General features: G+C 59.6%; 62 protein-coding genes and 1 tRNA gene (2 of these 63 running past the window's edge). 22 read left to right on the top strand and 41 right to left on the bottom strand.

Going from position 1 to position 54,385, the window contains the following annotated elements:
• The 8 genes from AACU78_RS13015 to AACU78_RS12980 all read right to left on the bottom strand — a co-directional run.
• A protein-coding gene (locus AACU78_RS13015) for a phage protein (protein WP_053253844.1) crosses the window boundary here: on the bottom strand, positions 1-271 show its 5' portion. The gene continues 179 nt to the left of window position 1, outside the view; only the first 271 of its 450 coding nucleotides appear in the window; it begins with the start codon at positions 269-271; its stop codon lies beyond the left edge, outside the window.
• Positions 272-278: 7 nt separating this feature from the next.
• Positions 279-1,406 carry a DUF2586 domain-containing protein gene (locus tag AACU78_RS13010; protein WP_106576235.1) on the bottom strand — a complete coding sequence of 376 codons (1,128 nt, stop codon included), beginning with the start codon at positions 1,404-1,406 and terminating at the stop codon, positions 279-281.
• Positions 1,407-1,417: 11 nt separating this feature from the next.
• On the bottom strand, positions 1,418-2,098 hold the full coding sequence (locus AACU78_RS13005; RefSeq protein ID WP_106576234.1) for a phage virion morphogenesis protein: 681 nt from the start codon (positions 2,096-2,098) through the stop codon (positions 1,418-1,420).
• A complete protein-coding gene (locus tag AACU78_RS13000; protein WP_106576232.1) occupies positions 2,088-2,537 on the bottom strand; it encodes a phage tail protein in 450 nt (149 codons plus the stop codon). Before AACU78_RS13000 ends, AACU78_RS13005 begins: the two co-directional genes overlap by 11 nt.
• Positions 2,534-2,995, bottom strand: coding sequence for a head completion/stabilization protein (locus AACU78_RS12995; protein ID WP_106576231.1), 462 nt, complete (start codon positions 2,993-2,995; stop codon positions 2,534-2,536). Before AACU78_RS12995 ends, AACU78_RS13000 begins: the two co-directional genes overlap by 4 nt.
• A 98-nt stretch (positions 2,996-3,093) precedes the next feature.
• Entirely contained in the window at positions 3,094-3,819 is a 726-nt protein-coding gene (gene gpM, locus AACU78_RS12990; protein WP_106576230.1) for a phage terminase small subunit, read from the bottom strand.
• Positions 3,816-4,835, bottom strand: coding sequence for a phage major capsid protein, P2 family (locus tag AACU78_RS12985; protein WP_106576228.1), 1,020 nt, complete (start codon positions 4,833-4,835; stop codon positions 3,816-3,818). Before AACU78_RS12985 ends, gpM begins: the two co-directional genes overlap by 4 nt.
• Before the next feature lies 1 nt (position 4,836).
• A complete protein-coding gene (locus tag AACU78_RS12980) occupies positions 4,837-5,757 on the bottom strand; it encodes a GPO family capsid scaffolding protein (RefSeq protein ID WP_106576227.1) in 921 nt (306 codons plus the stop codon).
• A 161-nt stretch (positions 5,758-5,918) separates the two neighbouring features.
• On the opposite strand from AACU78_RS12980, the gene AACU78_RS12975 reads away from it, so the two are divergent.
• The 12 genes from AACU78_RS12975 to AACU78_RS12910 all read left to right on the top strand — a co-directional run bounded on the left by AACU78_RS12975 (position 5,919) and on the right by AACU78_RS12910 (position 15,960).
• The gene (locus tag AACU78_RS12975) at positions 5,919-7,970 is read left to right on the top strand and encodes a terminase large subunit domain-containing protein (RefSeq protein WP_106576226.1); all 2,052 of its coding nucleotides are present in this window, start codon (positions 5,919-5,921) and stop codon (positions 7,968-7,970) included.
• Positions 7,882-8,751 carry a phage portal protein gene (locus AACU78_RS12970; RefSeq protein ID WP_106576706.1) on the top strand — a complete coding sequence of 290 codons (870 nt, stop codon included), beginning with the start codon at positions 7,882-7,884 and terminating at the stop codon, positions 8,749-8,751. Before AACU78_RS12975 ends, AACU78_RS12970 begins: the two co-directional genes overlap by 89 nt.
• 74 nt (positions 8,752-8,825) lie before the next feature.
• Complete coding sequence (locus tag AACU78_RS12965; RefSeq protein ID WP_073638021.1) at positions 8,826-9,083, top strand: ogr/Delta-like zinc finger family protein; 258 nt, start codon at positions 8,826-8,828, stop codon at positions 9,081-9,083.
• Between the two features lie 734 nt (positions 9,084-9,817).
• The gene (locus AACU78_RS12950) at positions 9,818-10,030 is read left to right on the top strand and encodes a DNA-binding protein (RefSeq protein WP_106576223.1); all 213 of its coding nucleotides are present in this window, start codon (positions 9,818-9,820) and stop codon (positions 10,028-10,030) included.
• A 29-nt stretch (positions 10,031-10,059) separates the two neighbouring features.
• Positions 10,060-10,539, top strand: coding sequence for a YmfL family putative regulatory protein (locus tag AACU78_RS12945; RefSeq protein ID WP_128588295.1), 480 nt, complete (start codon positions 10,060-10,062; stop codon positions 10,537-10,539).
• Positions 10,536-10,772, top strand: coding sequence for a hypothetical protein (locus AACU78_RS12940; RefSeq protein ID WP_106576221.1), 237 nt, complete (start codon positions 10,536-10,538; stop codon positions 10,770-10,772). The genes AACU78_RS12945 and AACU78_RS12940 overlap by 4 nt, the downstream gene beginning before the upstream one ends.
• A gap of 74 nt (positions 10,773-10,846) precedes the next feature.
• Positions 10,847-11,080 carry a hypothetical protein gene (locus AACU78_RS12935; protein ID WP_106576220.1) on the top strand — a complete coding sequence of 78 codons (234 nt, stop codon included), beginning with the start codon at positions 10,847-10,849 and terminating at the stop codon, positions 11,078-11,080.
• 4 nt (positions 11,081-11,084) lie between these two features.
• Entirely contained in the window at positions 11,085-13,883 is a 2,799-nt protein-coding gene (locus AACU78_RS12930) for a toprim domain-containing protein (RefSeq protein ID WP_106576219.1), read from the top strand.
• 15 nt (positions 13,884-13,898) lie between these two features.
• The gene (locus tag AACU78_RS12925) at positions 13,899-14,192 is read left to right on the top strand and encodes a hypothetical protein (protein WP_106576218.1); all 294 of its coding nucleotides are present in this window, start codon (positions 13,899-13,901) and stop codon (positions 14,190-14,192) included.
• Between the two features lie 65 nt (positions 14,193-14,257).
• Positions 14,258-14,506: a hypothetical protein gene (locus AACU78_RS12920; protein WP_106576216.1), complete on the top strand. Its 249-nt coding sequence runs from the start codon at positions 14,258-14,260 to the stop codon at positions 14,504-14,506.
• Positions 14,499-14,669 (top strand): hypothetical protein, encoded by a 171-nt coding sequence (locus AACU78_RS12915; protein ID WP_177410065.1) that lies wholly within the window; start codon positions 14,499-14,501, stop codon positions 14,667-14,669. Before AACU78_RS12920 ends, AACU78_RS12915 begins: the two co-directional genes overlap by 8 nt.
• A 106-nt stretch (positions 14,670-14,775) precedes the next feature.
• Positions 14,776-15,960 carry an Arm DNA-binding domain-containing protein gene (locus AACU78_RS12910; RefSeq protein WP_106576215.1) on the top strand — a complete coding sequence of 395 codons (1,185 nt, stop codon included), beginning with the start codon at positions 14,776-14,778 and terminating at the stop codon, positions 15,958-15,960.
• On the opposite strand, the gene AACU78_RS12905 is transcribed toward AACU78_RS12910, so the two are convergent.
• The 7 genes from AACU78_RS12905 to AACU78_RS12875 form a co-directional block, all read right to left on the bottom strand.
• Positions 15,944-16,195, bottom strand: a complete 252-nt coding sequence (locus tag AACU78_RS12905) for a hypothetical protein (RefSeq protein WP_106576213.1) — start codon at positions 16,193-16,195, stop codon at positions 15,944-15,946. The two genes, AACU78_RS12910 and AACU78_RS12905, sit on opposite strands and share 17 nt — an antisense overlap.
• Positions 16,192-16,437 carry a hypothetical protein gene (locus AACU78_RS12900; protein WP_106576212.1) on the bottom strand — a complete coding sequence of 82 codons (246 nt, stop codon included), beginning with the start codon at positions 16,435-16,437 and terminating at the stop codon, positions 16,192-16,194. Before AACU78_RS12900 ends, AACU78_RS12905 begins: the two co-directional genes overlap by 4 nt.
• Positions 16,434-16,679 carry a hypothetical protein gene (locus AACU78_RS12895; protein ID WP_106576210.1) on the bottom strand — a complete coding sequence of 82 codons (246 nt, stop codon included), beginning with the start codon at positions 16,677-16,679 and terminating at the stop codon, positions 16,434-16,436. The genes AACU78_RS12900 and AACU78_RS12895 overlap by 4 nt, the downstream gene beginning before the upstream one ends.
• Entirely contained in the window at positions 16,676-16,960 is a 285-nt protein-coding gene (locus AACU78_RS12890) for a hypothetical protein (RefSeq protein WP_106576209.1), read from the bottom strand. Before AACU78_RS12890 ends, AACU78_RS12895 begins: the two co-directional genes overlap by 4 nt.
• 245 nt (positions 16,961-17,205) lie before the next feature.
• Complete coding sequence (locus tag AACU78_RS12885) at positions 17,206-17,781, bottom strand: HD domain-containing protein (protein WP_106576208.1); 576 nt, start codon at positions 17,779-17,781, stop codon at positions 17,206-17,208.
• Positions 17,782-17,897: 116 nt separating this feature from the next.
• Entirely contained in the window at positions 17,898-18,455 is a 558-nt protein-coding gene (locus AACU78_RS12880; protein ID WP_106576207.1) for a helix-turn-helix domain-containing protein, read from the bottom strand.
• A gap of 192 nt (positions 18,456-18,647) precedes the next feature.
• Positions 18,648-18,737 (bottom strand) — tRNA-Ser (locus AACU78_RS12875).
• Between the two features lie 336 nt (positions 18,738-19,073).
• Here AACU78_RS12875 and AACU78_RS12870 point away from each other — a divergent pair.
• The 3 genes from AACU78_RS12870 (at position 19,074) to AACU78_RS12860 (ending at position 21,828) form a co-directional block, all read left to right on the top strand.
• Positions 19,074-19,766, top strand: coding sequence for a crotonase/enoyl-CoA hydratase family protein (locus tag AACU78_RS12870; protein ID WP_106576205.1), 693 nt, complete (start codon positions 19,074-19,076; stop codon positions 19,764-19,766).
• A 213-nt stretch (positions 19,767-19,979) separates the two neighbouring features.
• A complete protein-coding gene (locus tag AACU78_RS12865) occupies positions 19,980-20,720 on the top strand; it encodes a lysophospholipid acyltransferase family protein (RefSeq protein WP_106576204.1) in 741 nt (246 codons plus the stop codon).
• Between the two features lie 136 nt (positions 20,721-20,856).
• Positions 20,857-21,828, top strand: a complete 972-nt coding sequence (locus AACU78_RS12860) for a magnesium and cobalt transport protein CorA (protein ID WP_058420797.1) — start codon at positions 20,857-20,859, stop codon at positions 21,826-21,828.
• 38 nt (positions 21,829-21,866) lie between these two features.
• On the opposite strand, the gene AACU78_RS12855 is transcribed toward AACU78_RS12860, so the two are convergent.
• The 3 genes from AACU78_RS12855 to AACU78_RS12845 all read right to left on the bottom strand — a co-directional run bounded on the left by AACU78_RS12855 (position 21,867) and on the right by AACU78_RS12845 (position 26,180).
• Entirely contained in the window at positions 21,867-22,595 is a 729-nt protein-coding gene (locus AACU78_RS12855) for an amidotransferase (RefSeq protein ID WP_106576203.1), read from the bottom strand.
• Positions 22,596-22,810: 215 nt separating this feature from the next.
• Positions 22,811-24,958, bottom strand: a complete 2,148-nt coding sequence (locus tag AACU78_RS12850; protein ID WP_106576202.1) for a 3-hydroxyacyl-CoA dehydrogenase NAD-binding domain-containing protein — start codon at positions 24,956-24,958, stop codon at positions 22,811-22,813.
• A 16-nt stretch (positions 24,959-24,974) separates the two neighbouring features.
• Positions 24,975-26,180 carry an acetyl-CoA C-acetyltransferase gene (locus AACU78_RS12845; RefSeq protein ID WP_106576201.1) on the bottom strand — a complete coding sequence of 402 codons (1,206 nt, stop codon included), beginning with the start codon at positions 26,178-26,180 and terminating at the stop codon, positions 24,975-24,977.
• 647 nt (positions 26,181-26,827) lie between these two features.
• On the opposite strand from AACU78_RS12845, the gene AACU78_RS12840 reads away from it, so the two are divergent.
• Complete coding sequence (locus AACU78_RS12840; protein WP_106576705.1) at positions 26,828-27,634, top strand: c-type cytochrome; 807 nt, start codon at positions 26,828-26,830, stop codon at positions 27,632-27,634.
• A gap of 145 nt (positions 27,635-27,779) precedes the next feature.
• On the opposite strand, the gene AACU78_RS12835 is transcribed toward AACU78_RS12840, so the two are convergent.
• From AACU78_RS12835 to AACU78_RS12770, 14 genes are all read right to left on the bottom strand, one after another.
• The gene (locus tag AACU78_RS12835; RefSeq protein ID WP_106576200.1) at positions 27,780-28,583 is read right to left on the bottom strand and encodes a transglutaminase family protein; all 804 of its coding nucleotides are present in this window, start codon (positions 28,581-28,583) and stop codon (positions 27,780-27,782) included.
• A complete protein-coding gene (locus tag AACU78_RS12830; protein ID WP_106576198.1) occupies positions 28,580-29,530 on the bottom strand; it encodes an alpha-E domain-containing protein in 951 nt (316 codons plus the stop codon). Before AACU78_RS12830 ends, AACU78_RS12835 begins: the two co-directional genes overlap by 4 nt.
• A 4-nt stretch (positions 29,531-29,534) precedes the next feature.
• Positions 29,535-30,944 (bottom strand): circularly permuted type 2 ATP-grasp protein, encoded by a 1,410-nt coding sequence (locus AACU78_RS12825; protein ID WP_106576197.1) that lies wholly within the window; start codon positions 30,942-30,944, stop codon positions 29,535-29,537.
• 483 nt (positions 30,945-31,427) lie between these two features.
• Complete coding sequence (locus AACU78_RS12820) at positions 31,428-31,769, bottom strand: ribonuclease E inhibitor RraB (RefSeq protein WP_003193463.1); 342 nt, start codon at positions 31,767-31,769, stop codon at positions 31,428-31,430.
• Between the two features lie 213 nt (positions 31,770-31,982).
• A complete protein-coding gene (locus AACU78_RS12815) occupies positions 31,983-32,219 on the bottom strand; it encodes a hypothetical protein (protein ID WP_106576196.1) in 237 nt (78 codons plus the stop codon).
• A gap of 103 nt (positions 32,220-32,322) precedes the next feature.
• The gene (locus AACU78_RS12810) at positions 32,323-32,928 is read right to left on the bottom strand and encodes an START domain-containing protein (protein ID WP_106576195.1); all 606 of its coding nucleotides are present in this window, start codon (positions 32,926-32,928) and stop codon (positions 32,323-32,325) included.
• A 41-nt stretch (positions 32,929-32,969) separates the two neighbouring features.
• Positions 32,970-33,224 (bottom strand): YkgJ family cysteine cluster protein, encoded by a 255-nt coding sequence (locus AACU78_RS12805; protein WP_083357231.1) that lies wholly within the window; start codon positions 33,222-33,224, stop codon positions 32,970-32,972.
• A gap of 161 nt (positions 33,225-33,385) precedes the next feature.
• Positions 33,386-33,880: a translation initiation factor 2 gene (locus AACU78_RS12800; RefSeq protein ID WP_106576194.1), complete on the bottom strand. Its 495-nt coding sequence runs from the start codon at positions 33,878-33,880 to the stop codon at positions 33,386-33,388.
• A 117-nt stretch (positions 33,881-33,997) separates the two neighbouring features.
• On the bottom strand, positions 33,998-35,437 hold the full coding sequence (locus tag AACU78_RS12795; RefSeq protein ID WP_106576193.1) for an aminotransferase-like domain-containing protein: 1,440 nt from the start codon (positions 35,435-35,437) through the stop codon (positions 33,998-34,000).
• A 252-nt stretch (positions 35,438-35,689) separates the two neighbouring features.
• Positions 35,690-36,505: an OmpA family protein gene (locus tag AACU78_RS12790; protein ID WP_106576191.1), complete on the bottom strand. Its 816-nt coding sequence runs from the start codon at positions 36,503-36,505 to the stop codon at positions 35,690-35,692.
• Entirely contained in the window at positions 36,502-36,864 is a 363-nt protein-coding gene (locus AACU78_RS12785; protein WP_106576190.1) for a DUF4398 domain-containing protein, read from the bottom strand. The genes AACU78_RS12790 and AACU78_RS12785 overlap by 4 nt, the downstream gene beginning before the upstream one ends.
• Positions 36,865-36,873: 9 nt before the next feature.
• On the bottom strand, positions 36,874-37,695 hold the full coding sequence (locus AACU78_RS12780; RefSeq protein WP_106576189.1) for a substrate-binding periplasmic protein: 822 nt from the start codon (positions 37,693-37,695) through the stop codon (positions 36,874-36,876).
• An 81-nt stretch (positions 37,696-37,776) separates the two neighbouring features.
• Positions 37,777-38,706: an electron transfer flavoprotein subunit alpha/FixB family protein gene (locus AACU78_RS12775; RefSeq protein ID WP_053257535.1), complete on the bottom strand. Its 930-nt coding sequence runs from the start codon at positions 38,704-38,706 to the stop codon at positions 37,777-37,779.
• Between the two features lie 2 nt (positions 38,707-38,708).
• Positions 38,709-39,458, bottom strand: a complete 750-nt coding sequence (locus AACU78_RS12770) for an electron transfer flavoprotein subunit beta/FixA family protein (protein WP_057009251.1) — start codon at positions 39,456-39,458, stop codon at positions 38,709-38,711.
• Positions 39,459-39,990: 532 nt separating this feature from the next.
• Between AACU78_RS12770 and AACU78_RS12765 the strand changes: the two genes are divergently transcribed.
• The gene (locus AACU78_RS12765; protein WP_106576188.1) at positions 39,991-41,655 is read left to right on the top strand and encodes an electron transfer flavoprotein-ubiquinone oxidoreductase; all 1,665 of its coding nucleotides are present in this window, start codon (positions 39,991-39,993) and stop codon (positions 41,653-41,655) included.
• A gap of 177 nt (positions 41,656-41,832) precedes the next feature.
• On the opposite strand, the gene AACU78_RS12760 is transcribed toward AACU78_RS12765, so the two are convergent.
• On the bottom strand, positions 41,833-42,723 hold the full coding sequence (locus AACU78_RS12760; protein WP_106576185.1) for an AraC family transcriptional regulator: 891 nt from the start codon (positions 42,721-42,723) through the stop codon (positions 41,833-41,835).
• Between the two features lie 181 nt (positions 42,724-42,904).
• On the opposite strand from AACU78_RS12760, the gene AACU78_RS12755 reads away from it, so the two are divergent.
• Positions 42,905-43,957: an NAD(P)-dependent alcohol dehydrogenase gene (locus tag AACU78_RS12755; RefSeq protein ID WP_106576183.1), complete on the top strand. Its 1,053-nt coding sequence runs from the start codon at positions 42,905-42,907 to the stop codon at positions 43,955-43,957.
• Here the strand turns inward: AACU78_RS12755 and AACU78_RS12750 are convergent, their stop codons facing one another.
• From AACU78_RS12750 to AACU78_RS12725, 6 genes are all read right to left on the bottom strand, one after another.
• A complete protein-coding gene (locus tag AACU78_RS12750; RefSeq protein WP_106576182.1) occupies positions 43,958-44,761 on the bottom strand; it encodes an IclR family transcriptional regulator in 804 nt (267 codons plus the stop codon).
• 186 nt (positions 44,762-44,947) lie between these two features.
• Positions 44,948-45,913, bottom strand: a complete 966-nt coding sequence (gene araH, locus AACU78_RS12745; protein WP_106576704.1) for an L-arabinose ABC transporter permease AraH — start codon at positions 45,911-45,913, stop codon at positions 44,948-44,950.
• A 17-nt stretch (positions 45,914-45,930) separates the two neighbouring features.
• Positions 45,931-47,430, bottom strand: coding sequence for an L-arabinose ABC transporter ATP-binding protein AraG (gene araG / locus AACU78_RS12740; protein ID WP_106576181.1), 1,500 nt, complete (start codon positions 47,428-47,430; stop codon positions 45,931-45,933).
• Positions 47,427-48,407 carry a substrate-binding domain-containing protein gene (locus tag AACU78_RS12735; protein ID WP_106576180.1) on the bottom strand — a complete coding sequence of 327 codons (981 nt, stop codon included), beginning with the start codon at positions 48,405-48,407 and terminating at the stop codon, positions 47,427-47,429. The genes araG and AACU78_RS12735 overlap by 4 nt, the downstream gene beginning before the upstream one ends.
• A 29-nt stretch (positions 48,408-48,436) precedes the next feature.
• On the bottom strand, positions 48,437-49,258 hold the full coding sequence (locus tag AACU78_RS12730) for an SDR family oxidoreductase (RefSeq protein WP_106576178.1): 822 nt from the start codon (positions 49,256-49,258) through the stop codon (positions 48,437-48,439).
• A gap of 1,122 nt (positions 49,259-50,380) precedes the next feature.
• Entirely contained in the window at positions 50,381-50,860 is a 480-nt protein-coding gene (locus tag AACU78_RS12725) for a GNAT family N-acetyltransferase (protein WP_106576703.1), read from the bottom strand.
• A 191-nt stretch (positions 50,861-51,051) separates the two neighbouring features.
• Here AACU78_RS12725 and AACU78_RS12720 point away from each other — a divergent pair, with 191 nt between their 5' ends.
• From AACU78_RS12720 to AACU78_RS12705, 4 genes are all read left to right on the top strand, one after another.
• Positions 51,052-52,257, top strand: a complete 1,206-nt coding sequence (locus AACU78_RS12720; protein WP_106576177.1) for an MFS transporter — start codon at positions 51,052-51,054, stop codon at positions 52,255-52,257.
• Positions 52,258-52,341: 84 nt separating this feature from the next.
• Positions 52,342-52,695, top strand: coding sequence for a hypothetical protein (locus AACU78_RS12715; protein ID WP_106576176.1), 354 nt, complete (start codon positions 52,342-52,344; stop codon positions 52,693-52,695).
• A 50-nt stretch (positions 52,696-52,745) separates the two neighbouring features.
• Positions 52,746-53,012 (top strand): hypothetical protein, encoded by a 267-nt coding sequence (locus tag AACU78_RS12710; protein WP_106576174.1) that lies wholly within the window; start codon positions 52,746-52,748, stop codon positions 53,010-53,012.
• Positions 53,013-53,062: 50 nt separating this feature from the next.
• A complete protein-coding gene (locus tag AACU78_RS12705; protein WP_106576173.1) occupies positions 53,063-53,443 on the top strand; it encodes a Rho termination factor N-terminal domain-containing protein in 381 nt (126 codons plus the stop codon).
• A gap of 145 nt (positions 53,444-53,588) precedes the next feature.
• Here the strand turns inward: AACU78_RS12705 and AACU78_RS12700 are convergent, their stop codons facing one another.
• Both AACU78_RS12700 and AACU78_RS12695 read right to left on the bottom strand, forming a co-directional pair.
• Entirely contained in the window at positions 53,589-54,317 is a 729-nt protein-coding gene (locus AACU78_RS12700) for a class I SAM-dependent methyltransferase (protein WP_106576171.1), read from the bottom strand.
• A gap of 25 nt (positions 54,318-54,342) precedes the next feature.
• A protein-coding gene (locus AACU78_RS12695; protein ID WP_106576170.1) for a PfkB family carbohydrate kinase crosses the window boundary here: on the bottom strand, positions 54,343-54,385 show its 3' end. It continues 875 nt past the right edge of the window; the window shows 43 of its 918 coding nt (coding positions 876-918); its start codon lies off the right edge, out of view — the gene reads right to left on this strand; its stop codon occupies positions 54,343-54,345.

Raw genomic sequence — 54,385 nt, 5'->3', positions numbered from 1 at the left:
CGTCGCCAGCCTTGGCGAAAAACACCACGTCGAACGCATCCAGCTTGCGGAAGCTGCCGGCAGTGCGCGCCGCTTCGACCACCAGGTTAAAGTTGGTCGAGTCCAGCTCAACTTCACCTGCCGCCGCCACGTCGCCGTCGACGTAGCCATCAGGCACGCCCCGGGTTTGCGCGGTCTTGCTGTTGTCGGTGATATCCAGGGTGCAGCTTTCGACGTGTACCTGCAGATCGCCCAGGTTCACGTCAAAGTTCTTGCCGCCAATACGTGACATGGGGGGGTTACTCCGAATCGTCGTTGGAAAGATCCAGGGCGATGTTCGCCGTGAGGTCTTTCGGGCAGTTGTGGGGCTTGAGCTTGATGTACGCCTCGACGGCGGTTTTGCTCTTCCAGGTCAGCACGATGTCGCCGTCTTTCGGCGTTTCGATCTCTCCCGGGAACACCTGTCCGGCGAACTTGACCGACTTGGCCATCTGGCGCAGTGGCGCCATCAACGCGTTGACGTTCACGGCCATGCTGTTGGGTGTGTTGTTCAAGCGACGATCAGCCACACGGCGGATCAGCAGCGGCCGCACCTGGCGCGCCGCCTTGTCCGTCAGGCGCAGATATTCGACTACCTGGTAGTCGCTGCCTGGGGTGTCCAGCATGTTGCCGTCGCCCCAATAAACACCCGGGTAGTCCGGGTAGGTCTGGGAAACAGAAAAGCGAGACTTGTCCAACTCGGCGCGGATTGCGGACGGCAGCGGCACGCCCTCTTTATCGACCGGCACACTGCCCAGACCGGTTACGGCACCGGTGGCCACACGCATTGGGCTGTCGGCAATACTCACGGCAGCGTTGGCCAAGCGACCAGCCAACACGCCCAGGTCATTGCCGTGCAACTGCGGCACCACCATCACACGCGGCGCGGCCACGTTGTTGGTAATTGCCTTTTGCTCGGCCACATATTCAGACCAGGACTGCAGCACGGTCGGGCTGGCAGTTGCTGCCATCACGAACAAGCGGCGGCCGTAGACGTTATTAACCAGCACCGCCGCGTCGTGCATGGCCGCCAGGTCGTCGCCCTTGGTCACAGGCTGGGTGATAACGACTGCCTCGACCGAAAAGCCCTGCTGCTGGCAAGTTTCCAAAGAGGCGCGCCAGTCGGTATCGGCCACGATCGGTGCCGCCAGACAGGCCCAGCGATCGCCACCGTTCGAGCGAGCGGCAGTGATCTGGGTTTTCAGGTCGCTGGCAGCGATACCCAGGGCGGCATCGAGGTCGCTTTCGGTATTGAGCGGCACAAGTTTGCCGATGTTTTTTGGAGCGGTTTTCGGACCAGGCCCGATAAACAGAAAATAGCGTTCGATCTCAGTCACGGCGCCTTGGCCCAGATTGAGATTGTTAACGCTGACTTTGCCAAGTGCCATGCTGTGCCTCGTTAGCGGGGTGAATTAAGGATTTGTTCAAAGACCTGGTTAACCAGCTCGCGGGTTTCGCCGCTGGTTTCCACGCCCAGGAACTGGCGTTTTGGCAGGGTGATGTCCCAGCTTTGCGCGCCCGTTTTCTCGGTTCGTTCATCGTTCAAAATGCGGATCAAAAGGCCGGCCTTGGCGTAATTCACATGCTCCTGAATCCAAGCCACCGACGGCCTGGCCAGCGCTCTTTTGCCTTTGTGCCGGACACGAAAGCCCAACCGGCGCAGGCGCTTGGCCTGTTTGTCGGTGCATGCAATGCCTGGTGGGACTTTGTTCCAGCGGCGCATCTGCGCAGCGGTACGTCGCTCGCTGACGCCGTTGTGCTGCTGGGCGGCGACCCAACGGGTCAAGGCGTTTTTCCAGCCCAGTTCGGCTTCGTCCGAACTGACGCGGGTCACCTGCAGCAGCTTGGCCAGGCCGGCTTCCATCTTTTTTTTGCCTTTGGCGCTGCCCTTGCGTTCAGCGAACGGGGAGCCGTCGGTGTTCTTCTGCTCACGCACCCGCTTACGGCTCATCGTCCGCACGCGTGTGGTTACCCGGTTCAACAGTCGCCGGCGCAACTGTGGCGACAGTTCAAGCAATGCCAACTGGGCGTCGACGTCGAGCAAGCCCCTGATATCGAGGTCGAGCGGGTTAGCGGCCATTGCTGCCCACCTCGCCATGCTCGGCAACCCACAGATCGAACGGCACGAATGCCCAAGTCTTGCCGAACGCCTCGATCTCGCCGGCAGGGTCTTGGGCGAGGTATTGCGGCTCGACGAACTCCAGGGACAAGTCCACGTCGAAGGTGTCCTGGTCGAGGGGTTCAACGGCAAACAGGGGCGCCGGCAGTTCGTGGCGGTTCCGGTCAGGATCGTGGGTTTCCAGCCAACTACCCACCAGGGCCATCAGCCTGGCCGGATTGCCGGCGAAGCGTTCCAGGGAGAACACAGCGCGATAGCGCATGTCAGCCATGTGCAGGCCGTCGCGGTCGGGTTTCCAGATCAGCTCAAGGCTGACCTGCTCGGTCCAACTGTCGAACTGCTCAGGCTCCACCAGGTTGCGGGCCATCAGATAGGCGGTCAGCGCCTGCAGCTGGATCACAGCAACGCCGCCGTGATGCGGCCACGGCCCTGCAGGGCACGCACGGCTTGCTGGCTGAACGCCAGGAAGGTTTCGGCACGCTCAGGCGCTTCCTTGCCGGTGTTTTCGGCGCTCTCGCGGCGGGTGACGGTTGCAAACTGTGGCAGCAAACTGCCCTTAGCGCGGCAGTACACGGCGCGCTTGTACAGCTTCACTTGGAAGGTACGTTCTGGCAGCAGCGTGGAATCTGCGGACTCGACACGCGTCATGCCGTTGGCCTTCCAACGTGCTTTGCACCTGGCCAGGTCCGTATTGACCTCGACCATGGCTGTGTTCAAGGCGTCGGCCAGCAGCTCTACCAGGTACTCCGCCGGCAGGCGTTGTTCCTTTTGGAATTCGGACACAGAGAGGTCTGGCCAAAAGCCGTCGTTCTCGATCGTCAGTTCCACAAAGGTGGTGGGTTTCCCGGAAAAACTCATTGCTGGCCGCTCAAATAGGGCGGGGAGTCTGTTTTCAGTGGGACGGTCCATAAATGGGCGGCTCACTTCCACAGATCCCCGCTGGGGGGGGTAGTCGGTTATTCGGTGGCCGGGTTAGCGGCCGTTTGTTTTTCCAAGGTTCTGCGGATCTGTTTGATGCGCGTGTTGTTGCCGGCCTGGGCGTACAACTCCGTCGAACGCTCCAGGTGCTTGAGCGCGGTCTCCCACTGCTCGGCCTCCATGGCGCGCATGCCGATCAACTTGTGGTACTTACTCGGGATCTGCTCGGTCAGGTTCCACTCACCATCAACTCGCGGCAGTAGGTCGGACAGGTAAGGTTCCGGGCTGCGCTTGGCGGTGTATTCGGCGTAGGCCCATTCGCACACGGCATCGGCAACAAAGGTCGGGATGTCGCGGCGCTTGAAGCGCTCCGGCATCTGCTGGCCCTGTTCCATCAGGAAGTCAGCAAGCTCCAGGGCGTCTTCGAACTGCGCGGTATCGAACAGCCAGACCATGACCTGCACCGCAACACGATTCGGGAAATTCAGGCCGGACTCGCAGTAGCGCTGGACGTATTCCTGGTACTTGGGCAGCAGCTCGTCGCGCTTGAGCGACTGTTTACTGGCCAGGTTATTGAGATCACTCAGGCGCGCCAGGTCCTGGTCCAACGCCGCTTCCTGCAGCAGCAGGTGCTTGCGGGCATTGGCAGGGCTGCTCAGGGCTTCCGCCGGCGAGTAAGGAAGCGCTGCGGAAGCGGCAGCCGCCACAACGGCGGCGCCTCCCAGGGCGATGGTTCGGCGCTTGTGCGCGAGGGCCAGACTCACGCGACCAGCTCCACGTTCTCGGTCATGGCGAACTTTTCCAGCTGCTCGATCACATAACCTTCGTTGCGGCTGTTGTAGTCCTCGACGCGGGATCGCTTGGGGTTGTCGATGGTCTGTTTACGCCAGCTGGAATCCTGGAAATAGATAGACAGGTTGTCCCAACTGGTGACGACCACGCCGTTGACCGGGAAGAACGGCACGCTAAAGCTCGGCAAGCCGCCATAGGTGGCGATCACCTGGGCTTCTTCGATGCGCTCTTTTTCGGTCGGGGTATCGCCCTGTTTCGAATACAGCTTGGCTTTGTCTGCGGCCAGCAGATCCGTGCCGATGATTGCGATCAGGTCGCCGGCATCGCGCAGGCGCTCGTCAACCAGTTGCTTGGTGTCATGCACCAGGGCATCGAGGTTGGCATAGTCGCCACCGGCGCCAAGGGTGACTTTGCCCGCAGCCTTACCTTCCATGAGTACCTGGGCCGGGATCTGCTCACGGGCCTGCTGCAGCCAACCTTTGTTGACGTCCTGCAGCATTGGATACTGCTTGATGTCGGTCTGTTTGGCAGCGTGCGTGCCATGGAAGCCGACCATGATGCGATCCAGCGCGATCTGCTTTTGCACGGCAGCGGAATAGCGCTGGTGGAAGTCCGGAAACTTGGCCCAGGCGTCGATTTTGGCGTACGGCAGGCCCACATCGGACTCAGTGGAAGACAGCTCATAAGTGGACTGATCCAACGCCGATGCGTCTTTGGCTTCGCGGTCCTTGGACGTGGTGTCTGTGCGACCGGTGACTGGCCCCGACACACCGATGAAGACTTTCTGCCCCTTGATCTCGGTCACCGGAATGACGTTGATTCGTCCCAGGAAGTCCGACTTGGCCGTAATAGCGTCGTTCAGTTCCTGGGCAATCGTCGGATCGACGCTGAACATCTTGGTGGCAAGGTCAACGCCGTAGCTTTCCGCAATGGCGACCTGCAGTTCTGCGAACATTTGTGCGCCGAAAGCGCTCAGGGAGTAGGCCATGTTAGAGCACCCGCTTTTTGACGTTGGTTACCGGGCCGGGATTGCGCGGCAACTGGCGACCGATGGGGTTGTTCTGCAAAGCACTGAACTGCTTCTGCAGCGCATCCAGCTTGGCAAGTACAGCCTGATTGCCCTTGTTCTTGCGGCGGAATTCGCGTTCGTCCTCGGCAGTGGCCACAATCTCGTCCACTGCTGCGCTCACGTCGTCGATCAGGTCCGAATCTGGCGCGGGCGCATCTTCGGCGGCTGGTTCAATGACGGCCTGCAGGCCGGCAGCGACAACCAGCAATTGGGCCACCAGGGCCGTCAAAGCCGTTGCTGTAGCTTCATCCATTGGGGGTTTGCTCTCTGTTTGGGGTGGAGTGGTTTCGGTGGGCAGCACGTCGGCGGCGAAACGCTTGAAAAAGCCGGTCAGGGCATTGATCAGTCCGGTTTCGGCGGTGGGTAGGCTGTCGTCCTGAAGGCGGCCGAGTTCGACCGAGGCGGCGTAATAGGAAGCGCGGTTGTTCTTGTGCGAAAAGTAGAGTTCCTGGGTGCCGACACTTGCCGGCTGGTCGGTAACGCCCAAGCCGGTCAGATAGGCTTTACCTTTGCCACGGAAATCGGGGGTGATCTCAATGCTGGTGAACAGTTTCTGGCCTTGGTCATTCAGATACAGCAACCGGTCGTTGGGCTTCAATTGCGCTTCCAATGCCACTTCGCCTGGCTCCAGGTCTTCGGCGTCTTCCACCAGACGCACCGCGTAAACGGTGCCGTGGGAGCCTGGCAAGCGTTCGTGATCGCACCAGATCACAGCCGTGTAAAAAGACGGCTTGTAGGTTTCAGCGATGTCGCGCAGTTCCTGGGGAAGGATCACGCGCCCATCAACGGTGGCTCCGCTGGTGGCGACACGCTTCCAGAACGAAACAAGGGAACGGGGCATGGGTTTGACTGCGCTCAATCACTGAATGAACCGCCACGATAGGGAGCCGCCAAGCCTCAAACAAACGGTTCAAATGCGCGTTTCTCCTATATTCGACATATAGGTGGATCACGGAATTTAACCCCGCGTTTCCGGCGTTTTCGCCGCATAGACTGCGGCCCATGTACTACTCGACCGAAGTTAAAGAAGCCGCCAAACGCCTGTTTCTGCGCCGCTGTAAGGCCAAGGAAATTCAGGCGCAGCTCAACCTGCCCAACATCCGCATCGTCTACTACTGGATACGCCAGGGCGGTTGGGAAGACATGCTGTCGGATGAAGAACCGCTGACGGCCGTGGGCCGGCGAATCACCCTCCTCCTGGACAAAGCCGGCAGTCTGACCAAGGACGACCTCAACGAGCTGGACCGGCTGACCACCGTGCGCGAGCGTCTGTTAAAGCAAGCGGCCAAACCGTTGCCAGCACCGATCGGGGAACCTTCCGGCGAGCCACAGGAAGGCCGCCAGCGGCCGCGTGGCGAACGCTCGGCGCGTGGCGATAGCAGCGGGAAGAAACGCGAGAAGAAAGCCAAGAACGACATTAGCGGGCTGACCGAAGTCGACTTCCTGGATAAGTTCATCAGCAAGATGTACCGCTATCAGCAGGAGCTGTTTGCCGCGAAGCAAAATCCGCTGACGTGCCGAATCCGCAACATCCTGAAAAGCCGCCAGGTAGGCCTGACGTATTACTTCGCCGGCGAAGCGTTCATGGATGCGGTGCTGACCGGCGACAACCAGGTGTTCCTGTCAGCCAGCCGCTCACAGTCGGAGATTTTCCGCAGCTACATCATCCAGTTTGCCAAGCAGTGGTTTGACATCGAGCTGACCGGCAACCCGATCACGCTCAGCAACGGCGCCGAACTGCGTTTCCTATCGACCAACAGCAGCACCGCCCAGGGCTACCATGGCCACGTCTACGTCGACGAATATTTCTGGATACGCGACTTCGAAAAACTCAGCACCGTGGCCAGTGCCATGGGCACCCACAAGAAGTGGCGCAAAACCTACTTTTCGACGCCCAGCGCGGTGTCGCACCAGGCGTACCCGTTCTGGTCCGGCGAAGAGTTCCGCAACAGCAAACGCGGCAAGAAAGCCGGTGGCACCTGGCCCACCGAGGGATCCTATACACAGGGCGCGCTTTGCCCCGATGGCCAATGGCGCAAGACCATTACCATTCAGGATGCGATCGACGGTGGCTGCGATCTGTTCGACTTGGAGCAGCTGCAGCTGGAGTACGACGAGGACAAATTCCAGCAGTTGTTTTACTGCAAGTTCATCGACAGCAGCCAAAGCGCGTTCGGCCTCAAAGACCTGGAGCGCTGCTATTCCGATCTGTCGTTGTGGGAAGACTACAACCCGGAACTGGATCGGCCTTTCGGCAACAGCCCGGTATGGCTTGGCTACGATCCGAGCCGCACCCGCGACGACGCCACGTGCGTGGTGGTCGCTCCACCACTGGAACCGGGGGCGAAATTCCGCATCCTGGAAAAACACAGTTGGCGGGGGCAGTCGTTCAAGTACCAAGCCGACCAGGTCAAGAAACTTACCGAGCGTTTCAACGTACAGCACATCGGTATCGACACCACCGGTATCGGCTACGGCGTGTTTGACCTGGTGCGCGACTTCTATCCGCGTGCGACCGCGATCCACTACAGCCTTGAAACCAAAAACACCCTGGTACTCAAGGCCCAAGACACGATCCAGGGGAGCCGCATCGAATGGGACGCTGGCTGGACCGATATCGCCCAAGCGTTCCTGACCATCAAGCGCGGCACCACCACCAGCGGCCAGGTCACCTACAGCGCTTCGCGCACTGACGCCACCGGCCACGCCGACATTGCCTGGTCGATCATGCACGCCCTGTTCAATGAACCCCTCAACACCAACAAGCGGCGCCGTAGCCGCTACGTCACGAGCGGAAACAATGCCCAAGCAACGACACAAAAAGCCCCAAATCAACCAACCGGCGCGACAGCCCCAGCCCATGCGGGCGTTCACCTTCGGGGAGCCCGAACAGGTGCTGTCCGGCAACATCGGCGAGTACCTCGGGGTGTTTCTCAGCGACGACGGCGAAATCTACAAGCCGCCGGTGTCCCGGGCGGGCCTGGCCAAGTTGCTACGCGCCAACGCACACCACGGTGCCATTCCAAAATTCAAACGCAACCTGCTGCTGCGTGAGTTCATTCCGTCTGAGGGGTGCAGCACGCAGACCATGGGCCGTGCGAGCCTGGATTACATGGTGTTTGGCGAGGCCTATTTCTATCGCGATACCAACGCATTTGGCGATGTGCTGGAGATGCAGCACCTGCCGGCTATCAACATGCGGGTGAAGGTCGACGGCGGGTTCAGGATGTTGCTGCCAGACAACAAATACATGGACTTCGACCAGGACGAAATAGAACACGTCCTGGACTACGACGTGGAACAGAACATCTACGGTGTGCCTGACTACCTGGGCGGCATGCAGGCGCTGTTGCTCAACGAAGCCGCGACCCTGTTCCGCCGGCGGTACTACAGCAATGGCGCGCACGCGGGCTACATCTTCTACACCAACGACCCGGACCTGACCGAGGAAGACGAAGAAAACCTGCGCGCTCAGATCAGCGCCAGTAAGGGCGTGGGCAATTTCCGATCGATGTTCGTCAACATCCCCAACGGCAAGGAAAACGCGATCCAGATCATCCCCGTGGGGGACTTCCAGGCCAAGGACGAGCTGGAGAAGGTCAAGAACATCACCCGCAACGACGTGATCGCCGCTTGGCGAATGAACCCTGCTCTAGCCGGGATCATTCCCGAAAACAACGGCGGGTTTGGGGATATCGAGAAGATCGATCGCGTTTACACCAGCAACGAGATTAGGCCGATCTGTCAGCTGTTCAGCCAGCTCAATGAGGTGCTTCGACGGGACAGGCGTATTAGCTGGAAAAAGATCGATAGCACAGGGGAAACCTCTATCTGACACCTATCAACTAGAGAAATATACTGCGCCACATGCGAATATAGTGGCAATAAGCTGCACCCTGGGGAGGGGATATGAGAGTTACTTGCAAATGCGGACACAAAGGGCGAATTGCGTCACGTGAGGTTCTGTCAGCCGACTTTGCGAAACTTTACTGCCAGTGCCTCGATGCAAAGTGTGGGCACACCTGGGTCGCTAATCTCACTTTTTCTCATACGTTAAGCCCGTCCGCTCAGACGTTCGACAGGCTGCTGATGGATCGTCTTAGAGATATGCCCAGAGCCCAACAGCGGGAGCTGTTTGAAAAGCTTGGATCGCAGGCCGTCGCATGAAGCGCGCCACCGACAATCGAGTGCCGGCGGCGCTGGATTCAGCCTTCGTCGGAATGATCCGGGTTGCTTATCAGCGCTTCGGTCAGTCTTCTCAACTGCTCTTTGTCGCGAGGGCTCAACTGGCGATACAACCCAATCAGACGTCGCTCAATGTGCGAAAGCTCATACCGCGCAGATGCTGCCATTTCAACGTAACCGACATCCGCGTTTGTGCGATCCAACATGCTTACCACTCCATAAAATCCATTGCTGTCGCAGTGATATGGGGGCAAGCGAGTGGCGGGACGGAAACGGAGGGCTTAACTCACCCCTTTGGCAGCATCGTCAGCAATAGCTTTAAGAAAGCGCCGGATGGCTTTTTGATCGTCCACAGGAATGCTGCGGTACTGCTGAACAATGCTGTCTTCAACCTCAGACAACGCATCAACTTTCATCGTGGTACGAGTCCCGCTAACGATGTAAAGCACGTCAAATCCGAGCGCGCTGGCAGCCATACTCAAGTAGGAGGCCGGCGCGTCACTAGCACCGGATTCGTAGTTTCCTTGAGTTCTTTTCGAGACACCAAGTTGTTCCGCAAGTTGATCTTGCGTCAGCCCAGCCTGGGCTCGTTGTTGGCGCAACCTCGCGCCAATCTCTTCGGAGAGTGTCAATATTTTTCCATCCAGATATTTACATTGGCAGATTTTTGCCACATCCTGCGCTTGTCATCACACGAAAACGCAAGGAATTGCACTATGCCCAACTCACCCATCACCGAGCAAGCTCGCCAGCAGGCGCGTGCATCCTTGGAGAAGCGTGGCCAGACTGCCAGAAATTTTGCTGAACGGAACAACCTCAACCCCAGCACCGTTTACGCGGTGCTGAATGGCCAGAGCCAATGCCGTCGTGGGGAGGCTCATCGCGCAGCTGTATTACTCGGAATCAAAGACGGCGTGATCGAACAGTAATGGCCAGGTCTCTGAGGGAACAGCAGAAGATGAAAAGTCAGGTTCTGAAAACACGGCGTGAAGTCGTCAGTGCAATTATTTGCACCTTCGAAGGTGGCCGCGAACGCGCCGCCGCTCGCATCGGCCTACCACTTAAGAAGTTCGATAACCACGCTTACGAGAACAACAACTGCCGCCCGCTGACGGACCTACAGATCTTTCAACTGGAACAGGTCACAGGCACCCAGCACCTGGCCAACTACGTTGCGGCAATGTACGGCGGCATGTTCGTGCCGGTCATCCAACCGGAAAACCTCGACAACGTTGAGATGTACGCACGGGCAGTGCAGACCTCAGCCAAGCAGGGCACGGTCGACCAGGTTATCGCTCAAGCGATCGAGGACGGCGTAATCACCGAAGACGAGGCCGAGCTGATCCTAAATGCGCACGTCTTGCACATAGCCGCGCGCACTGCCGAAATCCATGCCGCCATCGACCTCTACCGCGCAAAGTCAGGGAAAGGGCAATGAACACTCAAACCAATGCTTTGGACTACCAACAGTGCGTGCAGAACGCTGCACTGGCATTCCTTAAGCGCCACCAAGCCGAACACTTAGGCGACTTGTCGACACTGCGCAAACGGGCGGTTATTCATCTGGTGGAGAACCTCGACGTGGCCGAACCGGTTGCAACCAAACTGACCGAACTGGCCCACATCGAGTTGCTGGACCTGCCAAAGCGCCAACGCTCCGCAAACTCGTAACACCCAACCCAACCAATCGCCGACCCCACATCCCGTGGGTTTGGGTGAGCTGCGCCCGAAATTGAGGTTTAACGATGGCCAACGCCGTAATTGTCACCACACAACTGCCCCCAGCCGAGGCCGAAGCGTTGCTGGCCAACCTTCGTGAACAGTATCGCTTGAGCCTCAACGAACACTGGTACGCCGACCAATTCCGTCTTGTTACGGCCGGTCTGCGCCACGGCGCGATTCTCGCCCACATACCGGTCATGGCTGCGCAAAAACGCCTCATGGCAGCCCTGTCCCACAGCCTCAAAGCAGTGAAGTAACCCCATGAAAGAAGACCTTCGTCACGACGTGCTGCAACGCCTTCAGGCCGACTTTGGGCTCAAGCACCGCACGGGCACCGACTACATGCGCGGCGGCACCTGCCCGAAGTGCAAAAAGAAAGAACTGTATTCCCGCTTTGATACGCCATGGATGGTGATTTGTGGTCGCCCCGAAAAGTGTGGCCACACCCTGCACGTGAAAGAGCTGTATGACGATCTGTTCGAAGACTGGAGCAAACGTGCACCGGCAACTGACCAGCACCCCAACGCAACGGCACGCGCCTACCTGGAGTTCGCCCGGGGTTTTCGGTTTGAGTTGATCCAGGGCTGGTTTACCCAGGAAACGTTCTACTCCGCTGAACACAACGCAGGCAGCGCGACGGTGCGCTTCGCCCTGGAAAAAGGCGGTTGGTGGGAACGTCTGATCGATCAGCCGCACCGCTTCGGCAAGATGAAAGCCCGCTTCAAATCCAAGGACAGCTATCGCGGCGTCTGGTGGTGCCCGCCCTGCGTCGACCTTCTTGAAGCCAAGGAAATCTGGATTGTCGAAGGGATCTTCGATGCCATCGCTTTGGTGCACAACGACATCGCGGCTGTCTCGGCCATGTCCTCTAATGCGTTCCCAGGGGATTCGCTTAAAGCGTTGGTCAAGATCCGCGATGGGGGGAAGTTGCCCAAGCTGGTTTGGGCACTTGATAACGAACCCAGCGCCAACGCATACACCCGGCGCTGGGTACGCGAAGCCCGCGCTCTGGGCTTTGTTTGTGAGTCTGCGCAGATCCCACAACGTGACGGCCGCAAGTCAGACTGGAACGACCTTCATCAGCGCTGGAGCTTCATCCAGGACGACACCAAGCGTGCCGCACAGATCGCTGCTGACCTCAAGCAAGCCCGTCACCAGGGCGCCCTGTTGCTGGCCGAGAGCGCAGCGGAAAAAGCGTTGCTGATGTACGACTGGAACAAGCGCGGGGAATTTCACCTGGGCTTCGGTAGCCGCCTGTACTGGTTCAAGTTGGACATGGAGAAATTCAACCGGGCCATGTCCGACATCGAGGACAGCGAGAACCACGACGACCAACTGCTCAACCAGGCGCAACAACGCGAAAAAGCCCTGCAGCAGTCCGGCAGTGTTGTGGAGATTGCCAACTGCTACCCACAAGCCCTGTACTTCCAGCGTAACGAGGTAACAGACGAATCCTGGTACTACCTGCGCGTGGACTTCCCGCACGACTCCGAAAGCGTGAAAAACACCTTCACCAGTGGCCAGCTGTCTGCCGCGAGCGAATTCAAAAAGCGGCTGCTCGGCATGGCGGCAGGTGCGATGTTTACCGGCAGTGGCCAGCAGCTCGATAAGCTCATGAAGGATCAACTGTTCGGCATCAAAACTGTGTCGACCATCGACTACGTGGGCTACAGCAAGGAATACGCCTGTTACGTCTACGGCGATATCGCGATCAAGGACGGCACCACCTACAAGGTCAACAGCGAAGACTATTTTGAGTTCGGCAAGCTGCGCCTAAAAACGCTGCAGAAAGGCGTACCCATCAAGCTGCAGCGCGAAGCAAAGGGCTTTGATGAAAAGTGGGTGCAGTTACTGTGGACCTGTTTCGGCGCCCAGGGCTTCGTCGCGCTGGTGTTCTTCTTCGGCTCGCTGTTCTGCGAGCAGATCCGCGCTCGTTACCAGTCCTTCCCGTTCCTAGAGGCCACCGGTGAGGCCGGCGCCGGTAAAACCACTCTGCTGAACCTGCTCTGGAAGTTACTCGGCCGCGAAGGCTATGAGGGCTTCGACCCCATGAAATCGACCAAGGCCGGACGCTCGCGCCTGATGGGCCAAGTCTCTGGCATGCCGGTTGTGTTCCTGGAAGCCGATCGCCACAGCGATGATAGAGCGAACGCTAAAACCTTCGAATGGGACGAGCTGAAAGACTTCTACGGCGGCGGCACCCTGGCTACGAAGGGCGTCAAGACAGCGGGCAACGAAACGTATGAACCGCCCTTCCGGGGAACGATCGCAATCAGCCAAAACGCGGCCGTGGTCGCCCACGAAGCGATCATGACGCGCATCGTAAAACTGCACTTTGTACGCCCCATCGTTACACCGGAAAGCCGCGCTGCAGCTGATCAGTTAAACGCTTTGGACGGCGGCAGCCTCAGCCACTTTCTATTACGGGCTGTAGGCAAAGAGTCCGCGGTGCTTGAGCTGTTCGCCCAGCGTATGCCCGAACACGAAGCGAAGCTGCGTCGCCTGCATACCCAATGTTTTGCCTGCGGCGCCGCCTATACCAGCGATCAGGGTAACTGCAGCAGTTGCGGTTATGACTTGCGCGGGTACATCCGTGTCGAGCGAATCAGCAAGAACCACGCGCAGCTGCTCTCGCTGATGGATTGCCTCCGCCTGGTGCTGAAACTGAGTGACGCCCAGGTCGCTGCCACCCAGCGCCAGATCGTGCGGATGGCCATTGAGCGCCAGGCTTCGATCAGTTCCGACCATTCGGCCGTGGCCGAGTTTTGGGAGGTCTACGACTACCTCGAATCCTTGAGCGAAGACCCGGTGGTCGACCACAGCAGCGACCCCACAGTGATCGCTATCAATCTCAACGAATTCTGTGAGCGCGCCGCCGAACACAAACAGAAGTTGGCCGACGTGGCCACGTTGCGCGATCTGCTCAAGGAATCCCGTTCCCGCAAATTTCTGGACAGCAACAAAGCGGTGCACAGCGCTGTTCGTGCTGCCTTCAACACCCGCAACCCGTGTTCACAACCCCGGCCAACGACAGTCAAGTGCTGGACATTCAAAGCGTAAAGGAGAGCAAGACCGATGCAAATCCAAGTATTTATGGGCAGTGCCGGCGACGGCAAAACCAGCAAGCTCCAATCAGTTCAGGACCGACTGGAATTCACGGGAGAAAGTGCGCCGATCATCCAGGCCCAGGCTTATGGGGAGGATGGCTTGCTGGAGATTTTGGAAGTGCGCGCAGCCGGTGGCCAACGCGAAATCCTTGTGGACGACTGCAGCCGGCAACAGATCTTGAGGGTGCTGGAATGGCAATCATGCAGTGAGCATGAACCAAAGTTTGATGGCCTGGTGATCCACCTGGCCCGCAAGGACTGACCTTTAAAAAACAGTGCCGAGGAGTTGCAGCTCCTCGACACCCGACCGCAACAGAGGGCTATACCATGCAAGCACAGAACCTAAGCAGCAGCGCCGCGAAGGCTACCACACCAGCTCGGCACCTGGTGGCCACCGCGATTATCGGCGCGGCCGTCATTGGCTACCTGGTGCACAAAACCTCTGAATCACGCACCCGCCTTGAGAGCCTCAGCCAGATGGCCAGCACTCTGGGCGAACTGAGCGAAAGGGATGCGGCTGTCGTCGCGCAGTTGCTCGCCAACACCGCTACCCGGGAGACGGCGCGCCATGCCTAAGCAAACCCATGCTACTCGCGCACGACGCTTTCCCTGGAACATCGACTACACCAGCGTTTGCGACGTATGCGGTCGGTGGCGCGCCCAGGGCAACCACGAGCAATGCAGCCGGCAACGCCAACGGCTGAATGCCCATCTGCGCATTCACACGCCCAAGCCATAAGCCGCGTCCACCAGAAGATGCGCTTCCAGATACTTGGCCCGGAAACGGGCCTTTTTGTTTCCGATCGTCAGACTGTCGCTATACGAGTGCAGCGTTAGGGGTTTACATGAGTGGGGTCGAAGCTCGCGGTAATTCCGTGAGAATCTATTTTCAATACGACGGCAGTAAATGCCGCGAATCGCTACCAGGAGGAAACACGCCGGCGAACGTCGCCCAGGCTAAACGCTTACTTGCCATCATCGAATACGAAATCCAAGCCGGCACTTTCGACTACGCGCGCCACTTCCCCAATTCAGCCAGGCTGGTGGAAAACACCTTCGGGCATTACCTGGACATATGGTTGCGGATCAAAGCCAACAGCGTAGCCGCATCGAGTTACCGGGGTTACGCCAACAAGGCCGAAGTGCATGTGCGGCCGCGCTGGGGCAAAGTGCAGATCAATGCGATCGATCACCTGGACCTGCAAGAGTGGATCCAGGGCACGCTGTCCAAAACCCTCAAAAATAAGACCATCCGCGACATCATCAGCAACGTGCGTCAGGTGTTCCGACTGTACCGCACGAGGATGAAAGTCGCGCACGATCCCACCGAAGGTTTAATGGTGCGCCTGCCCGATCCCGAAGCACCGGACCCGTTCACCCGGGCGGAAATCAAACAGATCCTGGAAACACCGACCACCCGCACGCTTGAGTTGCTGATGGTGCAGTTCATGATTTGGGCCGGGCCCCGGGTATCCGAGACCATCGCCCTGGCGTGGGAAGACGTCGACCTGGAACACGGCACGGTGACCTTCCGTCGATCGAAGGTGCGCGGCGCTTATCGCGTCACGAAAACTCGGCGCTCGATGCGCAAAGTTCGTTTACTGGCGCCGGCCTGGGACGCGCTGCGCAAAGTCGAGACACTGACACGCAAAAGAAAAGCCGAAACCGTTGAAATCGTCGAGCGGGACAATAAAACCGCACGCCGGCACACGTTGCATTTTGTGTTCTTAAACACCAAAAGCGGTTTGCCACACGCCAACGATTTTGTCGTGCGTGACCGTTTTTTCAAAGCTCATTTGCTCGCAGCCGGGGTCCGCTATCGCGGTCCAGGACAGTGCCGGCACACTTACGCCAGCCAGCTGCTGACGACGGGCATTGCCTCAATTGATTGGATCGCCGAACAGATGGGGCACACCAACGGCAACATGATCCGCCAGCACTATGGGACATGGATCAACGAGGATGGGCCGGACGTGGTTGGCATGCTACAGCTGGCACTAAAGCTCTCGCCGGTCACAGTTCTACAATGAACGCCGTAATGCCCAACGACTCGGCGAAACGACCCACCGCCGTAAGGCTGGCCCAGGTGCGCAAGGGCTCCCGCCGGGAGCGCACCGGCACCAGGCGCGCGGTGGGACCGCCCAGACGGATAGAGAGCGTCCACTTAGCATCGTCGCCGGCCACGCGGCCTACTACCGCTTCACGGATCGCGTGCTGACTGACCAGGGCTTTTAGCGTGTCCGACTGGATGGCCTCCCCGATCATGGCCTCAGCTCCCGGTGCCGCGCGGCCGCCGCGTCTTCAACGGCGATATACAGCGCCTCGATGGTGGCCGGGGTCAGCGCGCGCGCTGTCTCTACCCCTTCGACAAAACCTTGGGCGCGCGCCTGGGCCAGCTCCAGGGCGTGTAGATCGTCGGCATGGCCCAGGCGCGACAAATGGTTTTGCATCTTCGTGCGCATCCCCGGCGGCAGACTGATGGCATCCAGTCGTTGACTGAAGCTCATACGGGCACCGGTGGTAGGTCGGCCAGTAGAGCGCGCAGCTCCATCCATGGGTGCTTGGCAAAGTCGCTGGCCAGGCCGCAGCCTTCGACGTGTAGGAACGGCCTGCGCGCGTAGTCGACCCGCTGCTGTGCGTGACACACGACGCAGGACACGTACAAACGGTCCAGCGTCCAGCGGTCGTGCCAAAACTCCAAGGCGTCCTGCATGCGCTCACTGGCGCCGCTTACTTCGTGATTGTTCATGTCTTCATCCATGCGGACTCAAAGCCGAGGACCAGGCGGCGGTGGAAATCGTGGCCCAGGTTAGGGGATAGGACCTCGCAGGCCACTAAAGCGTCCAAAAAACCGATCAATTGGTTAAAGAGGCTGGGGGGCGCACGCTCATTTAGGGCTTGAATGCGGTAGGCCTCGATACGGTGTCGAATGCGATAGTGCGCATACTCGGGGTCGGCCAGCGTCATCAGATCGTTAAACCACTGTTGGGCATTGTCCAAAGCCAGAGGGTCAGTGAGCGGCGCGTACATGTCAGGTGTGGCCTTTGAAATAAAGTGAGTGGGGGGAACTGCGGAAAACCATTCCTAGGGGTGCTGGTATACCAGTGTAGGGGGTTCTGGTTTCCGTGTGCATGAAAAAAGGCCCCCACACCTGGCTTGGGTGTGGGGGCCTTTTTGACATAAGCGGCGTTATTTGAACTTCGATGACCACCTGCCTGGGGCGCTCGCCTGCAGCCGCGAAAAAATAGGTTGCGCTAGCAGTGTTGTGAGCTGGTTCATTTAGGATTAGCCAGAATATTTTCTTTGGTGTCTTGGTCGATGATATTGCGAAGCGCCTCAAACAGAGGGGCGGCATCTGTGTATTTTTTGCCATAGGCAAGATTAAATTCGTAATCGAAGTCCGGTGGATTCTTGCCCTGGTTGTGCTGAAGCATTGTTTCCAACTTATCTAGCGCCTTAACGGCTACCGCCTCAGGTGATAGAGCATTTTCGTAGTCATCCCAAAGTGCCAATATCTCCGCTTTCAACGATTCATCCAAAGCGCTGGTCAACTGAAGGAGATCGGTTCTCTCTTGCTCGCTCTTGTTGGGAAACGAATCTTTATTGACGGCGGAAATGTCGCCGTTGATAGCCTCTCCCAAGTCATGGATGACACACATCTTGAGCATTTTCAGCCTATCGAGGCTGGTCAGATAGTCCCCAAAGACAATCGCCATGAGGCAAAGACGCCAGCTATGCTCTGCCGTGCTTTCAGCGCGCCCGGAAGAGGTATGCGCGCTTCTAAGTACATCTTTAAGCTTTTCCGCCTCGCGTAAGAACTCGAGACGCCCTTTGATTTTTTCGATGTCCATAAACCCCTCTGGCTCAGTCGGTGAACAGCATGCTAATCACCATATTTAAGCCAGACTAGAACTCAAAATGGTCGGCGTCCACGCATAAAATATGCGCACCGACGCAGGTGTGGTCGTCAGAGCGTCTCTACCAAACGTGCTGCAGTTCCGTCCGAGAGGGGGATACGTGTCCAGCGACACATACTTTCCCTGATCGGAATAAGGGAAGAGTCATTGTTACCAGTTCCAAACTCCAGCGCGGGCGGCGCGAACGCTTCCCGCCATCCCGATTTATTCAGCGCGTATTCCTTGCCAATGATCTCTGGCGTCGCGAATCTCCATAGCGAATGACCAAGCAAGTCGCTAATCGGGCTGGCGAACTGCGCGGCACGCGCGGGAGAGCACGCCAGCAAACGATGCGTTAGGTCACATATGAGATGAACGGGCCGCGAGCTTTCCTTAACCAGACGAGCCAAGGCTTGATCAGCGGCTGCATCGAGGCGAGCAGCCAGCAATTGCTCAAGCTTTTCGTGCGCGATGGGATCGATTGCCAGTACACCACTTTCCCAGCGAGAAATGGTTGACTGGGTGACTTTAAACAACTCCGCGGCATGGGATTGTTTAACTCTATGCAACAGACGCCATCGCCTGAGAGCAACGCCAGGCAAGGCTGGCTTTAGCAACATATCAGGCATGTCAGATTCCGAGAGAATGGCGGGTGGGCCAGGCTGAACAACGCAAGGAAACCCTTCAACTCGCGGGCCTCTTTTCTGCACCAGGATAGTGCGCCAGTCCCATGGTGGTCCCATGGGGCCATTTTTTAGATGTCAAAAACCACAAACCCCCGATTTTCTCTAGGAAAATCAGGGGCTTGCGTTTTCAGAATGTGGCGGTGAAGGAGAGATTCGAACTCTCGATACAATTTCTTGTATACACACTTTCCAGGCGTGCTCCTTAAGCCACTCGGACACTTCACCGTATCTCGTCAAACCAGTTCAGTCTGTCGAGGCGCGCTAATGTAGTCGAAAGCCTTTCTGATGGCAAAGGTTTTTTTCAGAATTTTCATGCGCTTAGACGGTTATGCCGTTACCCACCCAGCGAGGGACGGTGAATCTGCCATTCTCGGGCATCGGCGGTACGCGTTTAGTGGGGCTGCTGCGCCCTGCTCCGGGCCGTCTACCCTTGGGGATGCGGGAAAAGTCTGACTGGGTAGTCAGTCACGGCGCTTTACCGGGGCGGGCGTGGTGGGTAACGTCTGCGCATGCGCTTCTATAAACAGCCTATCTATAACAAATCCTACAAGGAACCGCGTCATGAGTGAGTTGATTGCCTACCACCTCGAAGACGGTATCGCGACCCTGACCTTGAGCAACGGCAAGGTGAATGCCATTTCTCCGGCGGTGGTCAGTGAGTTTAATGCGGCACTGGATCAGGCCGAGAAGGATCGCGCGGTGGTGATCATCACCGGCACGCCGGGGATTCTGTCGGGCGGTTATGATTTGAAGGTGATGACGGCCGGACCTAAAGAGGCCATCAGCCTGGTGACGTCGGGCTCGACCTTGGCGCGTCGCCTGCTGTCGCACCCGTTCCCGGTGATTGTGGCGTGCTCTGGGCACGCGGTGGCCAAAGGTGCATTCCTGCTGTTGTCGGCCGATTACCGCATTGGTGTGGAAGGCCCGTTCAGCATTGGCCTGAATGAAGTGGCGATCGGCATGACCATGCACCACGCCGGTATCGAGTTGGCGCGGGATCGTCTGCGCAAGTCGGCGTTTCACCGGTCGGTCATCAATGCCGAAATGTTTGACCCGCAAGGTGCCTTGGGAGCCGGCTTCCTGGATAAAGTGGTTGCGCCAGAAGAGTTGCACGCGGCGGCCCTGGAAGCGGCGCGCCAATTGAAGAAGATCAACATGAACGCCCATAAGCACACCAAGTTGAAGGTGCGCAAGGCACTGCTGGAAGCCTTGGATGACGCGATCATTCAGGATCAGGGCCATAACCTGATCTGATGCCTTACCCATGTTGTGCCAAAGCCCGACCTTGAGTCGGGCTTTTTCTTACAAAAAAAGCGGACACTTCTTAAACCGCTCTAGCTGGGCGTTGCCAGCACACGTTGAAACATGTGCTTAAACATCGCCTATCTCCTACGTCTGTAGGGGCAATTGCCGAATACAGTGCACATCCGTACACTGCGCCACCTTTTGTCCCGATGGGCCCTGTCGATGCTTTTTCTGTTACGTATGTTGTTGATGGGCCTGCACTTTATGGTTGCCGGTGTGCTGGGCGTACTGCTGGGCATCTGTCGGCCGTTCAACCCGGATAACAGTCGCTTGTGCGCTCGCCTGTATGGGTTGCCTGCGATGTGGATATTGCGACTGAACGTGAAGGCGGACGTTGACTCGCTGCGTAATAAACCCGGCACGTGCGTGATCATCGCCAACCACCAGTCCAACTACGATCTGTTTGTGCTGGGCACGGTGGTGCCGCATCGCACGGTGTGCATTGCCAAAAAAAGCCTGAAATGGGTGCCGCTGTTCGGCCAGTTGTTCTGGCTGGCGGGCAATGTACTGATCGACCGGGGCAACGCGCACAAGGCGCGGCGCGCAATGCTCACCACGACGCGCACTTTGCAGCATGAAGACACATCGATCTGGGTGTTCCCGGAAGGTACACGCAACTTGGGCAAAGGGCTGCTGCCGTTCAAGAAAGGCGCGTTTCATATGGCGATTGCGGCGGGTGTGCCCATCGTGCAGGTGTGTGTCAGCAACTACGTCACGCACATGCAGCTTAATCGCTGGGACAGCGGTGATGTGCTCATACGCTCGCTGCCGCCGATTCCTACCGTAGGACTGACTTCGGATGACATCCCGGCGTTGATGCAGGCGTGTCAGAAGCAGATGGATGAGTGTATTGCACAGATGGACCGTGAACTGCAGACCGCTTGGGCACCCGCGCCTTTGTGATTTTTTGCGGGCACTTTGCACCTGCGCACAAGCAAGCGTGCTCGCCACAAAAAGCGTGCCTGCATGAGCAACAAGGGAACGCCATTCACGCTAAGCTGCCCAACACCTGTCCTCCCAATAAGAAGCGATCAGCACCATGGGTAGAGTTGTTGCGGCGGCCGTCTACAGCGCCGGAAAGAAAGTCACTGATATCACCCTCGATGAAGGCGCAGCCTGGGCCGCCAAGCCCGATCACTTTGTGTGGATCGGCCTGGAAGAGCCCAGCGCTCAAGAGCTGGCCAACCTGCAACGCCAGTTCAATCTGCACGAACTGGCCATCGAAGACGCCCTCGAAAAACACAGCCGCCCCAAGCTTGAAACCTTCGGTGATGCGCTGTTTATCGTCACCTACTCACCGGTGCGCGAGAACGGCAAGCTGGAGTTTATCGAAACCCATATTTTTGCCGGCAACGGCTACATCATCACCGCCCGCAACGGCCACTCGGCGTCCTACGGCTTTGTGCGCCAGCGCTGTGAGGCGCGGCCGCTGTTGCTGGAGCACGGGGAAGATTTCGTACTCTATGCGCTGCTGGATTTCGTCACCGAGAATTACCAGCCGGTGAGCGAAGCGATCCACGCCGAAATTGATGAGCTGGAGCGCAATGTGCTGTGCAGCTCGCTGAGCGAGCGTGATATCCAGAACCTCCACGGCCTGCGCCGCGACGTGCTGCGGCTTAAACGCTACGTGGCGCCGATGGTGGAGATCAGTCAGGAACTGCAAAAGCTGAGCTTCCCATTTATCGACAAGAACATGCGCCCGTATTTTCGTGACGTGCAGATCCACGTGACACGGCAGATGGAAGACCTCACCACCTTGCGCGATATCGCCAGCCAGACGATTGAGATTGGTGTATTGCTCGAAGCGTCGCGCCAGAGCGTGGTGCAGCGCAAGTTCGCCGCGTGGGCGGCGATCCTGGCGTTCCCCACCGCGGTGGCGGGGATTTATGGGATGAACTTCCAGAACATGCCCGAGCTGCAATGGCATTACGGCTACTTTGCGGTGCTCGGATTTATTGCGGTGGGCTGCACCAGTTTGTGGGCCAGCTTCAAGCGGTCGGGCTGGTTGTAAATCAACGCCGGCCAGCCGGCCCACGCCTCAAGCGTGATTCAGGCCACGTCGGCTTCTGGCTTGTGCGCCACAAAACGCATCATCCATTCCGCCACGGTTGCGCCGTGGTGGTCACGCGCCAGACTGGCCACGCCGTTGGTGTAGATCCTTTCGCCCAACGTTGTCTGAAGAATTTCCAGCAGCTCGCGGGAATAATCGTGGATGAATTCCGGGTGGCCCTGGAAACACAGCACCTGGTCTTCGATGTGGTAAGCGGCGTACGGGCAGAAATCGCTGGAGGCAATCACGGTAGCGTTTTCCGGCAGGCTGGTGACCTGATCCTGGTGGCTGATCAACAAGGTCAGCTCTTCCACCACCGGGCTCATCCACGGCGCCTTGGCATTGAGCTTGTAGTCGTGGATGCCCATGCCCCAGCCCTTGCTGGCGCGCTCGGTCTTGCCGCCCAACAGCAGCGCGAGCAATTGGTGGCCGAAGCACACGCCCAGCAACTTGTCGCCGCGTTCATAGCGTTCAAGCAGGTAGGTTTTGAGGGTCTGGATCCACGGGTCGGTGCCAAAGGAATCGGCCTTGCTGCCGGTGATCAGGTAGGCGTCAAACGCCTCGTCATCCGGCGGGTATTCACCCTGAACCACGTTGTACACCACAAACTCGGCAGCAATTGGCTGCTGGGAGAACAGGCGCTTGAACATCTGCCCGTACCCTTGGTATTGATCGATCAAGCCTGGACGCAGGATATCGGTTTCCAGGATACAGACGCGTAGCGACATAAAAAATACCTGACACGGTGATGGGAATAATGCACATCCCAGAGCCTGCCTCGAAACACCCCTGCAAAGCAAGTCTCGCCAAGTGCCTCAATGTGGGAGCGGGCTTGCCTGCGATGGCGTTATATCGGCCGAAATTTGCATTGGCTAACACACTGCTATCGCGGACAACCCCGCTCCCACCTTGGTTTTCCATGATTCAGGATAGGGCGTTTCGGTCAGGCGAATATGTCTCCCTGCGCTGCTTTTTCCAGCAGCAGAGCCGGGGGCGAGAAGCGCTCCCCATACTGCTCGGCCAGGTAGCGTGCCCGGGCGATAAAGTCGTTCAGGCCGTACTGGTTGATAAACTGCAGCGCGCCGCCGCTCCACGCGGCAAAGCCAATGCCGAAGATTGAGCCGACGTTGGCGTCAGCCGTCGACCTCAACACGCCCTCCTCCACACAACGCACGGTTTCGATGGCCTGGATAAACAGCAAACGGTCGCGCACATCCTGTGGCGAAATTTGGTTGTCGGGCTGTTCAAAGCGCGCTTTCAGCTCCGGCCACAGGTGTTTCTGCGCCCCTTGGGGGTAGTCGTAAAAACCACCGCCCGCCGCCTTGCCCGCGCGTTTGTACTCATTCACCAACAGGTCGATCACCTGGGTCGCGGGATGCGTCGGCGGCGCCTTGCCTTCAGCCTGTAGATCTTTCGCGGTTTGCTGGCGGATGTGGCTCATCAAGCTCAGCGACACCTCATCCGACACCGCCAACGGCCCCACCGGCATGCCGGCCTTGCGCGCTTCGGTTTCGATCATCGGCGCAGCCACGCCTTCGCCGAGCATGGCAATGCCTTCGTTGGTGAAGGTGCCGAACACCCGCGAGGTGAAAAAACCACGACTGTCGTTGACCACGATCGGCGTTTTCTTGATTTGCAGGACGAAATCAAAACCTCGGGCCAGGGTTTCGTCGCGGGTGTGGGCGCCCTTGATGATTTCCACCAGCGGCATCTTGTCGACCGGACTGAAAAAATGCAGACCAATGAACTTGCCTTGATCGGGCACGGCGTTGGCCAGGCCGCTGATGGGCAAGGTCGAGGTGTTGGAGGCGATGACCGCGTCGCTGCCGACCACACGTTGCGCGGCGGCCGAGACCTTGGCCTTGAGTTCACGGTCTTCGAACACCGCCTCTATGACCAGGTCGCAGCCGGCCAGGTCGGCGTCGTCTTGCGTAGGATGGATCCGCGCAAGGGTAATGTCGCGCTGTTCGGCGGTCAGTTGCCCACGGCTGATCTTCTTGTCCAGCAGCGCAGCCGAATGCGCCTTGCCCTTTTCGGCCGCGGCCAGGCTGATGTCCTTGAGCACCACTTCGATGCCCGCACTGGCGCTGACATAGGCGATGCCCGCGCCCATCATCCCCGCGCCCAGTACGCCGACTTTGCGCGTGACGTGCGGCGCAAAACCTTGTGGCCGCGAGCTGCCGGCGTTGATTTCATTAAGCTGGAACCACAAGGTACCGATCATGTTTTTCGCCACCTGGCCGGTGACAAGTTCGGTGAAGTAGCGCGTTTCGATCAGGTGCGCCGTGTCGAAATCCACTTGGGCGCCCTCCACGGCGGCGCAGAGGATTTTCTCCGGGGCCGGGAAGCAGCCATGGGTTTTGCTGCGCAAAATCGACGGTGCAATCGCCAGCATTTGCGCCACTTTCGGGTTCGACGGCGTGCCGCCTGGGATCTGATAAGCCTTGTTGTCCCACGGTTGTCTGGCTTCGGGATTGGCCAGAATCCAGGCGCGGGATTTGGCCAGCAACTCATCGCGATCCTTCGCCAGCGCATTAATCAACCCGGCCTGCAGCGCCTGCTGCGGCCGCACCTTCTTGCCTTCCAGCAAATACGGCAGGGCCTTTTCCAACCCCAGCATGCGCACCATGCGCACTACCCCGCCGCCGCCCGGCAGCAGGCCCAAGGTGACTTCCGGCAGGCCAAGTTGTGTCGCGTTGTCGTCCAGCGCAACACGGTAATGGCACGCCAGGCAAATCTCCCAGCCGCCGCCCAACGCCGCACCGTTGATGGCGGCCACCACTGGCCTGCCGAGGGTTTCCAGGCGGCGCAGTTGGGCCTTCAACACCACCACGCCGTCGTAAAATTCCTTGGCGTGGGCCTTGTCGACTTTGATCAATTCATTGAGGTCACCGCCGGCAAAAAAGGTTTTCTTCGCCGAGGTGATCACCACCCCGGCGATGCCGTCCTTTTCTGCCTCCAGGCGCGCGACTGTGGCCGCCATGGCCTCGCGGTACACGCCGTTCATGGTGTTGGCGCTCTGGCCGGGCATGTCGAGGGTCAGCACCACGATCTGGTCCTGGCCTTTTTCGTAACGAATGGCGTCGGTCATGACAGGTTCCTTGGGCTCAGAGGCGTTCGAGGATGGTGGCGATGCCCATGCCACCGCCGACACACAGGGTGGCCAGGCCGTAGCGCTGCTGGCGCACTTCCAGTTCGTCGAGCAGGGTGCCGAGAATCGCGCAGCCCGTGGCGCCGAGCGGGTGGCCCATGGCAATGGAGCCGCCGTTGACGTTGACCCGCGCAGCGTCGATGCCCATGTCTTTGATGAACTTGAGGACGACCGAGGCAAAGGCCTCGTTGACTTCGAACAGGTCGATGTCTTCCACGCGCAAACCGGCCTTGGCCAGGGCTTTGCGCGTGGCCGGTGCCGGGCCGGTGAGCATGATGGTCGGGTCGGTGCTGGTGACCGCCGTGGCGACGATGCGCGCCCGCGGTTGCAAGCCCAGTTCGCGGCCTTTGGCCTCGGAGCCGATCAACATCAGCGCGGCACCGTCGACGATGCCGGAACTGTTACCTGGCGTGTGCACGTGATGGATGCGTTCCACATGGCTGTAGACGCGCAAGGCGGTGGCATCGAAGCCCATCTGGCCCATCATCTCGAAGCTCGGCTTGAGCTTGCCGAGGCCTTCAAGGCTGGAGTCGCCGCGAATGAACTCGTCGTGGTCCAGCAGCACGATGCCGTTTTGGTCCTGCACCGCGATCAGCGACTTATTGAAAGAACCGTCCGCACGCGCCCTGGCCGCTTTCTGCTGGGAATGTAGGGCGAAGGCGTCGACGTCCTGGCGAGTGAAGCCTTCCAGGGTCGCGATCAAGTCCGCGCCGATGCCTTGAGGTGTGAAGTGACTGTGCATGTTCGTCTGCGGGTCGAGCACCCAGGCGCCGCCATCGCTGCCCATGGGCACGCGCGACATGGATTCGACGCCGCCGACCACCACCAGGTCCTCAAAGCCGGAACGCACTTTCATCGCGCCCAGGTTCACCGCTTCAAGGCCGGAAGCACAGAAACGGTTGACTTGTACGCCAGCGACGCTGATGTCCCAGTCCGCCACCAGTGCGGCGGTCTTGGCGATGTCGGCGCCCTGGTCGCCCACCGGGGTAACGCAACCGAGCACGATGTCGTCCACCTGGCGGGTGTCGAGATCGCTGCGCTGTGCCAGCGCGGTGAGCAGACCCGCCACCAGGTTTACCGGATTGACGCTATGCAGGGCGCCGTCGGCCTTGCCTTTGCCCCGGGGCGTGCGTATCGCATCAAAGATCAAAGCTTGGGTCATGACATCCTCGAACGCAGTGCGTGTGTCCCCCTACCTTAGGCCCGATTGACACGGTTTCAATGACGGATGCGCTCATTGCTTTTGACCCTCACGCTCGGACGAACGGTAGGGTGCTATGGGAAAGTGCGGGTTAATCGTTTTAGCGGTCTAGCCAAGGCATTGGCGCCAAGATGGCGATATGCCTCATGCCTTTTTAAGTAGAAATGCTGATTAGCTGATATTAAATGGATCTAAGCCACGCAGAACGAGGGCTCTAAGGTTCAATCAGTAAGAAGTTGCTGCCGGGTTTTGCTGGAGCAGCTGTAAGAAAAGCGACACGTCACGTTGCGATACTGAAATTGACCGGCACGCATTTGACGCTCAGGAATAACAACAAAAGGCAGTCAGCCATGTTCAAACATTCGAAAGTACGTCAGGCGGGACTTATTCTGTTCGCCACCACACTGATTCTGATCTTGCCCAATTTAACCAAGGTTATTGGGTGACGACTCGATCCTCACATTCCGTGCACACATTGCATCAGGACTGCAGCGTTTGGCAGCACCTGCCGGGACATTGCGTATAGCGGTCCTGTTGCAGGGGCTGTCTTTTTGCGTGCCGATTTCCGGTATCGTGGGCGCTATCGCCACTTCAAACCGGGCTCACACTTGAAACTGATCCTCGCCTTTCTCACCGCGCTGCTGGCCCTTCCCGCTGCGGCTGCCCAGTTGACCATCGACTTGGACCACGCCAGCAGAACCTGGCAGACCGAAGATCTGCTCAAGCATCCGGATGCGCAGACGGTGCATATCGTCGATGACGTTTCCTACAAGCGCGAGATGACTTATCGCGCGGTGCCGCTGGCGGCTCTGTTGCCCGGCCTCTCGCCGGAAAATCATCTGCAAGCCGTCGCCCTCGACGGGTTCGCCGCCGAGCTGACGGCGGCGCCATTGCTGCAAAAACACGGTGCCCGGGCCTGGCTGGCGGTCGAAGACCCGGCTCATCCGTGGCCCGCGCTGGCCGAGGGCAAGCCGAGTGCCGGGCCGTTCTATCTGGTGTGGACCGACCCGCAAGCCGGCAACATCAGCCCTGAGCAGTGGCCTTTCCAGATCTCCGGGATCAAGCAATTGAAGACGGTGGCCGAGCGTTTTCCGGCGTTGTTGCCTGACCCGAAACTCGCCGCGAATGACCCGATCAACCAGGGGTTTGCGGTGTTCCAGAAAAACTGCCTGGCCTGTCACCGCCTCAACGGCGCCGGCGATGCGCAGGTGGGGCCGGACCTGAATATCCCCTACAACCCTACGGAATATTTCAGCGGGGATTTCCTCAAGCGTTATATCCGTGACCCGCAGAGCCTGCGGCATTGGCCCCAGGCGAAGATGCCAGCGTTCGCGGCCAGTGTGTTGCCGGACGGTGAGCTGGATTTGCTGGTGGGGTATTTGAAGCACATGGCGGGGCGTAAGCAGCAGCCTTGAGCCTGGCAAAGACTCTGAAAACACCACCGCTCACTGTGGGAGATGGCTGGCCTGCGATGGCGGTCGGTCAGTAACCCATTTACAGCTGACCCGCCGCTTTCGCAGGCCAGCCAGCTCCCACATCTAATCTGCTGCGTTCTGAAGATTACTGCTGCTGCACCAAAATCACTGGCGTCGGCGCCACGAACACCTTGGCGTGCATCTGCTCATGCCCGCCGCCTCGGCGCATGCCGCGTACCGGGCAGGCATCCAGGTAATCCAGGCCCACCGCCAACTTTAAATGTCGCTCGGGCCGCGCCAATTGGTTGGTCACATCAAAGCTGTACCACGCGTCATCCAGCCAGGCTTCGGCCCAGGCGTGGCTGGCCAGGTGCGTGCTGTCTTCGGTGTACAAATACCCCGACACATATCGCGCTGGAATGCCCAGGCTGCGCGCGCAGGCCAGGAATGCATGGGTGTGGTCCTGGCACACGCCTGCGCGCCCCGCAAACGCCGTGGCGGCGCAGGTGTCGACTTCAGTGGCGCCGGGCGTGTAGGCCATTGACTGGTTGAGCGCATGCATCAGGTCGATCAACGCAGAGCGGTCGCGGCGTTGACGGCAATGCTGGTGGGCAAAACCGCGCAACGCGTCGTCCGGCTCGGTCAGCCGCGTGCTGCGCAGAAACGGAAACGCCGACTGGCTTTCGTGCTCAGCCTCGCGCAATTCATCGATGTCCACTTGGCCACGCGCGCCGATGATGATGGCGTCGTGGGGCTCATCAAGGGTCAGCACATGCAGGATGTTGCCAAACGGGTCGACCTGCGCGCGCACCGGGCGCGGCAGATCGAGCTGCCAGCTGAGCACGTGCTGGCGTTCGCTGTCGTGGGGCGTGAGGCGCAGGTACTGGATGCTGGCGCGCACCATGTCTTCGTAGTGGTAGGTGGTTTCGTGGCTGATGGAAAGTCTCATGCCGCCTCCAGGTAGGAACTGTAGATGGCGTCGCCCAACTGGCGGACCAAAGGGATGAAGTCGGTCAGCCAGGCATGCAGGCCTTCCTCGAGAATTTCGTCGATGGCAGTAAAGCGCAGGCGCGCGTCCATCTCGGCGGCCAGGCGCTGGGCCGGGCGGCCATTGAGGCCGGGCAGGCTGGCAAGGATCTGGTCGATCTCCTCACTGCAGGCACGCAGCGAGCGTGGGACATCAGCGCGCAACAACAGCAGTTCGGCCACCTGCCGGGCGCCGGGGGCGTCACGGTAGATTTCGGTGTAAGCCTCAAACGATGACAGCGCGCGCAGCAAGGCACTCCACTGATAGTAGGCATGAGCCGTGCCGTCGCTGACCGCAGCGGCTTGGTCGCCGGCCATTTCGTAGCGCGCATCCAGCAGGCGCAGGGTGTTGTCGGCACGCTCGATGAAGGTGCCCAGGCGAATAAAACGAAACGCGTCATTACGCATGATGGTGCCGTAGGTGGCGCCACGGAACAGGTGCGACCGCTCCTTGACCCACTCACAGAACCGGCTCATGCCGTAGCGGCTCAGCCCTTGCTGGGCGATATCACGAATATCCAGCCAAGTGGCGTTGATGTTTTCCCACATGTCGGCGGTAATTCGCCCACGCACTGCATGGGCGCTGGCGCGCGCGGCACCGAGGCAACTGTAGATACTCGCCGGGTTGGCCGCATCCAACGCAAAGAAGTGCAGCAGGCGCTCGGCATGCAGTTCGCCGTGGCGCTCGTGGTAATCCTCCAGGGTGCCGGTGATCAGCAGCGGCATGGCCAATTCGTGCAGGCCATCACCGCGCCCGTCCTGAGGCATCAGCGACAGCGAATAGCTGACATCAAGCATGCGCGCGAGGTTTTCCGCGCGTTCCAGGTAGCGCGACATCCAGTACAAATCCGAGGCAGTTCTACTCAACATGGCATCAGTCCTCGACCACCCAGGTGTCTTTGGTGCCACCGCCCTGGGACGAATTGACCACCAGCGAGCCTTCGCGCAGGGCCACGCGGGTCAAGCCGCCGGGCACCACGCGGGTTTCCTTGCCGGACAACACGAACGGCCGCAGGTCGATATGGCGCGGCGCGATGCCGTTTTCGACAAAAGTCGGACACGTGGATAAACACAGCGTCGGCTGCGCGATATAGGCGTGGGGCTTGGCTTTGATCCGGGCACGGAAAGCTTCGATTTCCGCTTTTGTCGACGCCGGGCCCACCAGCATGCCGTAGCCGCCGGAACCTTGGGTTTCCTTGACGACCAGGTCCGGAAGGTTGGCCAGCACGTGGGACAATTCGTCGGGCTTACGGCATTGAAACGTAGGCACGTTCTTCAGAACCGGCTCTTCATCCAGGTAAAAACGGATCATCTCGGTGACGAAGGGATACACCGACTTGTCATCCGCCACCCCGGTGCCAATCGCATTGGCCAACACCACATTGCCCGAGCGATACGCCGCGAGCAGGCCGGGCACGCCGAGCATGGAGTCCGGGTTGAAGGCCAGTGGGTCGAGAAAGGCATCATCGAGGCGACGGTAGATCACATCCACGGCCTTGGGGCCGTCTGTGGTGCGCATGAATACGCGGTCGTCGCGCACGAACAAATCGGCGCCTTCCACCAGTTCCACACCCATTTCCCGCGCCAGAAAGGCGTGCTCGAAAAACGCGCTGTTGAAGCGCCCCGGGGTCAGCACCACCACGCTGGGGTTATCCAGGGGGCTCGAGCTTTTCAGCGTGTCGAGCAACAGGTTGGGGTAATGGTCGATGGGCGCGATGCGCTGGGCGGCGAACAACTCGGGGAACAGGCGCATCATCATTTTGCGGTCTTCGAGCATGTAACTGACGCCGCTCGGTGTGCGCAGGTTGTCTTCCAATACGTAGTAAGTGCCGTCGCCATCGCGTACGAGGTCGACACCGGAGATGTGGGAATACAGACCGCGGTGCAGGTCCAGGCCCTGCATGGCCAACTGGTACTGCTCGTTGGCCAGCACCTGTTCGGCGGGGATGATTCCGGCCTTGATGATGCGTTGCTCGTGGTAGAGGTCGGCGAGAAACAGGTTCAGTGCCTTGACCCGTTGAATGCAGCCGCGCTCGACAATCCGCCACTCACTCGCCGGAATGCTGCGCGGGATGGTGTCGAAAGGAATCAGGCGCTCGGTGCCCTGCTCGTCCCCGTAAAGGGTGAAGGTGATCCCGGCGCGGTGGAACAGCAAATCGGCTTCACGCCGGCGCTGGGCCAGCAGTTCGGCGGGGGTTTCAGCTAACCAGCGGGCGAACTCGCGGTAATGGGGGCGGACCTGCCCTGCCCCGTCGTACATTTCATCGTAATAAGTGCGGATCATGCCGTACTCCTTGTCACCCGGGCGCGAGAACCGTCGCAAAGCCCGTGCCAGCGGCATAAACACTTAGAAATCAGTGAGTTGAATAACCTACGGGTTCCGCGCGCACCGTCCTGGTGCGCAGAACGCCCGCTGTCCTGTACCACGCTTCATCGCAATGCGGGCTTTGACTATCAACAGCATAGTCAGAGTTGATTTCACTGCCCGGTCACGCTTGCGGATAATCCCCACACCTGCTGACCAGGATGTTTCCTGAGATGTCAGCGAACCGCTCTTCCCTTTAGGCCACCCTGTTTGGGTGGTTTTTTTTGCGCGGTAGAAAGCCAGGAGCCCGGCTTGCCGGCGATCGCGACGTTAAAGACGCTGTCGGCGGCAGGCCGGGCTCGTAGTGGGTGGCTATATTGAGGATGCGGTTGTGAGGTGTGCACAAACAAAATCGGCCGACCCAAGGGTCAGCCGATACGCTGTGTTGCTCATCGAATGCCGCTACATGGGTAACCCACGCACCTCCTGCTTGACGCCCCATCCCTCGATGATCCCGCCCAAAGGCTCGACCACCGCTTCAAAGTCTTGCTCGAAGTCTCCTATGCCGTCGTAGGTGGCGAACATGATTTTGCTCAATTCCAGGTACCAGGCGCCATCATCGCGCGCGCTGACCTGGGCATTCAGGGATTCCCCACGAAATCGACCCGCAGCCCTGCGCGCCCGTTCCTCATCCGGGAAAATGGCGTAGAACTCGATGGGGTGAAACCGTGAGAAGTCGAAACCGCCTTCTTTCATGCGGCGCAGTACGTTGGTGCTGATGTCTTCTTGATAGGCTGTGCTCATGAAACGTCCTCCTCAAACTGATGGATAGACTTTCCGTGCTTCCCGAAGACCGCGCCCTGCTGGCGCGGGTGCTACGGCATTAACGACACCGCGGGAAAACAAGCATGTAGCTGACAAGACCAGACCTTAGCGATTCATTCGCTGATCTCGGTTGCAGAGTAGCGCGAAGCTATCACCTCCACCAGAGGCGCTTGAAGGGCATACAGGCAATGTTCAGGCGGCGGGCGAAATGTCGAGGATTTGAATACTGTTCTGGTCTTTCAGAATCTTGACCGTAGGCTCGGGTTTGCGCCCTTCCAAATCATTCAGGTCAAGTTCGGCGGCCACTGGCACCAGCTTGTTACGAATCATGTGTGCCGCGTCTTCGAGGCTGGGCTTCTGGTCGCAGCTGAACTGCTCGACGGACTGAACGCCGTGATCATCAACGAAGGTAATCTGCCACTTTTGCATCGGTGCCTCCTCGATAAAACCCGTGTGTGGGCTTACAACTATCTGGACCTTGAGGGCTCGGCAAACGTTCCACTCAAGTCAGGAGGCACCTGATTAATGACACTTATTTTTCAGCGTGTTCTTTCAAGGCTTTCAAGGTGTTGAACGGCGCGTCCACCACAAACTTGTTGGCCAGCCACGATGGCACGCTGCCGCCTGGCTCGGTGTGCACCTGGTAGGTCACTTCGGTCTGATTGTCACCTTTTGGCACAAGCTTCCAGTAGCCGTCTACCTGGGCAACGCGCACGTAACCTTTTACTTCCGGCTGGTAAGTCGGCACTTCCAGCAATTTGCGAGTCACGGTGCCATCGGCGGCCTTGGACGTGGTGATTTCGAGGATCGAATCGCGGTCGGTCACCGGGAACGGTGCCTTGAACTGGGTATAGGTCCAGCTCTTGTCGCCTTCGGTCTTGAGCAGTTTTTGCGATTTGCATTCGTGGATCCAGGAGCAGGCACCGGCCACGTCTTCCTGCAGGGCCTGGATCTTGGCGACAGGCGCCTTGATCAGCGTCACACCGCGGTAGGCCTTGTATTTGGAGCCGGCAATTTCGCTCAGGGACACCTTGATACCGTCCTCGTCCTTGGCGACCTGCCAGTCCTCAGCCTGCGCCGTGGCAGCGAACAACACCGTAAAACCGCACAACACAGCCACTCGTTTCAGCGAACCCATTGTTGTATTCCTTATTGTCGAAGTTCCGATAGTAAAGCCCATCAAGCCGCCGTCATCTGCTCCCACCAGCCGATCAACCGGATCGCATCGGCCTGGTCGTTGCCACAGACATCCAGATCTGCCTTGAAATCACTGCACACCGCTGGGCGTTCCGGTTGGCCGAACAGCAGGCATAGCTGTTCGACCGACAGGTGCAGGCAGCGTTCGCCCGCGGGTTTGCCGTGAGGCATTCCCGGCAATGGCGAACTGATGGAGGGGGCAATGCAGCATGCGCCACAGCCTTCACGGCATTTCATGACCAACAGGTCCTCGACGACTCAATGTGGATGGCCGGGCTAGAGTACGCCCTTAAACAGCCGTTTTAAAATGGTCTAACAGGGGTTTTTCGCACAAAACAAAAGTGACTGACCAGTCTGCGACAGATGGTCGGTGGGTGGCGTCACCTTTGCGCGGAAATTTATTGCTTGAATTCGAAATCCAGCGCCGCGCCTTCGATGTCGCGACGTTCGTCGTTACGCAACTGCAGCTTCATCTCGTTGCTGAGCAAGCGGCCGTTGATCTGGAACGCACTGTTGTCGGAGGGTTTCTCGCCAAACATCGGCGGCAGCAAGGGCACGCTCTTGGGCTTGGGCAGGGTGCCAATGGGCTGCAAGTGCCTGACCATCTCATTAGGCAGTGTCAGGTCCAACTGTGCCGGTGGCAGTTTGGTCTGCGCCACTTCATGGGCTGACTTGGACTTGCTCGCGACGGGTGCGCGCTTTTTCACCGTGGCGGCTTTCTTTTTGGCCGCCGGGGCTTTTTTAGCAGGCGCCGGTTTTTTCGCGGGGGTGTCCTGCTCGGCACTGGCGGCGGGCTTGCTTTCAGACACCACAAGCGTTGCCGCCAGCACGGTGCCGACGTTACACAGGCTTAACAGGCCAATCACTACAGCAGCGCGAAAAATAGATGTCATATCGCCAACAGCATTAACGGCAGAGGGCCATATGCTCGCTTGTTGTGCGCGGCATGACAAGTCTGGTGATTAGCCCGCTATCGATACTGTCCCCATTACACGCCTCAGCCACCGGCCTCAAAGCCCGGCTGCGGTTTCCTGGCACAGCTGGCTGGCGAGCATCCCCAAGGTCATCAGCGCCCGCTCTGCTTCGCGGTTCCACGGCGTGCCGCAGTTGAGGCGAATACAGTGGTTGAACTGTTCCGTGTTACTGAAAATCACCCCCGGCGCAATGCTGATGCCCTGCTGCAGTGCGCGCACGTGCAGTTCCTGGGTATTGACCCGCCCCGGCAAACTGACCCACAAGATAAAGCCGCCGTTGGGGCGCGTCATTTGCGTGCCTTCCGGGAAATACTGCTGCACCGCCAGCTGAAACGCGCTGAGGTTCTTGCGGTACTCCTGGCGGATATAACGCAGGTGGCGGTCATACCCGCCGTTTTCGAGGTAGGCCGCAACGCCCATCTGGGTCACGCTGCAGGCCGAGTGGGTGCTGAACATCTGCAGCCGCTGGATTTCCTGCTGGTATTTGCCGGCAATCATCCAGCCGATGCGCACGCCGGGAGACAAGGTCTTGGAAAAGCTCGAGCAGTAGATCACCCGGTCGAGGCGGTCGTAGGCTTTCAGCGCCTTGGTGCGACCCAGTTCGAACATCAGTTCGCCGTAGATATCGTCCTCGACGATCTGGATATCGAAATCCGAGGCCAGGCGCAACAACTGTTTCTGGCGTTCCTCAGGCATGGTCGCGCCCAAGGGATTGCTCAGGCGCGTGGTCAGCACCAGGGCCTTGATCGACCATTGGTTGGCCGCCAGTTGCAAGGCCTCAAGGCTCATGCCGGTGGACGGGTCGCTGGGGATCTCGATGACTTTGAGGCCCAGCAGATCGGCCAATTGCAGCAAACCGTAATAGGTGGGCGATTCGGCGGCGATCAGGTCGCCCGGGCGGGTCAGCACGCGCAACGACATCTGCAACGCATCGACACAACCGTGGGTGATCACCACTTCGGAGGGGTCCACCACTACGCCGGCGTCGCGCATGCGAATCGCCACTTGGCGGCGCAATGGCTCAAAGCCCGGGCTGAACATGTAACTGAATGCGCGCGGGCTTTGGAAGCGGGTGACTTTGGCCAATTGCTGGTGCAGCGCCCGCACAGGAAGGTAATCCACACTCGGCACGGCGGCGCCCAATGGGAACACACCTTCGCGGCGCGACTCGACCAAGACTTGCTGGATGATGCTGCTGCGGGTGACCAACCCCGGGCGCTCGACCCGCGCGATGTCCGGCGTGGGCGCCGTCAACGCAGGTGTCTGGTGCACGTAATAGCCCGACTGCGGCCGCGCCCGGATCAGCCCCTGGTCTTCCAGGTTGGCATAGGCCTGTAACACCGTGGCGTGGCTGACGTTGAGCTGGGAGCTCATTTTGCGCACCGAGGGTACACGCTCACCGGGCTGATAGACGCCACGGCGGATGTCCTCAGCCAGTTGCTGGGCGATACGTTGGTAGAGCAACAGATTGGTCATGACGCAGCACTCGATTTCACGGGTATTTTATTTTTGTGTGAAACATACCGGCACAGTTTAGAAGTGTACGGGGACAGTTGCGAGAATAGTCGAGCGCGGGCGGCAGTGATAGAAAAAACTGTAAGGGTGGACCCCGAACAAAAATGTGGGAGCGGGCTTGCTCGCGAATGCGGTGTGTCAGCCACTGAAATGTTGACTGACCCACTGCATTCGCGAGCAAACCCGCTCCCACAGGTTGATCGGCGTCAGGCGTTAGCGGGCAGCGCCCAGCTGGCCCTTTTCATCGGAGAACACAATTTCCACCCGACGGTTCTGCGCGCGGCCACGTTCGGAGGCGTTGGCTTCGACCGGGTACTGGTCGCCATAGCCTTCGACCTGGATACGTTTTTCATCGATCCCCAGGTCCATCAGCACGTCGGCCACTGATTGCGCACGGTCGCGCGACAGCTTCAGGTTTTCCTGCTCGCCACCGGTGTTGTCGGTGTAGCCCTCGATGCGCACCACGCGCTTGGGGTTCAGTTGCAGGAACTGCACAATTTTCAACACCGTGCGGTTGGCCGAGTTTTCCAATTGCGCTTCGCCGGTGTCGAACAACACATCGCCGAGGGTCATCACCAGGCCGCGATCAGTCTGGGTGGTGGTCAGGCTGGCGATTTGCTCTTCGAGCCACTTGCCCTGTTGCTGCACGCTGGCAAGTTTGTTTTCGCGCAGCGCCAGCTGCAGGCGCTGGCGTTCCAATTCGAGCTTGGTGCCGCGCTCGGCGTTGAGGCCCTGTTCGGTGTGTTCGCGGGCGATCGCACTGTAACGCTGGCTCAGGTAAGCGTAATGCACCACGTCGGCACCGCTGCCCCAGTAGCTGGACAAACGATCGGCACGCGCCAGGGACTCACCGGCGCGAATGACGTCCTTGGGTGCAAAGCGCAGCACATTGGCGTCTTCCTTGACCTTCTGGAAATCAGTGCCGGCCTGTTGCAAGGCCTGCTCGCTGTTCGGTTGGCTGGCGCAACCGCCCAGGGCGGCGCTGCCCAACAGCACGACACAACTCAAACCACGGATCATCGGGCTCATTGGGCTTCTCCCAACTGCAATTGCTTGCGCAGGCGGGTGATGCGGGTGTTGAGCACGCTCAGTTGCTCTTGGCTCTTTTGGGTCAGAATCTTGGCTTCGGCGAGGCGCGCATCCAACTCGGCTTGTTCGGCCCGCATGCGCGCATGCTTGTAGGACTCATCGGCCATGTCGGCCTTGGCCCTGGCGAATTTGTCTTCGGCCAGCTTCAGCTCAGGCGAATCGTCGGCGCTGGCCCCCACGGCGCTGGCTTGTTCCAGAGCTTGCTGGGTGAGGCGTATTTGCTCATTCGGCGCAGGATCGGCTGCACATCCCGCCAAAGCAGCAACGGCGAGGGCCGCGAAAAGAGGTCGAATAGTCACTGTAAATCCTTACTTTGCTGGGGTGCCGACGGGTTGCTGCAATTGCGCTTTCCAGCGCTCGAGGTTGCGCTGCATTGCTGCTTGCACCACACCGGACGCGGGCAATTCTGTCATCTTTTTGGCCAGCTGTCCGCGCAGCCACGGATCATTGCAGGCCGAGTTGTGGGAAATCGCCAGGTACAAGCCGGGCTGATCGACAGGCACTTCACGTGCGATCAGGTCATTGCTCATGCCCAGAGTCTGGGCCATGGCCATGCCCGAATAACGCCCGGCGAGCACGTAGTCCACTTCCCCCAGCAGCAGTTTTTGAAAGGCCGGCGTCAAGGTGGGAAAGCGTTGCAGGTTGAGCTGTTGGCTGGCGAAGGTGTCGAAATCGGCACTCAAGCGCGCGCGTTCCGAGACTGCGCCCTTTTGGCCGTGCAGGTCGGCCGCCGTAGCATAGACCAGCGCCGAATCCTTGCGGGTCCAGACCAGGTAGTCGATCTGCATCAAGGCTGGGTGGATGTAATCAAGGGTTTCCAACTCACCCAGGTTCAGCGCCGCATCGGCAAGAATGTCCATGCGCCCACTGCGCACTTCGTCCAGGGCCAGGGCGCGTTTGCCGCCATAGAGCAGGTCGACTTTAAGCCCCAGCTCTTTGGCCACTTGTTGCAACACATCGGCGGTGGCGCCGATCAGGTGCGTCGGGTCTTGTGGGTCACGCCATAACAACGGCGGTGCGTCCGGGCTGCCGGTGATCACCAGGCGCTCACATTTGCCGGCGGCCAGCGCCAGGCTTGGCAGTAACGCCAATCCAAGGGTCAGTGCCAGCACTACGGGACGCAGATCCATGGCGGTTCTCCAGAATAAAAAGGGGCGCGCAAAAAAAAGCCCGGTCCAAAGACCGGGCTCTTTATAAGTGAAGCGGCTGGATTAGACCAGCTTCTCCAACTCGGGTACGGCTTCGAACAAGTCTGCCACCAGGCCGTAATCAGCCACCTGGAAGATCGGCGCTTCTTCGTCCTTGTTGATCGCAACGATCACTTTGGAGTCTTTCATACCGGCCAAGTGCTGGATCGCGCCGGAGATACCGACGGCGATGTACAGCTGTGGCGCAACGATTTTGCCGGTCTGGCCGACCTGCATGTCGTTGGGTACAAAACCTGCGTCGACGGCCGCGCGGGACGCGCCCACCGCAGCGCCCAGCTTGTCGGCCAGGGCGTACAGGTGCTTGAAGTTGTCACCGTTCTGCATACCACGCCCGCCGGAAACGACGATCTTGGCAGCGGTCAGCTCAGGACGATCCGACTTGGCCAGCTCTTCACCAACAAAGCTGGAAGTACCGGCGTCGTGGGCAGCGGAGACGGCTTCAACGGCAGCCGAACCCCCTTCAGCAGCCACCGGGTCGAAACCGGTGGCACGCACGGTGATGACTTTTACCGACGCGTTGGACTGCACGGTGGCAATGGCGTTACCGGCGTAGATCGGGCGCTTGAAGGTATCAGCGCTTTCAACCGAGATGATCTCGGAGATCTGGTCAACGTCCAGCTGCGCGGCAACGCGTGGCAGGATGTTTTTGCCGTTGGAAGTAGCGGCAGCCAGGATGTGGCTGTAGCCAGCGCCCAGCTCTGCAACCAAAGGGGCAACGTTTTCCGGCAGCTGATGCGCGTAAGCGGCATTGTCGGCCAGCAGTACTTTGCTCACGCCAGCGATTTTCGCTGCGGCTTCAGCCACGGCGCCAGCGCCCTGACCTGCGACCAGCACGTGAATGTCGCCACCGATTTTCGCAGCGGCAGCCACGGTGTTCAGGGTGGCCGGGGCCAGCACCTTGTTGTCGTGTTCTGCGATTACCAAGATAGTCATGATTAGATTACCTTCGCTTCGTTTTTCAGTTTCTCGACCAATTCAGCCACCGACTTGACCTTGATGCCCGCGCTGCGTGCAGCCGGCGCTTCAACCTTGACGGTCTTGTTGGTGGAGGCGGTGGAAACGCCCAAAGCTTCTGGAGTCAGCGACTCAAGCGGCTTCTTCTTGGCTTTCATGATGTTTGGCAGGGACGCATAGCGCGGCTCGTTCAAACGCAGGTCGGTGGTGACGATGGCCGGCAGTTTCAACGAAACGGTCTGTGCGCCGCCGTCGATTTCACGGGTAACAGCAACGCTGTCGCCGCTCACTTCGACTTTGGAGGCGAAGGTGCCCTGGCCATAACCGGTCAGCGCAGCCAGCATCTGGCCCGTCTGGTTGTTGTCGCTGTCGATGGCTTGTTTGCCGAGGATCACCAGCTGAGGCTGTTCCTTGTCGACAACGGCTTTGAGCAACTTGGCAACGGCCAGGGAGGTCAGCTCTTCAGCCGATTCAACCAGGATGGCGCGGTCGGCGCCCAGTGCCAGGGCGGTACGCAACTGCTCTTGGGCAGTGGTAGGACCGATGGAAACCACGACGATTTCAGTCGCCACGCCTTTCTCTTTCAGGCGTACGGCTTCTTCCACAGCGATTTCGCAGAAAGGGTTCATCGACATCTTGACGTTAGCGAGGTCGACGCCGGAATTGTCCGCCTTGACGCGAACTTTCACGTTGTAATCGACAACGCGTTTGACAGCTACAAGAACCTTCATGGATTCCTCGTTACTCTCCGGTGAAAAGAAAGTCGCCTAGGCGAACCTGGCGGTTGATGCTCATCGGCACACAAGGGCACCTCCAAAAACGTCGGCGGATGACCTTGCTCACGGGAAATGATGACCGTTCGTCAGTGGTGACTGAGAGGTCATTCTTTATCGCGGCGTGTAAACTGCGCGCCATCAATGAAACGCGCGTCACCTGTTTTGCCTTGGCCCTGCTTTTGGACGTGCTCTTGAAACCTGCGGTATGCCTACGGTATGCGCAAAACCGACCGTATATTGACCGGAACGCCTATTCTGGTCAATACGCCAAAATAGCCAGTCATAAGCCGCGTTGCTTTGATTTACCTAGCTTCCAAGCAATTCAAACAAACGTTTGTATTGGACGCTGCCAGTGGTGTAGATATAATGCGCCACCTAGAGAGAAAGGTGGGTCATCGCGTGCTCCGAATGCAGTGATGACGGATGCAACACCGAACCTCCACCCATTAAAAAAAAAGCCTGTTGAGCCTTGAGTAGGAGATAGCCTGTGGAACGCGAATACATGGAATTCGACGTGGTCATCGTCGGCGCTGGCCCGGCAGGCCTGTCTGCCGCCTGCCGACTGAAGCAGAAGGCCGCCGAAGCCGGTAAAGAAATCAGCGTCTGCGTGGTCGAGAAAGGCTCCGAAGTCGGCGCACACATCCTTTCCGGTGCGGTGTTTGAACCCCGCGCCCTGAACGAACTGTTCCCGGACTGGAAAGCACTCGGCGCCCCGCTCAACACGCCCGTGGTGCGCGATGACATCTATGTACTGCGCAGCCCGGAAGCCGCCACCAAGGTTCCCGACTTCTTTGTGCCCAAGACCATGCACAACGAAGGCAACTACATCATCTCCCTGGGCAACCTGTGCCGCTGGCTGGCCCAGCAGGCTGAGAACCTGGGTGTGGAAGTCTACCCAGGCTTCGCCGCTCAAGAAGCACTGTTCGACGAAAACGGCGTGGTCCGCGGGATCATCACCGGCGACCTCGGCGTCGACCGTGAAGGCCATCCAAAAGAAGGCGTCTATACCCCAGGCATGGAGCTGCGTGGCAAGTACACGCTGTTCGCCGAAGGCTGCCGTGGCCACATCGGCAAGCAACTGATCCAGCGCTTCAACCTGGACAGCGACGCCGACGCCCAGCACTACGGCATCGGCCTGAAAGAAATCTGGGAAATCGACCCTGCCAAGCACCAACCTGGCCTGGTGGTACACACCGCCGGTTGGCCGCTGGACATCATGAGCAACGAGAACACGGGCGGTTCTTTCCTCTATCACCTGGAAAACAACCAAGTGGTCGTGGGTCTTATCGTCGACCTGTCCTACAGCAACACGTTCCTGTCGCCATTCGATGAGTTCCAGCGCCTCAAGCATCACCCGGTGCTGGCCCAGTACCTGGAAGGCGGCAAGCGCGTCAGCTACGGCGCGCGTGCCTTGGCCAAAGGCGGCATCAACTCGTTGCCGAAGATGGTCTTCAAAGGCGGCGCCTTGATCGGCTGCGACCTGGGCACCATGAACGTGGCCAAGATCAAAGGCAGCCACACCGCGATGAAGTCCGGCATGCTCGCCGCCGACGCGGTGGCCGAACGCCTGTTCGCCGAGTCTGAAGGCGGCGACGAACTGACCAACTACGTCGACAGCTTCAAAGCCAGCTGGCTCTACGAAGAGCTGTTTGCCAGCCGCAACTTCGGCCCGGCGATGCACAAGTTCGGCCCGATCCTGGGTGCCGGCTTCAACTGGTTCGACCAGAACATCCTCGGCGGCAAAATGCCGTTCACCTTGCACGACACCAAGCCGGACTACGCCTGCCTGAAGCTTGCCAAGGACAGCAAGAAGATCGATTACCCAAAACCCGACGGCAAGCTGAGCTTCGACAAGCTGAGCTCGGTGTTCATCTCCGGTACCAACCACGAAGAAGAACAGCCGTGCCACTTGAAGCTCAAAGACCCGAGCATCCCGATCGGCACCAACCTGCCGCTCTACGATGAGCCGGCGCAGCGCTACTGCCCGGCCGGCGTGTATGAAGTGATCACCAAGGAAGACGGCGAGAAGCGCTTCCAGATCAACGCCCAGAACTGCGTGCACTGCAAGACCTGTGACATCAAGGACCCTTCGCAGAACATTACGTGGGTGACACCGGAAGGCGCGGGCGGGCCGACTTATCCGAATATGTAAGTCATTGGCTTGACCAAAAAGGCTCCCAGACGGGGGCCTTTTTTATGCCCCACACCGATCAAATGTGGGAGCGGGCTTGCTCGCGAATACGGTGGGTCAGCTAACACATTCATCAACTGACAGGCCGCTTTCGCGAGCAAGCCCGCTCCCACCTTTACGGTGGTGTACCTTGTGGAGTTATGCAGCCCGCTCTTCACCGGGGTTACGCAAAAAGTAGCGCTTATATTCGCGACTGAACTGCGACGTACTCTGATACCCCACATTGTGTGCCGCCTGCGCCACACCCATGCCCTCCACCAGCAGCAACTGCTGCGCCTTGAGCAACCGCAACCGCTTCAAATACTGCACCGGCGACAACAACGTGCAGCGCTTGAAATGCTCGTGAAACGTCGACGCGCTCATGTGCGCATAACCGGCCAACGTCTCGATATTCAGCGGCTCGGCGTAATGGGCATGCAGGTGATTCAACGACGTGGCGATGCGCGAAAACTGCCCCTGCTGCTCCACCAACGCCCGCAACACATCGGCCTGCGGCCCACGCAACGCGGTGAACAACAATTCGCGCACCCGCGCCGGGCCCATGATCCGGCTTTCCAGCGGATCGTGCAGGCACTGCAACAGCCGCTCGACGCACCCACGCATCGCATCATCGAGCACCACCGAACTCATCGATTCCAGCGTCTGCGCCGCCGGCGGCGGCCCGGCCTGAATGCCCATGGCCATGACCAACTCGCCCAGCACCACCCGATCAATACCCACCGTCACGCCATACAACGGCGCGTTCGGCAGGGCAAAGGTCTCGCATTCAAACGGCACCGGCATCGCCTGGATCAAATAATGCCCGGCGCCATACTCCAGCGTACGCGGGCCCAGGTAGGCGACCTTGCTGCCCTGGGCGACGATCATCAGGCTCGGCTCGTAGATCTGCGGGCCGCGCGCCACGTCGCAACTGGCGCGCAAGACCTGCACGCCGGGAAGGTTCGTCGGCGAAAATCCGTCGCAGGGCGTAAGCCCTTTTATCAAGGCCACCAACGTGGCGTTGGCGTCGAGATGGCGGGTCAACAACATGGCAAAAAACTTCGCGAAAAAGGGATGAGAGCATCATCGCAGGTCTGAGGGCACATGGATCCAAACAAGGGGCACTCCCGGACGAATAGGCATGAGACTCGGAGCAATCGCCATGGCCGCATCCAGGCGCGGCGCGGAGAATGCGCCGCCTCCCTAGTTATTCCTGCTGCGAGGTTTCCTCATGTATACCGCCATCGGTTATGCCGCCCAGTCGCCGACCACTCCCCTCGCCCCGATGTCCTTCGAACGCCGCAGCCCGCGCGCCGATGACGTGGCCATCGAGATTCTCTACTGCGGCGTGTGCCACTCCGACATCCACCAGGCGCGCAACGAGTGGGGCATTGCCGTTTACCCGCTGATGCCGGGCCACGAGATCGTCGGCAAAGTCACCGCCGTCGGCGCCAGCGTCACCGCGCACAAAGTCGGCGACCTGGTCGGCGTAGGCTGCATGGTTGATTCGTGCCGTCACTGCGACGCCTGCCACGCGGACCTGGAGCAATACTGCCTCGAAGGCCCGACCATGACCTACGCCACCCCAGACCGGGTCGACGGCAGCAACACCATGGGCGGCTACTCCGACAGCATCGTGGTCAGTGAGCACTTCGTGGTGAAAATCCCGGCCAAGCTCGACCTGGCCAGCGCCGCACCGATCCTGTGTGCCGGCATCACCACCTACTCGCCACTCAAGCACTACGGCGTGAAAGCGGGCGACAAAGTCGGCGTGCTGGGCATGGGTGGCCTGGGCCACATGGGCATCAAGTTCGCCAAGGCGATGGGCGCAGAAGTCACGCTGTTCACCCGCTCCGCGAGCAAGGCTGAAGAAGGCCGTCGCCAGGGCGCCGACCACGTGATCGTGTCCACCGACGCCGAGCAAATGAAAGCCGCTGCCGGCAGCTTCGACTTCCTGCTCGACACCATTCCCGTGCAGCACGACCTGAACCCCTACCTCGACGTGCTGCGCTTTGACGGCGTGCACATTCTGGTCGGCCTTATCGAGCCGGTCGATCCGCCGGTCAACGCCGCCAAGCTGGTGTTGGGCCGTAAAGTGCTGGCCGGTTCGTTGATCGGCGGTATTGCCGAAACCCAGGAAGTCCTGGATTTCTGCGCCGAGCACAACATCACCTGCGACATCGAAATGCTCGACATCCGCCAGATCAATGAGGCTTACACCCGCATGATCGCCGGTGATGTGAAGTACCGCTTTGTCATCGACATGGCGACCTTGAAGGCCTGATCAGGCCTTGGCGCCCAACTCCGCTGACAGCCGCGCTGCGACCTGTTTGATCACAGGGATCAGCTCGGCCATTTTTTCCAGCGGCATGTAGGGCACGGTACTGGCGATGCTGATGCCGGCGACGATTCGCCGGCTGGCATCGCGCACCGGTGCCGCCACACAACGGATCGACGGTTCGTTGTCTTCCAGATCGAACGCATAACCCCCCGCCACGTATTCGCGCATGCGCTGCTCGAACTGCGCCCAGGATTGCTCCGGGTGCTGCGGCCACTGCTGGCTCTTGCCACCGGCCGGAAGGCTGGCTTCATACAGGCGCTGCCACTCCTGCACCGAGTCGTCCAGCAACATTGCCTTGCCCACACCCGTGCGCGCCAGTGGCATGCGATGGCCCACCCGCGAGCGCATTTCCGGACCGTTACGGCCGGGATTCTTGTGCAGGTAAAGCACGTCGTCGTATTCGCGAATCGCCAGGTGGATGGTGTCGCCGGTCAGCGCCGACAACTCATCCAGATACGGCACCGCGAGGCTCACCAACGGCAATTCTTCACGGGCCTGGAAGCCCAACTCGATCAGCTTGGGCCCCAACAGGTAACCGACTTGCGGCACCACACGCAGGTAACGCTCTTCCACCAGGCAACTGGCCAGGCGGTGGGTGGTGCTGCGGGTGGTGCCGATGCGCCGGGCGATCTCTTTCAGATCCCGCGCACCGGCCGCCACTGCCTGTACCACGCCCAGGCCACGCAACAGAGTCTGGGTGCCGGTGGGCGCGGCGTCTTTGACGGGGATGTGGGCGTTTTCCTGCATATCGGGCCTATTGGGAAGTACGAAAACGGCGCCATTATGGCAAATGCAGCCCTCCTGAACAGAGGAGATCCACTGTGGGAGCTGGCTTGCCTGCGATGAGGGCGTGTCAGCAGTAAATGTGCAGGCTGACACACCGCTGTCGCAGGCAAGCCAGCTCCCACATTTTGATCTCCACAGGGCACGACTTTAGCGTTGCTTCATGCGGTCGATAATCACCGCCAGCAACAGGATCGAACCGCGGATCACGTACTGGTAAAAGGTGTCGATGTTCTTCAGGTTCATCGCATTCTCGATGATCGCCAAAATCAACACCCCGGCAATCACATGCCGGATCATGCCGATGCCGCCGCTCAGCGACACGCCGCCCAGTACACAGGCGGAAATCACCGTCAGCTCAAAGCCCTGCCCGATCATCGGCTGGCCCGAGGTCATGCGCGAGGCGAGGATCACCCCAGCCAGGGCACCGATCAAACCGTGCACGGCAAAGATGATGATCTTGGTGCGATCGACATTCACCCCGGCCAGCAACGCCGCTTCCTGGTTGCCGCCGATGGCCATGGTGTTGCGCCCGTAGGTGGTGTAGTTGAGCAGCCAGCCGAAGAACACAAAGCACAGTACGGTGATGATGATCGGCACCGGCACGCCCATCAATTGGCCATTGCCGAACACGAAAAAGCGCTCGTCCATCACGCCGACGGCTTTGCCGTTGGAAAAGATGTAGGCCAGGCCGCGCACGATCTGCATGGTCGCCAACGTGGCAATCAAGGCGTTGATACGCAGCTTGGCGATGACAATGCCGTTGATCAGCCCCACCACCAGGCCCATGGCCAACGCCGCCGACACGCCGAGCACCACGCTGTCGGTGTCACGAATCACAATCCCCGCCACCACGCCGGCGCAGGCAATCACCGAACCCACCGACAAGTCGAAGTGCCCCGACGCCAGGCAGAACAACATGGTGCACGCAGCGATGCCCACCGTGGAAATCGCCAGACCCAGCCCGCGCATGTTCAGCGGCGAGAGGAAGTTGTCGATAAACAACGCGCTGAGCACAAAGATGCTTAACGCGGCGAGCAGCATCACCCAATCATCAAGAAACTTGCGCTGGTTAAAACCCGGCCAGAAGCTCTTTGCAGTTTTTATTTGCGACATCATTCACCTCGAATTCTTCAAGCCCGCGTACGCGGAAGTGCCAGTTGCAATAGCTGTGCTTCGTCCGCCTGATCGCGGTTCAACTCGCCGGTCAGCACGCCTTCGCTCATCACCAGGATGCGGTCGGAGATGCCCATCACTTCCATCAAGTCGCTGGACACCACGATCACCGCGATGCCGCTGGCGGCCAGGTTGTGGATGATCTGGTAGATCTCCGACTTGGCGCCGATGTCGATGCCGCGCGTCGGCTCATCGAGCAGCAGCACCTTCATCGGCATCGACAGCCAGCGGCCGAGAATGGCCTTCTGCTGGTTACCGCCGGACAGGTACATGATTTTCTGCTCGGCGTTCGGCGTTTTGACTTTCATCGCCTTGATTTGCTGGTCGGCGTTACCCTTCTCCCAGCCCTCACGCAGCAGCCAGCCAAAGGTGGCATGGGCGCCGCGTGCGCTGATGTTGATGTTCTCGGCGACGCTGGACAGCGGGATGATGCCTTCCTTTTTACGGTCTTCCGGGCACAGCAGCACGCCAGCATCGATGGCATCACGCGGCGAGCGCAGGTGCAGGGTTTCACCAAAGAGCTGCAGCTGACCGGCAGTGGAGCGCGTCAATCCGCTCAGCAGCCGAAACAACTCGGTACGCCCTGCGCCAACCAGCCCGAACAGGCCGAGAATCTCGCCCTTGTGCACCTCAAGGCTGACCGCTTCGCGCAGGCCCGGGCCCAGCAGCCCCTCGACCTTGAGCGCCACCTCGCCGCGCTCACGCGGGCGGTAGTCGTAGATGTCCTGAATATCCCGGCCGACCATACACGTCACCAATTGGTCGTGGGTCAGCGTGGCCATGTCGTCAAAGGTGCGCACAAAGCGGCCGTCCTTGAACACCGTCACCGCGTCGCAGATGCGAAACACCTCCTCCATACGGTGCGACACGTAGAGCACCACTTTGCCCTCGTCGCGCAGGCGCGTGATGATCGCCATCAAACGGTCAATCTCGCGCGCCGACAGACTGCTGGTAGGTTCGTCGAAGGCAATCACATGGGCGCCACGCGACAATGCCTTGGCGATTTCCACCAGCTGACGCTGGCCCAGCGACAGCCGGCCGAGCTTCTCCTGCGGGTCGATCTCATCGGCCAGGCCTTTGAGACACGCCAGCGCCTGCTTGCGCAGCAGCCCGCCATTGACCACGCCAAAACGCGACGGCAAATGCCCGAGGAACAGGTTCTCGGCCACGGTCATTTCCGGCACCAGGTGCAACTCCTGGTGGATCACCGCGACGCCGTTGGCAATGCTGTCGGCGGCAGACTTGAAGTCCATGGTCTGCTCGCCGATCTGCACCGTGCCGCTGCTCGGAATGTAGGCGCCACCGAGGATTTTCAGCAGGGTCGATTTGCCCGCGCCGTTCTCGCCCATCAGCGCGTGCACCGAGTGCGGCCGCGCTTCAAAGCTGATCTGCGCCAAGGCTTTGACCCCGGGAAATTCCTTCCCGATGCCGTTGAAGCGCAAGGCCGCGCCGGTCATTTCCACAGACCGATTTTGCTCAACTCTTCCTTGAAGTTGGCGCGGGTGATCAGGGTCACGTTGTCCAGGGCGGTGAACTTGGCCGGCTCAGTGCCTTTGGTCACCCACTCGAACATCGCCGTGGCGGTTTTGTAGCCGGAAGCGTCCGGGCTTAGCAGCATCGAGCCGTAGAAACCGGTGTCTGATTTCTTGAGTTCTTCGATGGCATCGGTGCCATTGATGCCCACGCCAATCACGTTGGCCGCCTTGAACCCGGCGCTTTCGGTGGCGCGCACGCCGCCAAGCACGGTGCTGTCGTTCATGCCGCCGATGATCAGGTTTTTCGCGGTGCCCGGCAGCTTCACCAGTGCCGAGTTGGTCGAATCCATACTGCCCGGCACGTCGAGGGTTTTCTGGGCGCTGAACAGGATGTGGTCGGCGGGCAAGCCGGCGGCCTTGAGGCCTTCTACCGAACCGTCGGTGCGTTTCTTGCCGGTTTCCAGCTCATCAAAGGTGTTGATGACGGCGTAGGTTTCCTTCCAGTCCCAGTTGCGGTGCTTGGCTTCGGTGGCCATGGCCTCGCCTTGTTTTTGGCCGATCTTGTAGGCGTCCAGGCCGACGTAAGGCACGTCTTCCATGGGCTTGCCTTTGGCGTCGACGAAACGGTCATCCACCGCCAGCACTTTCAAGCCGTTGAGCTTGGCCTTGGCCATGATCGCCGGGCCCAGTGACACGTCCGGCGGGCAGATCACAAAGCCCTTGGCGCCGTTGGCGGCGAGGGTGTCGATGGCCGACAGGGTTTTCTCGCCATCGGGCACGGCGATCTTGATCACGGTGAAGCCCTGGTCCTTGCCGGCCTTTTCGGCGAAGGCCCATTCGGTCTGGAACCAGGGTTCTTCTGCCTGCTTGACCAAAAAGCCAATCTTTACCTCTTCGGCAGACACGAAGCCGCTGAAGGCTGCGGCGAGCGCCAGGGCGCCGAGTGTTTTCTTGAACATGAACCACCTCTTCTTGTTATCGAAAAATTTTAGTCGTGGTACATCACAGAACGCCCGCCATCGATCATCAGGCAGGTTGCGTTGATAAAGGGCGCCTCGTCAGTCGCCAGGAACAGCGCCGTCATCGCCACCTCGACCGGCTGGCCGATGCGCTTGGGCGGGTGCAGGTCGAACGCGCGTTGGCGCTCGGCATGCGGGTCGGGGAAACCGTTCCAGTAGTCGACATTGAGCTGGGTTTCGATATAGCCCGGCGCGATGGCATTCACGCGGATGCCCTTGGGCGCGTATTCGATGCCGAGCGCGCGGGTCAGGCCGAGCAGGCCGTGCTTGGCGACCGGGTAGGGAAAGCAGCCGGGGATGATGTGGCTGGAATGGGTGGAGGCGATGTTGATGATGTTGCCGATGCCCTGCTCGATCATGTGCGGCAGCACCGTACGGCAACCGTACCAGGCGCCGTCGAGGTCGATGGCAAAGCAGCGGCGCCAGTCTTCGTCAGTCATCTCCAGCGGGTCACGGAACACATTGACGCCGGCGCAGTTGACCAACACATCCACACGGCCAAAGCGCTCGATGGCCAGGTTGACCAGCGACTGCCATTGCTCTTTGGACGTGATGTCGACGGCCTGCGCGACAATGTCGGCACCGCGTTCGCGCCAGTGGGCGGCGACACTCTGGACCTTTTCAGCCTGGATATCCGCGATCACCAGACGGGCCTGCTGGGCCTGGAAGCAGGCGACAATCGCCTCGCCAATGCCTTGAGCGGCGCCGGTGATGATCACCACTTTGTTTTTCAGCCGCTCACCGTAGGTGGGCTCCGGCACGGCGGGTAATGACAACGGTTGGGGCTGCATCGCTTCACCTGTTTTATTTTTGGTAGTGAGTGCTGATGCAGGCGACTATAAACCCATCTTTTGAAATATCTCAATATATAAATTTGCATCCCATATATTGAAACAAAGCCTGAAAAATGCGGGCGTGCGGGTGCTTGGGAATGCGGTGGGTCCAGAGGTGGATGGTTGGCTGGAGGATTGCCATCGCGGGCAAGCCCGGCTCCCACAACTGGATTGCGGTGGGTGCGGAATTTCGCTCTGTCGCTCATTAGTGGGGGAGCGGGCTTGCCTGCGATGGCGGTGGGTGAGGCGGCTTGGTTGTTACTGATACACCGCCTTCGCGGGCAAGCCCGCTCCCACATTTGGATTGAGGTGGGTGCGGAATTTTGCGCAGTCGCACAGTAAGTCAGGGAGCTGGCTTGCCTGCGATGGCGGTGGGTCAGGCGGCTTGGTTGGTGCAGATACACCGCCTTCGCGGGCAAGCCCGCTCCCACATTTGGATTGCGCTGGGTGCGGAGATTTTGGTCTGCCGCTCATTACTGTGGGATTTGGATTGAGGTGGGTGCGGAGATTTTGGGCAATCGCACAGTAAGTGTGGGAGCTGGCTTGACTGCGATGGCGGTGGGTCGGGCGGCTTGGTTGTTACTGATACACCGCCTTCGCGAGCAAGCCCGCTCCCACATTTGGATTGCGCTGGGTGCGGAGATTTTGGTCTGTCACCCATAAAGGTGGGAGCTGGCTTGCCTGCGATGGCGGTGGGTGAGGCGGCTTGGTTGTTACTGATACACCGCCTTCGCGGGCAAGCCCGCTCCCACATTTGGATTGAGGTGGGTGCGGAGATTTTGGTCTGTCACCGATAAAGGTGGGAGCTGGCTTGCCTGCGATGGCGGTGGGTCAGGCGGCCTGGTTGGTGCAGATACACCGCCTTCGCGGGCAAGCCCGCTCCCACCTTTGGATTGAGGTGGGTGCGGAGATTTTGGTCTGCCGCTCATTAGTGTGGGAGCTGGCTTGCCTGCGATGGCGGTGGGTCAGGCGGCTTGGTTGGTGCAGATACACCGCCTTCGCGGGCAAGCCCGCTCCCACCTTTGGATTGGGGTGGGTGCGGAATTTTGCGCAGTCGTACAGTAAGTGTGGGAGCTGGCTTCAGCCTTGGGCGAAATCGCGCAGTGCGTCGCCTTCCATGCGGTAACGCACCCATTCTTCCTGCGGTTGCGCGCCGATGGACTTGTAGAAGGCGATAGCCGGCTCGTTCCAGTCCAGCACGCTCCATTCGAAACGTCCGCAGCCGTTGTCGCAGGCAATTTTTGCCAGGTGGCGCAGCAATTTCTTGCCCGCCCCGCCGCCGCGCTGTTCGGGGTTGATGTAGAGGTCTTCGAGGTACAGGCAATTGCTGCCCAACCATGTGGAATAGCTGAAAAAGAACACCGCAAAGCCAATCGGCAGGCCGTCCCGCGAGCAGATCAGGCCATGGGCGGTGGCGCCCTCGCTGAACAGGCTGCGCTCGATATCCGCCACACTGGCGATCACTTCATGCCGGGCCTTTTCGTATTCGGCAAGCTCGGTGATGAAGGTCAGGATCTGCGCAGCATCGCTGGGCACGGCAGGGCGAATATCGATGGTCATGGGCGGGCCTTGGGCAATGTTAAAGTCCACATACTAAGGCGCTTTCATGACTGATTGCAGCGCATTTTCGTGAAGGCCGGGGCGCGTTACTTCATCGGATGCTAAAGCAAGCACCACCAAGCACAGAACAATCGGTCGCAGCGTGCGTGGTAAAAGTTGGCCACAACTCCAACTATTCCAAGGCTTACCCCATGCACGCCACTGCACCTGCGACAAAGCAAGGCGCGACGCTCTTCGCCCTGTTCTGCCTGGCCAGCTTCCTGTTGTCGCTGTCCTACGGCTCGACGTTTCTGCTGTCACTGCTGATCCACTCTCGCGGTGGCAACGAGCATGATGCGGGCAGTGTGATCTCCACGGCGATGCTCAGTACCTTTGTGGCCGTGGTGTTTTCCGGGCACCTGGCCGATGCGGTCGGGGCCGCGCGGGCTATTGCGGCGATGGGCGTGTTGCTGGTGGTGGCCTGCCTGGGCTTTGCCCTGACGCCGGGGTTCGGCCAAGGCTTGATGGTGTTCGGGCTGGCCCTTGGCTTGGGTTGGGGCGTGTTCTACACCTTGGGCCCGATCATCGTGAGCCTGCTGGTGGAGCCCCAGCAGCGAGCCAAATACTTTGCCCTGCTGTCGGGCAGCATGTTGAGCGGGATCGGCTCCGGCCCGTTGCTCGGTCGAGCCGCCAGTGCGCTGGACCTGCCCCTGACGACTGCCTTCTATATTGCCGGGTTGGCCAGCGTTGCCGGGGTGCTGATGTTCTGGCGCATGGGTGCCCGCCTCAAACAGCACGCGAATGTGCCGGCCGCGAGGATTTCCTGGGCTGCCAGCCGTCGCGTGCTGTCATCCAAGGCCGGGTTCGCAATCCTCATGGTCGGCCTGGGAGGGTGTGTGTTTGGCGGGCTTTCGTCGTTTCAAACCAGCTATGCGGCCGCGCATGGCTTGGACTACTCGCTGTTCTTCGCCGGGTTTCTGAGTGCTGCGATCACCAGCCGTCTGTTGATCGCAGGCCACGTGGTCAAACGCGATGCCTACCGGGCAGCCTGTGTGTTGTCCGGGATCATGCTCGGGTCGATTGTGCTATTTGCGGTGGGCGTGAGCGGAAACCTCAGTTATTTGCTGGCAGCTGCCACGCTGGGCGTGGGTTACGGCCTGACGTATTCGGTGATCAACGGGCTGGTGGCCAACGAAGCACCGCCCGGCACCACGTCCCAGGCATTGCTGCTGTTCAGCCTGGCGTACTTTGTCGGCGTGTTCGGGTTTCCCTGGCTGGCCGGGAGGATCATCGTCGATTACGGCCTGCCGACATTGCTGGCAATTGTCGTGGGCGTGGCGTCGTTGAATTGGCTGATCACGGTGGCGCGGCTGGTGTGGCGCAAAGCCTCTGCACACAAAATCTTACAGGTGAGCTAAGACCGTTCGTCGCCATCAAGGCACGAACCGCCAGCGGGGGCGGACCAATAAAGGGTAAGGACATTAATCATATGGAGACACCCCATGAAGAATTCCAAGTTTGCCGCCCTCGCCCTCACCGGCCTGCTGTCTGCCGCATCGCTTAACGCCTTTGCCGCCACCTCCTCGACCGGCAAGACCGACCCGGTCGGCAGCCCGCCAAGCCCTGCTACCCAGGAATCCCAGGATTCGATGGGCACCGGCATGGACACCAATGGCGGCGCGATCATCGACAACGGCGCTGGCGCTGACCCTCGCACCAAGGGCAACGACACCCAACGCCAGGCACCTGCTGCGGTCGGCAACGGCAAAATGGGCCCTGGCATCAGCAATGAGCCGAAGGTCAATAAAGGCGACGACTCGAACATCCCTGGCGCCCCAAAACAACCTGCGCCTTGAAGCATCCATAACGACACCGACACCCGATCATTCCCAGTGAAGAGGTACGCATGAACGTCGATAGAAACCTTGAAAAAGAAGTCCTCACCCGCCTGCTGCACGCCCACCCGAACGGTCTGGGCAAGGAGGTGCTGGATAACTACCGCGGCGGGAAGGAGGTTGCCAGTGTCTTGGCTTTCCTGCAGGACCGTGGATTTATCAAGGATGGGCATGTGACCACCGACGACGCCGGTGAATACTCGTTGAACCTGCCGATCAAGTTGACCGCGTCAGGCGTTGACGAGGCGCGCAAGCTGGAAGGCGAAAGCACCCAGTAATCCATTTTGTCTGGTCTGGCCCTGACAACAGGGCCAGTTGGAGTATCGCAATGCCTCTTGGAAGCAAAGCTAAATACACCGCCGCACAGAAGCGCAAAGCCGCCCGTATCGAACACAGTTACGAGCACAAAGGCGTGTCCAGGGAAGAAGCCGAAGCCCGCGCCTGGGCCACCGTCAACAAGCAGTCCGGCGGCGGTGACAAAGCCGGCGGTTCGGGCCAACGCAAAGCGCCGCAGAAAAAAGCCGAGGCACGCAGTGATTCGGCCAAGCGAGCTGCCGCCAGCCGCGAGGGTCACCCTCGCACTGGTCGCACTTCGCTGGCGACGCAGACCAAGGAAAGCCTGCTGAAGGAAGCGCGTGCGAAGGATATTCCGGGCAGGTCGAGCATGCGCAAGGATGAGCTGATCGAAGCGCTGCGCAAGGCTGGCTGACGCCGGCCTTGCCGACACACCAAACCCAATGTGGGAGCGGGCTTGCTCGCGAATACGGTAGAACAGTCACTCAACATACCGACTGTTCCACAACATTCGCGAGCAGGCTCGTTCCCACATTTTGTTTTGCGTTGCATACCCAAAATCAGCGGTGAGCCGATACCAGCATCATCATGGGACGCTCTTGTTCTTCGGCCAATGCTGGCCGAGCAATGAGGTCCGCTTCGCTTGGCCCCCACTCCTCCACGTGACTGAGCGTGAACCCCGCCTGAATCATCAGAGTAAGCAACGTGCCCAGCGTACGGTGTTGCTTGATCACGCCTTCGGCCAACCAGTGGGTCACCCGCGGCCCTTCCAACTGATAGCCATCCACCGGCCAGCTTTTGCGGCCTTGATCATCGACCAGCCACCCCGGGTTTCGGGGTGCCATGAAGATCGGGTGCTCGATGGAAAACACCAGTCGGCCACCGGGCACCAGGGCGTGGTGAATACGCTCGAACAGCCCCTTCAGATCGACGATGTAATGAAAAGCCAGCGAGCTGTAGGCCAGATCGAACGAGGCAGCAGGCAGGTCGAGTTGTTCCAGGTCGGCGATCGCATAGGTAATGGTCGCCGCAGCGGTCATCTGTTTGGCCCGCGCCAGCATCTTTTGCGACACGTCCAACCCCAGCACATGAGCCGCGCCCTGCTCCTGCGCCCAGCGGCTGAACCAGCCGTAGCCACAGCCGAGGTCCACTGCATTCAAGCCAGCCATCGGCGGCAACATTGCCTGTAAGGCAGGCCACTCCGGCGCGCCAGCCAGGCCTTCGACCGAGCGGCCCATTTTGCTGTAGCCCTCGAAGAAGGCTGGCGTGTCGTAGATATTCTGGGTCATGGCGTCGCTCCGTGCTGAGTGGCGCCTATTGTGCCAACAAGGCATCCACTTCGGCAGCCCCGGGCGAG

The organism is Pseudomonas sp. R9.37, assembly GCF_963878885.1.
Taxonomy (GTDB): Bacteria; Pseudomonadota; Gammaproteobacteria; order Pseudomonadales; family Pseudomonadaceae; genus Aquipseudomonas.
The sequence above is the reverse complement of the archived record's forward strand: the minus strand, read 5'-3'. Positions and strand labels throughout refer to the sequence as shown.

Coding starts and splice junctions, on each gene's coding strand:
- AACU78_RS12940 (WP_106576221.1), top strand. CDS start 10,536: ATGAACACTCAAACCAATGCTTTGGACTACCAACAGTGCGTGCAGAAC.
- AACU78_RS13005 (WP_106576234.1), bottom strand. CDS start 2,098: ATGGCCGCTAACCCGCTCGACCTCGATATCAGGGGCTTGCTCGACGTC.
- AACU78_RS12995 (WP_106576231.1), bottom strand. CDS start 2,995: ATGAGTTTTTCCGGGAAACCCACCACCTTTGTGGAACTGACGATCGAG.
- AACU78_RS12975 (WP_106576226.1), top strand. CDS start 5,919: ATGTACTACTCGACCGAAGTTAAAGAAGCCGCCAAACGCCTGTTTCTG.
- AACU78_RS12825 (WP_106576197.1), bottom strand. CDS start 30,944: ATGATCCGCACTTATTACGATGAAATGTACGACGGGGCAGGGCAGGTC.
- araH (WP_106576704.1), bottom strand. CDS start 45,913: ATGTCGCAAATAAAAACTGCAAAGAGCTTCTGGCCGGGTTTTAACCAG.
- AACU78_RS12965 (WP_073638021.1), top strand. CDS start 8,826: ATGAGAGTTACTTGCAAATGCGGACACAAAGGGCGAATTGCGTCACGT.
- AACU78_RS12885 (WP_106576208.1), bottom strand. CDS start 17,781: ATGGACATCGAAAAAATCAAAGGGCGTCTCGAGTTCTTACGCGAGGCG.
- AACU78_RS12820 (WP_003193463.1), bottom strand. CDS start 31,769: ATGAGCACAGCCTATCAAGAAGACATCAGCACCAACGTACTGCGCCGC.
- AACU78_RS12705 (WP_106576173.1), top strand. CDS start 53,063: ATGCCTCTTGGAAGCAAAGCTAAATACACCGCCGCACAGAAGCGCAAA.
- AACU78_RS12880 (WP_106576207.1), bottom strand. CDS start 18,455: ATGCCTGATATGTTGCTAAAGCCAGCCTTGCCTGGCGTTGCTCTCAGG.
- AACU78_RS12715 (WP_106576176.1), top strand. CDS start 52,342: ATGAAGAATTCCAAGTTTGCCGCCCTCGCCCTCACCGGCCTGCTGTCT.
- AACU78_RS12930 (WP_106576219.1), top strand. CDS start 11,085: ATGAAAGAAGACCTTCGTCACGACGTGCTGCAACGCCTTCAGGCCGAC.
- AACU78_RS12830 (WP_106576198.1), bottom strand. CDS start 29,530: ATGTTGAGTAGAACTGCCTCGGATTTGTACTGGATGTCGCGCTACCTG.
- AACU78_RS12850 (WP_106576202.1), bottom strand. CDS start 24,958: ATGACCGACGCCATTCGTTACGAAAAAGGCCAGGACCAGATCGTGGTG.
- AACU78_RS12920 (WP_106576216.1), top strand. CDS start 14,258: ATGCAAGCACAGAACCTAAGCAGCAGCGCCGCGAAGGCTACCACACCA.
- AACU78_RS12735 (WP_106576180.1), bottom strand. CDS start 48,407: ATGTTCAAGAAAACACTCGGCGCCCTGGCGCTCGCCGCAGCCTTCAGC.
- AACU78_RS12855 (WP_106576203.1), bottom strand. CDS start 22,595: ATGTCGCTACGCGTCTGTATCCTGGAAACCGATATCCTGCGTCCAGGC.
- AACU78_RS12925 (WP_106576218.1), top strand. CDS start 13,899: ATGCAAATCCAAGTATTTATGGGCAGTGCCGGCGACGGCAAAACCAGC.
- AACU78_RS12980 (WP_106576227.1), bottom strand. CDS start 5,757: ATGCCCCGTTCCCTTGTTTCGTTCTGGAAGCGTGTCGCCACCAGCGGA.
- AACU78_RS12950 (WP_106576223.1), top strand. CDS start 9,818: ATGCCCAACTCACCCATCACCGAGCAAGCTCGCCAGCAGGCGCGTGCA.
- AACU78_RS13010 (WP_106576235.1), bottom strand. CDS start 1,406: ATGGCACTTGGCAAAGTCAGCGTTAACAATCTCAATCTGGGCCAAGGC.
- AACU78_RS12845 (WP_106576201.1), bottom strand. CDS start 26,180: ATGACCCAAGCTTTGATCTTTGATGCGATACGCACGCCCCGGGGCAAA.
- AACU78_RS12700 (WP_106576171.1), bottom strand. CDS start 54,317: ATGACCCAGAATATCTACGACACGCCAGCCTTCTTCGAGGGCTACAGC.
- AACU78_RS12860 (WP_058420797.1), top strand. CDS start 20,857: ATGGGTAGAGTTGTTGCGGCGGCCGTCTACAGCGCCGGAAAGAAAGTC.
- AACU78_RS12750 (WP_106576182.1), bottom strand. CDS start 44,761: ATGCAGGAAAACGCCCACATCCCCGTCAAAGACGCCGCGCCCACCGGC.
- AACU78_RS12835 (WP_106576200.1), bottom strand. CDS start 28,583: ATGAGACTTTCCATCAGCCACGAAACCACCTACCACTACGAAGACATG.
- AACU78_RS12780 (WP_106576189.1), bottom strand. CDS start 37,695: ATGGATCTGCGTCCCGTAGTGCTGGCACTGACCCTTGGATTGGCGTTA.
- AACU78_RS12770 (WP_057009251.1), bottom strand. CDS start 39,458: ATGAAGGTTCTTGTAGCTGTCAAACGCGTTGTCGATTACAACGTGAAA.
- AACU78_RS12895 (WP_106576210.1), bottom strand. CDS start 16,679: ATGAACAATCACGAAGTAAGCGGCGCCAGTGAGCGCATGCAGGACGCC.
- AACU78_RS12945 (WP_128588295.1), top strand. CDS start 10,060: ATGAAAAGTCAGGTTCTGAAAACACGGCGTGAAGTCGTCAGTGCAATT.
- AACU78_RS12730 (WP_106576178.1), bottom strand. CDS start 49,258: ATGCAGCCCCAACCGTTGTCATTACCCGCCGTGCCGGAGCCCACCTAC.
- AACU78_RS12915 (WP_177410065.1), top strand. CDS start 14,499: ATGCCTAAGCAAACCCATGCTACTCGCGCACGACGCTTTCCCTGGAAC.
- AACU78_RS12890 (WP_106576209.1), bottom strand. CDS start 16,960: ATGTACGCGCCGCTCACTGACCCTCTGGCTTTGGACAATGCCCAACAG.
- AACU78_RS12870 (WP_106576205.1), top strand. CDS start 19,074: ATGAGTGAGTTGATTGCCTACCACCTCGAAGACGGTATCGCGACCCTG.
- AACU78_RS12760 (WP_106576185.1), bottom strand. CDS start 42,723: ATGTTGTTGACCCGCCATCTCGACGCCAACGCCACGTTGGTGGCCTTG.
- AACU78_RS12775 (WP_053257535.1), bottom strand. CDS start 38,706: ATGACTATCTTGGTAATCGCAGAACACGACAACAAGGTGCTGGCCCCG.
- AACU78_RS12795 (WP_106576193.1), bottom strand. CDS start 35,437: ATGACCAATCTGTTGCTCTACCAACGTATCGCCCAGCAACTGGCTGAG.
- araG (WP_106576181.1), bottom strand. CDS start 47,430: ATGACCGGCGCGGCCTTGCGCTTCAACGGCATCGGGAAGGAATTTCCC.
- AACU78_RS12865 (WP_106576204.1), top strand. CDS start 19,980: ATGCTTTTTCTGTTACGTATGTTGTTGATGGGCCTGCACTTTATGGTT.
- AACU78_RS12710 (WP_106576174.1), top strand. CDS start 52,746: ATGAACGTCGATAGAAACCTTGAAAAAGAAGTCCTCACCCGCCTGCTG.
- AACU78_RS12810 (WP_106576195.1), bottom strand. CDS start 32,928: ATGGGTTCGCTGAAACGAGTGGCTGTGTTGTGCGGTTTTACGGTGTTG.
- AACU78_RS12900 (WP_106576212.1), bottom strand. CDS start 16,437: ATGAGCTTCAGTCAACGACTGGATGCCATCAGTCTGCCGCCGGGGATG.
- AACU78_RS12905 (WP_106576213.1), bottom strand. CDS start 16,195: ATGATCGGGGAGGCCATCCAGTCGGACACGCTAAAAGCCCTGGTCAGT.
- AACU78_RS12725 (WP_106576703.1), bottom strand. CDS start 50,860: ATGACCATCGATATTCGCCCTGCCGTGCCCAGCGATGCTGCGCAGATC.
- AACU78_RS12935 (WP_106576220.1), top strand. CDS start 10,847: ATGGCCAACGCCGTAATTGTCACCACACAACTGCCCCCAGCCGAGGCC.
- AACU78_RS12910 (WP_106576215.1), top strand. CDS start 14,776: ATGAGTGGGGTCGAAGCTCGCGGTAATTCCGTGAGAATCTATTTTCAA.
- AACU78_RS12800 (WP_106576194.1), bottom strand. CDS start 33,880: ATGACATCTATTTTTCGCGCTGCTGTAGTGATTGGCCTGTTAAGCCTG.
- AACU78_RS12755 (WP_106576183.1), top strand. CDS start 42,905: ATGTATACCGCCATCGGTTATGCCGCCCAGTCGCCGACCACTCCCCTC.
- AACU78_RS12985 (WP_106576228.1), bottom strand. CDS start 4,835: ATGGCCTACTCCCTGAGCGCTTTCGGCGCACAAATGTTCGCAGAACTG.
- AACU78_RS12790 (WP_106576191.1), bottom strand. CDS start 36,505: ATGAGCCCGATGATCCGTGGTTTGAGTTGTGTCGTGCTGTTGGGCAGC.
- AACU78_RS12720 (WP_106576177.1), top strand. CDS start 51,052: ATGCACGCCACTGCACCTGCGACAAAGCAAGGCGCGACGCTCTTCGCC.
- AACU78_RS12815 (WP_106576196.1), bottom strand. CDS start 32,219: ATGCAAAAGTGGCAGATTACCTTCGTTGATGATCACGGCGTTCAGTCC.
- AACU78_RS12805 (WP_083357231.1), bottom strand. CDS start 33,224: ATGAAATGCCGTGAAGGCTGTGGCGCATGCTGCATTGCCCCCTCCATC.